Source organism: Streptomyces phaeolivaceus (assembly GCF_009184865.1).
In the GTDB taxonomy this organism is placed as follows: domain Bacteria; phylum Actinomycetota; class Actinomycetes; order Streptomycetales; family Streptomycetaceae; genus Streptomyces; species Streptomyces phaeolivaceus.
In genome coordinates this window covers 1,316,271-1,373,941 of the sequence record NZ_CP045096.1, presented here as the reverse complement: position 1 = coordinate 1,373,941, position 57,671 = coordinate 1,316,271, and the positions used below count along the sequence as shown (strand labels likewise).

The window sequence follows — 57,671 nt, the reverse complement described above, 5'->3', positions numbered from 1 at the left end:
GGAGGGCATGGACGTGGTCTGACCTGGACATGTGTGCAGCGCAACGCTCATGGGACGTTTCCCGACCGGAAAGATCCACGTTGACGCGGCCACGTCCAGCCCGACGACAACACGGGTATGCGTGTCGTCATAGTGACCGAGTCCTTTCCCCCCGATGTGAACGGCGTGGCCCACTGCGCCCTGCAGACCGCGCGCCACCTCGTCGCGCGGGGGCACGCCCCGCTCGTCGTGGCCCCGGCCACCGCCCAGGGAACCGGAGCCGGAGCCGATCTCCAGGCGCCGTGCCCCGTCGTCCGCGTCCCCTCCCTTCCGCTCCCGGGCTATCCCCAGGTCCGGGTCGCCCTGCCCAGCCGCCGGGTCGCCGCGGCGATCGTCGAGCACCGCGCCGACATCGTCCACCTGGCCAGCCCCTTCGTCCTCGGGGTGCGCGGCATGGCCGCCGCCGCCCGCCTCGGTGTCCCCGCCGTCGCCATCTACCAGACCGACCTCGCCGGATACGCCCGCACCTACGTCCACGCCGGTGAGGCGGCGGCCTGGCGGCGCATCCGCTCCGTGCACGCCGCCGCCGACCGCACCCTCGCCCCGTCCAGCGCGGCCCTGCGCGACCTGGAGGCGCACGGCGTGCCCCGGGTCAGCCTGTGGCCGCGCGGCGTCGACACCGTCCGGTTCCGCCCCGAACTGCGCGACGAGGCACTGCGCCGCGCACTGGCGCCGAACGCCGAGGTGATCGTCGGCTACGTCGGCCGCCTCGCCCCCGAGAAACAGATCGAACTGCTGGCCGGCGCGTGCGGCCTGGACGGCGTACGGGTCGTCGTCGTGGGCGACGGGCCCAGCGAGCCCGGTCTGCGCGAGGCCCTGCCCGGGGCCGTCTTCCTCGGCCGCCGCACCGGCGACGAACTCGCCCGGATCTTCGCCTCCTTCGACGTCTTCGCCCACACCGGCCCCTTCGAGACCTTCTGCCAGACCGTGCAGGAGGCCATGGCCAGCGGGGTTCCCGTCGTGGCGCCCGCCGCCGGAGGCCCGCTGGACCTCGTCGCCCACGGGCGCACGGGGCTCCTGGTCCCGCCGCGCGACGCGGACGCCGTACGCGACGCCGTACGGTCCCTGGCCGCCGATCCGGCGCGCCGGGCCGTGTACGGGGCCACCGGACGGGACATGGTCGAGGGGCGCACCTGGGCGGCCGTCGGCGATCAGCTCATCGGGCACTACGCCGATGTGCTGACGGCGCGGACGGTGGTGGCCGCATGAGCGGGGCCGCTTCCCCGAAGCTGCGGATCGTCCGGCTCGCCAACTTCGTGGCCCCGTCCTCGGGCGGGCTGCGGACCGCGCTGCGGGAGCTGGGCAAGGGGTTCGAGGCGGCCGGGCACGAGGCCGTGCTCGTCGTGCCCGGCGAGCGGTACACCGACAGCGCGACCGAGCAGGGGCGGGTCATCACCCTGCCCGGACCGCTGCTGCCGGGGACCGGTGGCTACCGCGTCCTGGTGGACAAGCGGCGGGCCGCCGCCCTGCTGGAGTCGCTGGGGCCCGACCGGCTGGAGGTCTCCGACCGGACCACGCTGCGCTGGACCGGGGCGTGGGCCCGGCGGGCCAGGGTGCGCGCGGTGATGGTCTCGCACGAGACCGCCGACGGTGTGCTGCGGACCTGGGGCCTCTCCGAGTCGATGGCCCGGCGGGCCTCCGACGCCCTCAACGTCCGTACGGCCCACACCTACTCGAAGGTGGTCTGCACGACCGAGTTCGCCGAACGGGAGTTCGTACGGATCGGCGCCAGGAACGTCGTCCGGGCACCGCTCGGCGTCGACCTCGTGGGACGGCACCCCGCGCTGCGCGACAAGGCGCTGCGTGAGCGGTACGCGCGCGAGGACGAAGTCCTGCTGGTGATGTGCTCCCGGCTGTCGGTGGAGAAGCGGCCCGGGACGGCCGTCGACGCCCTGGAGGCACTGGTGCGGCGCGGGCGGCGGGCCGTCCTGGTCGTCGCCGGCGACGGACCGCTGCGCGGCAGGCTCGAACAGCGTGCCAAGGGACTGCCGGTCACCTTCCTCGGCCATGTCGGCGACCGAGACATGCTGGGCGCCCTCCAGGCCTCCGCCGATGTGGCGCTGGCCCCCGGGCCCGCCGAAACGTTCGGCCTCGCCGCCCTGGAGGCCATGGCCTGCGGCACGCCCGTGGTCGCCAGCTCCTCGTCCGCGCTTCCGGAGGTCATCGGGTCGGCCGGGGCCACGGCCGCGGACAACGGGGCGGCGTTCGCGGGCGCCGTCGAACTGCTGCTGGACCGGCCCGGGGACGACCGCCGGGAGGCGGCACGCGCGCGTGCCGAGTGCTTCGGCTGGCAGACGGCGGTGGACGCGTTCCTCGCCGCGCACGACGCGACCGTCGGGCGCCCGGTGCGGGAGGGCGTCGGATGAGAGCCCTGCGGTTCGTGGCCCTCGGCGACTCCCTCACCGAGGGCGTGGGCGACCCCGTCGACGGCGGCCGGCGGGGCTGGGCCGCGCTGCTCGCCGACGGGCTCGGACCGGACGTCGAGTTCACCAACCTGGCCGTCAGCGGCGCGCAGACGCGTGACGTGCTCGACCGGCAGCTGTCCGCCGCGCTCGCGCTCCGCCCGGACATCGCCTCCGTCGTCATCGGTGTCAACGACACCCTGCGCTGCACCTTCGACATCCACGCCGTCGCCGCCCGCCTCGACACGATCTACGGGGCCTTCCGGGAGCGCGGTGTGGTCCTGCTCACCGCGTGCCTGCCCGACCCCGGGGCGATGCTCGGCCTGCCCGGTGCGCTCGCCCGGCCCCTCGCCCGCCGGCAGCGGGCCGTCAACACCGTCGTGCACGCCCTGTCCGAGCGCCACGGGGCGGTCCATCTGCACGCCTCGGAGGGCGCCTGGCTGACGGACCGCGCCATGTGGAGCGCGGACCGGCTGCACCCCGGCGAACGGGGGCACCGGCAACTCGCCGTCCGCTTCCACGCCCTGCTCACCGAGGCGGGTATCGCCCATGGCCGCGCGCCGTCCGCCGAGCCCGAGTTCGCGGCGCCCACCCGCCGCGCCAGCGTCTGGTGGCTGGCCACCGCCGGGACCGGCTGGGTCGCCCGGCGCTGCACCGACCTGCTGCCGCAGCTCCTCACCCTCGCCGCCGCCGAGGTGCGCCACAAGGCCCGCGGCACCAGCGCCCGGCTCGACCTGTCCGCCTCCCACGCGGTGGCGGCGGCCCTGGCGGCACTGTCCGTCCCCGAGCAGCGGCCGGAGGTGGCGTGAGGCGGCGGCGGGTCGACGGCGCCGGTCAGCGGCGGTGCCGTACGGCGACGAACCGCAGCGGTGTGCCCGGCGCGGCCTGGGCGGCGCCGGGCAGATCCGCCGGGTGGACCACCGCGATCACCGGATAGCCGCCGGTGGTGGGATGGTCGGCGAGGAAGACGACCGGGCGGCCGTCCGGCGGCACCTGGACGGCGCCCAGCACCATGCCCTCGCTGGGGAGTTCGCCCGCCCGGGAGCGCTCCAGGGCGGGCCCCTCCGTACGCAGCCCGATGCGGTTGCTCGCCGAGGAGACGGCGTAGGGGTACCGGGTGAGGGTGCGCAGCGCCGCGTCCGTGAACCAGTCGTCGCGCGGGCCCAGAGTGACCCGCAGCACCAGCTCCGAGGGCGGCGCCGGGTGCGGGACGACGTCCACGCGCGCGGGGGGCCCCGCCGGGCGGCCGAGCGGGAGCACCGTGCCGTTGGCCAGCGGCGGCGGGCCGAGGCCGGACAGCAGATCGGTGGAGCGGCTGCCGAGCACCGGTTCCACGGTCACCCCGCCGGAGAAGGCCACATAGCCGCGTACGCCGGAGCGGGCCGCGCCGATGTCGAGGAGCGCCCCGCCGGGCACCCGTACCGGTGCTCCCCAGGCGGCCGGGCGGCCGTCCACGGTGACCGGGCAGGGGGCGCCCGCGACCGCCACGGTGACCGTCGAGCGGGGCCGGACGGAGCAGCCGCTGAGGGTGGTCTCCAGGACGGCGGCCTCCGGCGGATTGCCCACCAAACGATTGGTCAAATCCGCCGCCCGCGCGTCCAGCGCCCCCGAGCGCGGTACGCCCAGGTGGGCGTGGCCGGGGCGGCCCCGGTCCTGGACGGTGGTCAGGGCTCCGGCGCGCACCACCACGAGGGCACGGTCGGTCACGGGGTCTCCAGGGGCTTGAAGCGGACCCGGGTGCCCGGCGCCAGCAGAGCGGCCGGCACGCGCGCGTGGTCCCACAGCACCGCGTCCGTCGTACCGATCAGCTGCCAGCCGCCCGGGGAGGAGCGCGGATACACACCCGTGTACGGACCGGCCAGGGCGACCGAACCCGCCGGGACGGCCGTGCGCGGGGTCGCCCGGCGCGGGACCTCGCGGGGCAGCCCGGTGAGATAGCCGAACCCGGGGGCGAATCCGCAGAAGGCCACGCGGTACTCGGCCGCCGCGTGGATCCGGGCCACCTCGGCCTCGTCGACACCCCAGTGGGCGGCGACGTCCGGCAGATCGGGGCCGTCGTACCGTACGGCGATCTCGACGACGTCCTCCGCGCGCGGGGGGACGGGCGGGATGTCCCAGTGGGCGAGGCGCTCGGCGAGGCGGGACGGGGCGTCCAGGCCGTCCAGCAGGACCGTACGGGCGGCGGGGACGATCTCGGCCGCCGTGAGCTCGCCCGTGGCGCGGCGGCGCAGCAGTTCGGCGTGCAGGGCCTCGGCCTCCTCGCCCGTGCCCACCTCGATCAGCAGGGCGCGGTCGCCGACCGGCAGCGCCCTCATGAGAACGCCTCCACGCGCGTGCCCGCCGCCGTCAGCTCCGCCCGCACCCGCCGGGCCAGTTCCACCGCGCCCGGGGTGTCGCCGTGCAGACACAGGGAGCGGGCCCGGACGGGGATGCGGGTGCCGGAGTGGGACGTGACCGTGCCTTCGGCGGCGAGGCTCACCGACCGTGCCACCACCGCGTCGGCGTCCGTGATCACGGCGCCCTCCCGGCCGCGCGGCACCAGGGTGCCCTCGTCCGTGTACGCGCGGTCCGCGAACGCCTCGGTGACGGCGGGCAGCCCGGCCGCCTGCGCCACCTCCAGGAAACGCGAACCGGGCAGACCGAGGACGGGCAGCGTGGCGTCGGCGAGGAGCACCCCGTCGACCACCGCCGCCGCCTGCTCCCCGTCGTGCACGACCCGGTTGTAGAGCGCGCCGTGCGGCTTCACGTACGACACGCGCGTGCCCGCCGCGCGCGCGAAGACCTCCAGGGCGCCGATCTGGTAGGCCACCTCGGCCGCCAGTTCGGCGGGCGGCACGTCCATCGCGCGCCGCCCGAAGCCCGCCAGATCGCGGTACGAGACCTGGGCCCCGATCCGTACACCGCGCTCGGCCGCCAGCTCGCAGACGCGCCGCATCGTGACCGGGTCCCCGGCGTGGAAGCCGCAGGCCACATTGGCGCTGGTGACGACCGACAGCAGCCGCTCGTCGTCGGTCAGCGTCCAGCGGCCGAAGCCCTCGCCGAGGTCGGCGTTCAGATCGATGGAGCCGTGGAGGGAGCTCATGAATCCCATTCTCCTGCTTGTCCGTCCGGTCCCGCGGTCCGTCCGGTCCCGCGGTCCGTCCGGTCCCGCGGGACCGCCTGTCAGAGCACGCGGTACTGCTCGTCGCGGGCGTCGGTCAGGAACATCTGTCCCGGTGCGTGGGTGATCGCGAACGGCGGGCGCGAGGCCATCACCGCGGCCTGGGGTGTCACCCCGCAGGCCCAGAACACCGGGATGTCGTCCGGCTCGGCGTCCACCGGGTCGCCGAAGTCCGGGCGGGACAGGTCCGCGATGCCGAGGCCCGCCGCCTCACCGCAGTGCACCGGGCCGCCGTGCACGGCCGGGAGCAGGCTGCTCTCCCGGATCGCGGCGGCCAGATGCTCGGGCGGCACCGGACGCATCGACACCACCATCGGGCCGCGCACCCGCCCGGCGGGCCGGCACGCGCGCGCGGTGACGTACATGGAGACGTTGCGGCCCTGCTCGATGTGGCGCATCGGGACGCCCGCCCCGGTCAGCGCCGACTCGAAGGTGAAGCTGCACCCGATCAGGAACGACACCAGGTCCTCCCGCCAGACGTCCGTCACGTCCGTCGGCTCTGCCGTCAACTCGCCGTCCTCCCACACCCGGTAGCGCGGGAGGTCGGTGCGCAGGTCCGCGCCCTCCGCGAGCGGGGTCGTCCACGCGCCCGCGTCCGTGACGTCGAGCACGGGACACGGCTTGGGGTTGCGCTGGCAGAACAGCAGCATGTCGTAGGCCCAGTCGGCGGGCACCGAGATCAGGTTCGCCTGGGTGTGCCCGGCGGCGACCCCGGCGGTGGGTCCCGCGACGCCCGAACGGAACCGGGCGCGGGCCTGGGCGGGGGTCCACGCGTGCGCGTGCGGGTCGACGAGGGTCACGGGGCGGTCCGACGGGTGGCCCTGCGGGGCAGGGGCCGAGGGACGGTCCGGGGCGGTCACGTGGTTCACACGAGTTCCTTTCCGCGTGTCTCCGGGAGGCCGAGCAGGGCCACCGCCGCCAGGCCGTAGCCGAGCGCGCCGAAGACCAGCGCGCCGCCCACACCCCAGCTGTCGGCCAGGAAGCCCACCGTGGTGGGGAAGATCGCGCCCACCGCGCGCCCGGTGTTGTACGTGAAGCCCTGCCCGGTGCCCCGGACGGCCGACGGGTACAGCTCGCTCAGGAACGAGCCGAAGCCGCTGAAGATCGCCGACATGCAGAACCCGAGCGGGAAGCCGAGGACGAGGAGCAGGGTGCCGGCGCCGCTCGGGATGTTCGCGTACGCCAGGACGCACAGCGCCGAGAGCACCGCGAAGAGCCAGATGTTCCGCCTGCGGCCCAGCCGGTCGGTGAGACAGCCGCCGGTGAGATAGCCGGCGAAGGCGCCGGAGATCAGGAACGTGAGGTAGCCGCCGGTGCCGACGACCGACAGACCGCGTTCCGTCTTCAGATAGGTGGGCACCCAGGTCGCCAGCGTGTAGTAGCCGCCCTGGACACCGGTGGAGAGCAGCACCGCGAAGACCGTGGTGCGCAGCAGACCGGGCGTGGTGGCCGTGCCCCGCCGGAAGATCGCGGCGAACGAGCCCTTGTCGGCGCTCCTCTCGCGCGCGGCGGCGGCCTGCGGGGCGTCCTCGACCGAGCGGCGCACCCAGATCACCAGCAGGGCGGGCAGCGCGCCGGTCCAGAACATCACGCGCCAGGCGAGGTCGTCGTCGAGGAAGGAGAAGACCACCGTGTAGACGATCACGGCCAGTCCCCAGCCCACCGCCCAGGAGCTCTGGATCGCGCCGAGCGTACGCCCCCGGTGCTTGGCGCTCGCGTACTCGGCGACCAGGATCGCGCCGACCGCCCACTCACCGCCGAAGCCCAGCCCCTGGAGGGCGCGGAAGACCAGCAGGGTCTCGTAGTTGGGCGCGAAGCCGCAGGCCACGGTGAACACCGCGTAGGTGATCACGGTGATCATCAGCGCCTTCACCCGGCCTATCCGGTCCGCGAGCACGCCCGCGGCGGCGCCGCCGATCGCCGAGACGACCAGGGTGACCGTGGTGAACAGCCCGGTCTGGCCGTTGTCCAGGCCGAAGTAGGCCGTGAGCGCGACCATGCTCAGCGGCAGCGTGAAGTAGTCGTACGAGTCGAGGGCGTAGCCGCCGAACGCGCCGCCGAAGGCGCGCCGGCCACGCGGGCCGAGGGCGCGCAGCCAGCCGAACGGGCCGTCGTCGGGGGAGGGTTCGTCCGGGCCGGGCTTCGTGAGGGAGGCCAGGGCCTGGGAGGGAGGGTTCGTGCTCATGGGCACCTCGCGGTGAGGGGGAGGGTGCGTGAGGACCGAGCCGTGCCGTGGCGCCGGGATGCCGTGGGGAGGGCGCCTGTCCAGCAAGGTAGAGGATCGTTGAACGATCCTTCAATACCCATGTTGTTTCGTTCTTGTGTCTGCGATTGAATTCCGGGCATGGCCGCCGAACTGACCGGACTTGCCGACGACCGCGCGCTCCTCGGGCGCACCAGCACCGCCGAACGGGTTTCGGACATCCTCCGCGGCCGGATCGCCGAGGGCTTCTTCCCGCCCGGGACACGACTGTCCGAGGACAGCATCGGCGGCGCCCTGAGCATCTCCCGCAACACCCTCCGCGAGGCGTTCCGCCTGCTCACCCATGAACGGCTCCTCGTCCACGAACTCAATCGCGGTGTCTTCGTACGGGTGCTGACCGTCGAGGACGTCGAGGACATCTATCGCACCCGCCGCCTCGTCGAATGCGCCGTCGTCCGCGGGCTCGGGGCCCCGCCGTACGGTCTCGACGGGCTCGCCGGAGCCGTCGCGGAAGGGCAGCGGGAGGCCGGCGAGGGCGACTGGAAAGGCGTCTCCACCGCCAACATCCACTTCCACCGCGAACTGGTCGCCCTCGCCGGCAGCGCCCGCACCGACGAGCTGATGCGCAGCGTCTTCGCCGAACTCCGGCTCGCCTTCCACGTAGTGGACAATCCACGCAAGTTGTACGAGCCGTATCTGGCGCGAAACCACCTCATCCTGGAGACCCTGCGACGAGGGGAGCGGGACGAGGCCGAGCGCATGCTGGCGGGGTATCTGGACGACTCGCTGGAGAACCTGGTGGAGGTGTACGGGCGCCGCGTCTCCGACGTCACCTGAGGCACGGGGCCGGCGGCGTGCCGGGACCGGCCCGCCCGGCGGAACGATTTGGGTCGTTGTCAGACCCAGCACCTAGTCTGTGCACCGTGACTTCACCCGCATCGACGGACAGTGTTCCGCCCCAGTTCAGCGCGGGGCCGCGCCCCGCACAGGGCCCGGCCGCCGACGAGGGACTGGCGCGGCGGCTGCGCGCGCTCGCCTGCACCGCGCCGCTGCACGACCTGGACGCGCGCAAGGCGAACCTCGCCGGTGAGTACTCGGTGTACGGCATGGCCGAGGTCGCCCTCGCCGCCATCGACCTGGTCACCCTGAACATGGACTTCGACACGGGCGCCGACCACGACCAGATCGTCGCCCGGCTCATCCCGCGCATCGCCGCCCAGGCCCCGCGGCGGCCCGTCGAGGAGCACGAGCGGGTGGCCCGCTGGGTCCTGGAGAACCTGATCAACGTCGGCAGCGTCGACCGCGGCTTCCGGGCCGTCTACGGGACCTTCGCCCCCGACGGCACCTATGTCCGCCGCGACTACGACTTCAAGCTGATCGAGGAGGTCCCCGGCTACGGGGGCGGTGTCTACCTCCGCACGACCGACGAGGCCGTCAACGTCCTCGTGGGCGCCCTCGACACCGATGTCACCAGCGCCCAGATCGCCGCCGAGGTCAAGCTGGAGGTCCTCATCAGCCGGGGTCGGCTCGCCGACGCCCAACTCGCCGCGGAACAGGCGCGCTACCGGACCGTGCAGTACTCGGAGACGCTCAGGAAGGCCCTGGACGCGACCCGGCGCAACGTCCGCGCGGTCGACTGGCTCCAGACCGTGCCCGACATGATCGCCGAGGCACTCGACCACGTCGCCGACCGCTACCGCCACGAGAACGCGATCCTCACCAACATCCGCAAGGCGCGCGACGAGTCCGAGGAGCCCGAGCAGAAGCGGCGCGCCGCCGAGCTGGTCGACATCGTCAAGGACTGCATCCGCCGGCACACCCAGTTGCAGTCGAGACTGCTGGAGGCCGGGCCCCTGTTCCGCGCCGAACAGGACCGGCAGGCCTTCGCCACGCCGATGACGACCTCGGGGATCGACCTGTACGGGCACCTGGTCGCGCCCCTGCTGCCGCTCCCCGTGGAGCAGGCCCGGCGGGTGACCGACGCGTTCTTCGCGCGCGGGACGGGGCTGCGTACGCCCGGGTCCGTGCGAGTCGGGGACCTGGTGGAGCTGCTGTTCACACCGCCGGTGGAGCGGGAGCATCTCGGGGCCGAGATGCCGGAGCCGGATCTGATCGCCACACCGGACGACAGCCGGTTCAGCGAGGAGCAGTTGGCGGCGGCGAAGGTGCTGCTGGATCTGCCTGCGGACGCGCCTCGGCGGTTGTCGGGGTTGCTGGCGGAAGCGCGGCTTCAGGATGCGGAACTGCCTTATCTGGTGGCCCTGTTGGCTGTGCACGCGGCCAGTCCGCCGGTCGGTACGGCGTATCGGCAGGGGGAGGAGAAGCTGTTGTTCGCCGTGGACGACGGGGTGGAGCTGGACGATCCCGAGTTCGGTGGGGCCGATCTGATCGTGGGGATGGCTCTGTTGGACTCTGCGGGGATGGCTGCGGAGAGGGAGGCAGCGTGAGGGCGCCGTCGGGGTTTCGGTTGTTGCTCGGGGGCGGGTTCGCCGTGGCCGGCCGCGCCCACGCGGCGAAGCCGCACATGTCAGAGCCCCGCGCCCCGGAAGGGGCGCTGCCATGCCCCCCTGGTCATGAGATCGAGGAGTTCCTGTCGTGAGTGAGAACGTCGAGTGGAGTGAGCCGGAGACGGCCGCCGCTCCCGCTGCCGCTGTCCTCACCCCCGCCGACGCCGCCGATGCCGCGCGGCTCGTCGCCTTCGGGCTGCAGCCGAAGCTTCAGCCTGCCCGGGATCAGGAGTACGGGGAGCTGCTGCGGCGGTATCGGGAGGATTCGGCGTTCGCGAGGCTCGCCGACGCCGTGGCCGCCGGGCTCGGGCTGGTCGTGCTGGAGGTGTCGCCGCGGGCCGGGATGGCGGTGACGGCGGCCGAGGACTCGGTGTTCGCGGTGCGGATGGGGGACTACGCGCGGCGGACGGCGGCGGACTCGGTGGACCGGTTCCTGCACGGCCTGGCGCATCTCGCGGTGGCCGCGATGGCGTTCCCCCGGCCCGAGGACCTCGCGGACGACGGGTACATCGGGCGTGTGTCGGTCAACGGCGTCGACGCCTTCGTCCGGCAGGCCTGCCGACGGCTGGAGGAGCGGGCCGAGGAGCAGGGGGAGAACACCGACCCCGCGACCGACGCGCCGGGCCTGGAGTCGTCCTGGCGGACCTGGGCGAGACGCAGCTCCACCGGGGCCACCAAGGACGCGCGCCGGCTGGCCGGTTCCACCACCGGCATCATCGGCAAGGCGGTGGGCTTCCTGACCGACTCGGGATTCCTCCAGCGCACCGGGGACGACAACGGCGGTACGTATCGCACGACCGCGCGTTATCAGCTTCAGGTGCGGGACATGGCGGGCAGCGCCGCGATGGCCGAACTGCTGGAGCTGGGCATCGTGCCGGTCACCGACGGCTCGGCCTCGCTGCTGCCCGCCGAGGACACCGACGACCTGGAGCTGGTGGCCGACGCCGGGCTGCCGTTCCACTCCTGACCGCCACGACCACCCGTACGCCCCACGACCGCCACCCGAACGTCCCACGATCACGCGCAACGCCCACGCAGCCATCTGCGGATCTCCTGTAGATCCCCTGGATCTCTGTCACCGCCCCGCACGAACCACCGATACGACCGCGAAAGTCCCCCGCCATGTACGAGCTGTCCCGGGTCCGCCTCTACTCCATCGGGCCGGCCGGTGCGCGCTACGCCGACACCGTGCTGGACCTGAGGGGTGTGGGCGCGTACGTGCCCGACCCCGCGCCGCAGCAGGCGGAGTTCTTCGAGGAGGAGCCGACCGGGCCGCCGCGCCGGCCGGCCCCGGCGGGTGTGCTGTTCCTGGAGAACGGCGGCGGCAAGTCCGTGCTGCTCAAGCTGATCTTCTCGGTGATGCTGCCGGGCCACCGGAACACCCTGGGCGGCGCCAGCTCCGGTGTGCTGCGGAAGTTCCTGCTGGCCGACGACTGCGGGCATGTCGCGCTGGAGTGGCAGCACACGCTGACCGGCGAGTGCGTCGTCGTGGGCAAGGTGAGCGAGTGGCGGGGGCGCCAGGTCTCCAACGACCCGCGGAAGTTCGCCGAGGCCTGGTACTCCTTCCGGCCCGGTCCGGGGCTGAGCCTGGACAACCTGCCCGTCGCCGAGGCCACCGCCGTACGGCCGCCCGTCGAGGGCGCGTCCGGCGCACAGGGCCGGCGGCGGACCATGAAGGGCTTCCGGGACGCCCTCACCGAGGCGGGCAAGGCGTATCCGCACCTCGAAGTGCACTGGGAGGAGATCCACGACCGCTGGAACGAGCATCTGACGGACCTCGGTCTCGACCCCGAACTCTTCCGCTACCAGCGCGAGATGAACGCGGACGAGGGTGAGGCCGCCGGGCTCTTCGCGGTGAAGAAGGACTCCGACTTCACCGATCTGCTGCTGCGGGCGGTCACCGACACCCGCGACACGGACGGGCTGGCCGACCTGGTCGGCGGGTTCGGCAACAAGCTCGGGCGGCGGGCCGAGCTGATCGCCGAGCGGGACTTCACGGCCGGGTCCGTGGATCTGCTGGGCCGGATCGTCGAGGCCGCCGAGGGCAGGGCACGGGCCCGGGACATCCACGCGGGCGCCGAGCGGCGCACCCGCACCCTGGCCCGGCGGCTCACCGCGCGGGCCGCGCGGGAGCGGCTGCGGGGCACCGACCTCGCCCAGCGGGTCACCGCCGCCGCGTACGCGGTCACCCACTCCGAGGCCGCCCGCGACCGCAGCGCGCTGATCGCTGCCGAACTCGCCTACCGGCACGCCTCGCTGGCGCTGGCCGCCGCCGAGAAGTCGGCCGCCGCGCAGAAGCGGGAGCTGGCCGACGCGCGCACCCTGCACTCCGCCTGGCAGGCCGCCGAGGCGGTGCTCCGGCACCGGGCCGCCGCCGACCGGGTCGCCCGCGTCGCCGCCGCCATCCAGGAGGCCGAACGGGACGCCGCCCCCGCGCTCGCCGCCCGCGCCAAGGCCGCCGTCGACCTCGTCCGCGCGCTGGCCGCCGCCGCGGAGAGCGCCGAGGACCTGGCGAACGAGGGCGAGGAGAAGTCGGCGGCGCTGCAGGAGGTCGGCGAGGCCGCCCACCGGGACGCGACGTCCGCCGCCACCGAGGCGCAGCGCGCCCGCAGCGAGGTCGGGCATCTCAAGCAGCGGCTCGGCGAGGTCGAGCAGGAGACCGCCGAGGCGGTCCGGGCGGGCTGGCTCGACGACAGCGCGCCCGACGCCGACCCGGCCCGCGCCGCCCTCGCGGCCAGCGACGCCGAGAAGACCGCCGTCGCCGCCTGGGACACCGCACGCGACGCCTCGCGCCGGGCCTCCGAACACGCCCGGGAGGCGTCCTCCGCCGAGTCCCGCGCGGAGCTGACGGCCGCCCGCGCGGCGGACGCCGCACTCGCCGCCGAGCGCGCCCACGACGGGGAACGGCGTACGGCGGAGGGCCTCGCGGGGGAGGAGCGGCTCGCGGAGCTGCTCGGCCTGCCCGGTGCCCCCGGCAGGCCGCGGCCCGGGGTGCCGGTGCCCCGCAGCGCCGAGGGCACGGGTAGCGCGGGGGGCGGGAAGCCCGTGGGAGTCGGTGCCACGATGACCGAGGGCTCCCGTACGGCGGCCGGGCGTGCCGTCGCCGACGGCCCCCTCACCCCGGAGGAGCTGGACCGCTTCGCCGACGAGCTGCGGGAGCTGCTCGACGACAACGTGGCGTCCGCCGAGCGGCACCTCTTCGAGCTGCGGACCGCCGCGGCCGACGACTCCCGCATCCTGGGCGCCCTCGGCGACGGCGGACTGCTGCCGCCGGGCCCGGACGTCCTGGCGACCGTCGAGTTCCTCGGCGAGCACGGCATCCCGGCCCTCCCCGGCTGGCGCTATCTCGCCCAGGCCGTCGACCCCGCCGACCACGCGCGCGTGCTGGCCGCCCGCCCCGAACTGGTCGACGGGGTGATCATCACCGACCCGGCCTCGCATGCCCGTGCCCGCGAGGCGCTGAGCGAGGCGGCGCTGCTGCCGCGCTCCGCCGTGGCCGTCGGTACCGCCGCCGCCCTGCTGGCGCCGACGCCGCCCGCCGAGTCCGGTGACGGGGGAGTGTTCCTGGTGCCGCCGAACCCGGCCATGCACGACGAGCACGCCGCCGACGAGGAGCGGCAGGCGCTGCGCGCGCGGGCCACCGAACGGGACGAGGAGATCCGGGAGCTGGCGGCCCGGCTCGGCAAGGACCGCGAGCTGGCGGCCCGGCTCGCCTCATGGCGCACGGGGTGCCCGGCGGGACGACTCACCGAACTGGCGGACACCGCGCGGGAGACACGCGCGTTCGCCGAGGAGTCCGAGGCGGAGCTGGCGGAGGCACGGACCGTGCGGGCCGAGGCCGAGGAGGAGGCGGCCGAGGCGGCCCAGGTGCGGGACGAGCGGCAGGAGGCCGCGCAGAAGGCCCGCCGTGCCGCCGACGCCCTCGCCGGACTCGCCTTCCGGCTGCGGGAGCGCGCCGGCTGGCAGGTCAAGCTCCGCGAACTCGCCGACGAGGCGGCCGAGTCGGAGGCCCGCGCCCAGTCCTGCCTGGAGCGCGCCCGCGCCGCCGACGAGGATCGCCGTGCCACCCAGCGCGGCGCCGACGACGCCCGCCGCACGGCCCGTGCGCTGCGCGCCGAGCGAGCGGAGATCGCGGGCGCCCCCGACGACGTACCGGAGACGGACGCCGACGCCCCCCGGCAGCCCCTCGCGGCCCTCCGCGAGGCCTACCGCGCCGCCTCCCAGGTGTACGAGAAGGTCGGCGTCGGCGCCGATCTGCGGGCCGAGCAGGCGCGGGCCGAGAGCGACGAGAGCGCCGCGATCACCGACCTGGACCGGCTGACCAACAAGGTCCGCAACCGCGCCGAGCAGCTCCTGCAGTCGCCCGACGGCTCCGACGGGCCCTCCCGGCAGGCGGCGGCGGCCCGCGCCGAGGAACTCGTCCAGCTTCTGGAGACCCGGGTGTCCACCGCGAGCGAGCAGCTCGGGCGGCTGCGCGGCGAGGCCGAGCGGCACGCGCCCGAGGACGGTGGGACGCACACCGAGCTGCCCGAGGAACTGCTCCCGCGCGACGCCGAGCACGCCCAGGCCCTGCTGCGCACGGCCACCACCGAACTCGCCTCCCACGCCGAGGCGCTGACCCGGGCCCGCGAGGCCCACGCCGAACTGCTGGAGTCCCACCGCGCCGCCGAGGACGCCGCCGGCGGCTTCGACGAGACCTCCGCCCTGCTCCGGGACCTGCTGCGCGATCACTCCACCGACGACGAGCAGGCGGAGCCCGAGCCCTACCCCGGCGATCTCGAAGAGGCGCGCAGGGCCGCCGCCGAGGCCCGCCGCTCCCTGCGCGGCTGCGCCGCCGATCTCTCCGCCGCCGAGGCCGCGGTACGCGAGGCCAGCGACGTCCTCGTACGCCACGCCAACTCCACGCGCTACGAGCAGGTCCGCACGCCCGCCCGGCAGCAGATCCGGGAGCTGCCCGCGGCCTCGCTGCCCGAGCACGCCCAGAAGTGGGCCGACGCGTTCGCGCCCCGGCTCCGGGTCCTCACGGACGAGCTGGCGCAGCTGGAGCGCAACCGGGACTCGATCGTCGACCGGCTGCGGGGCCTCGTGGAATCCGCCCTGGCGACCCTGCGCTCCGCCCAGCGGCTCTCCCGGCTCCCGGAGGGCCTCGGGGAGTGGTCGGGCCAGGAGTTCCTGCGGATCCGCTTCGAGGAGCCCGACCAGGCCACCCTCACCGAGCGGCTCGGCGAGGTCGTGGACGAGGCGACCCGCGCGGCGGTGAGGAAGAACTCCGACATGCGCCGCGACGGTATGTCCCTGCTGCTCAGAGGCGTCGGCGCCGCGCTCCAGCCCAAGGGCGTCGCCGTGGAGATCCTCAAGCCGGACGCCGTGCTGAGGGCCGAGCGCGTCCCCGTCGGACAGATGGGCGACGTCTTCTCCGGCGGCCAGCTGCTCACCGCCGCCATCGCGCTCTACTGCACGATGGCCGCGCTCCGCAGCAACGACCGGGGAAGGGACAGGCACCGCCACGCCGGCACCCTGTTCCTCGACAACCCCATCGGCCGCGCCAACGCGACCTACCTCCTGGAACTCCAGCGTGCGGTCTCGGACGCCCTCGGCGTCCAACTCCTCTACACCACGGGCCTCTTCGACACGACCGCACTGGCGGAGTTCCCGCTCGTGATCCGTCTCCGCAACGACGCCGACCTACGGGCGGGCCTCAAATACATCAGCGTGGAGGAACACCTCCGCCCGGGACTGCCCCAGCAGCCCCAGGCGGGGGAGACGGCACACACGGAGATCACCGCGACGAGGATGTACAAGAGGCCGACCACAGCCGCCCCGTAAGGGGCGCGGGGAACTGCGCGAGAAGTCCTACCGGACCCGCAGTCGCCCCACGCCCCAAGCCACCCCACCCTCTAGGCGTCGGCTTTCAAGAGATCCGCGCACTTCTCGCCGATCATCATCGTCGTGATGCACGGATTCACCGTCACCAACTCCGGCATCACCGACCCGTCGGCCACCCGCAGCCCCTCGATCCCCTTCACCCGCAGCCGCGCGTCCAGCGGCGCCGAGGCATCGTCGTCGGCGCCCATCTTCACCGTGCAGGCCGGGTGGTAGACGGTGTTGTGGGTCTTCTGGATGTAGTCGAGCAGCTCCTCACCGGTCTGCACGTCGGGCCCGGGAGCCAGCTCGGCCCCGGCCCAGCCGCTCAGCGCCGGCTGCGCCGCGATCTGCCGGGCGAGCCGCAGGCCGTACGTCATCACACGCACATCGTGCTCGTGCGTGAAGTAGCGCGGGTCGACCTTCGGCTTGTCCCGGTAGTCGCGCGTGCGCAGCCGCACGGTGCCCCGGGACTTCGCCCGTGTCACATTGGGCGTCAGACAGAACGCGTTCTCGGAGGTGGGGTAGCCGTACCGGGCCGTGTTCATGTCGAACGGGACGGACCCGTAGTGGAACATCAGGTCCGGCCGGTCGAGGCCCGGCTCGGTGTCGTAGAAGATGCCCGCCTCCCACCACTGGTTGGACTCGGTGGGCATCGGCTGGGCGGCCTCCCACATGATCACGCCCTCGGGGTGGTCCTGGAGGTTCTCGCCGACACCGGCCGAGTCCACGACCACGTCCACGCCGACCTCGCGCAGCTGCTCGGCGGGGCCGATGCCCGAGAGCATCAGGATCTTCGGGGTGTCGATGGCGCCGCAGGAGACGACGACCTCACGCCGGGCGCGCACCGTCCGGGTGTGGATGAGGTCGGGGTCGAGATACTCGGCGCCGACACAGCGCCGCCCCTCCAGCACCAGCTTCTTGGCGCGGACCCCGGTGCGTACCTCCAGGTTGGGCCGCCGGCCCATGATCGGGTGGAGGTACGCCACCGAGGAGGACTGCCGGATGTTGTTCTCGTCGGAGTTGATCTGGAACCAGTTGGCGCCCCGGACCACCGTCGTGCCGGTGTTGAAGGGCGTCGTCGGGATGCCCGCCTGGACGCACGCCTCCAGCAGGGCGTTGCCGCACGGGTCCTCGCTCTTGATGGTGCGCAGCTTCACCGGACCGGTGCGGCCGTGGTGGTCGCCGGGCGCGTCGTTGGTCTCCAGGCGCCGGTAGAGGGGGAAGAGGTCGGCAGCGGACCAGCCCTCGCAGCCCGCCGCCGCCCAGTCGTCGAGATCCTCCGCCGGCGCCCAGAAGGCGATACAGGAGTTGTGGGACGAACAGCCGCCGAGCACCTTCGCCCGTGCGTGCCGCATGAAACTGTTGCCGCTGGCCTGCGGCTCGACCGGGTAGTCCCAGTCGTAGCCGGACTCCAGCAGCCCCATCCAGCGTTCCAGCTTCAGCACGTCGTCGTCGCCGACGTCGCTGGGGCCCGCCTCCAGGACGCACACCGTGACCGACGGGTCCTCGGAGAGTCTGGCCGCGACCACGTTTCCCGCGGTTCCGCCGCCGACCACTACATAGTCGAACTCGTCTGCCTTCATGGGGAGTTGACCTCCTGTGTGCTGTGCCGTCGAGCTATTGGGCCACTGAGCGGTTGCGCTGGTGTGCTGTGTTGACGGGGGATTCCCGCGAGCCGGCCGTCAGTCGGCCGCCGAGGTGGTGAGGGGTCCGGGCGTCGCGGGCGGTACGGTCCCGTCCTCGACGACCACGCGGTGCTCGGCGAGCACGCCCGTCTTGTGGCGCTGGATGAACCAGTAGTAGGCGAAGCCGCCGCCGGCGATGATCCCGACGAAGAGGACCGCGCCCCACTGCAGATACCAGTGGAAGGGGGCCGCCGCGTTGTAGACCGCGGCCCGGGGCCAGATCAGGTTGAGGGTCATGCCGCCGCCCCAGAGCACGGCGAGGATGTTCACGGGCAGGCCCCAGCGGCCCAGCGAGAACCGGCCGTCCCCGGCGGGCTGCCACTTGCCGCGCAGCCGCGCCACCAGCATCGGCACGGTGACGCCCAGGTACGCCAGGTAGATCATGATGATGCCGATGCTGGTCACCACGGTGAAGATCTGCGGCTGACGGATGTTGACCACGAGGATCGACAGGGCCAGGATCCCGATGATCACGGTCGGCAGCACCGGCGTCTGGAACTTCGGGTGGCACTTGGCCAGCTTCGAGGAGGCGGGAAGGTTGTTGTCGCGGGCCATCGCGAACGCCAGCCGGACCGCCGCCGTGTGCACGGCCAGGGCGCAGACGGTGACCGCGATCAGGACGCACCACAGCATCGCCTTGCCGGCCGTCGGACCGAGCACATTGAGCACGACGTACTGCAAACCGTCCGTGGACAGCTGCTCGCCCTTCAGGCTGGAGACGCTCATCAGCGCCAGCAGCAGGATCAGACCGCCGAGGACGAAGGAGGCGACGATGGCCCGGATGATCGCGCGCGGCGCGTTCCGCGTCGGATCCAGCGACTCCTCACCGAGCGAGGCGGCCGTGTCGAAGCCGTACATGACGTACGCGGACGCCAGCGAGGCCACGAGGAACGCGCCCAGGTAGCCGTTGCCGTAGGCGTCGCCGGTGCCGTTGGTGTCCATGACCACCTGCGGGCCACGGGTGATGTGGACGGCGAACAGCACGATCAGGACGACGGTGGCGATCAGCTCGATGAACACACCCGCCGTGTTGATCCGGGCCATCAGCTTGACGCCGAACGCGTTCACCACGGTGGTGAACAGGATCAGCACCGCGGCCAGGATGACCGCGTTGGTCGCCACGTCGTACTTGCCGGTGCCGTCCCCGACGATCTGGAACACGTCGGAGATCTGGGGCAGCGTCAGCTGGTACGCCAGCGCCACCGCCGCGATCGACACGATGGAGGCGATCAGCATCATCCAGCCGGCGAGCCAGCCCAGATGCGGGTTGCCTATCTTCTTCGACCAGTTGTAGACCGAGCCCGCGACCGGGTAGCGGGCCGCCAGCTCGGCGAAACAGAGCGCGACCATGAACTGGCCGACGAACACCATCGGCCATGACCACCAGTAGGCGGGGCCGCCGCTGGCGAAACCGAAGTAGAACAGCTGGAAGGTTCCGGTCAGGATCGAGATGTAGCTGATCCCGGCGGCGAAGGTGTGGAAGTTGCCCAAGGTGCGCTTGAGTTCGGGCCTGTAGCCGAACTCGGTGAGTTCGGTGTCGTCGGAGCTGTTCTTGGGTCCGGTGGGTTGCTCGATGGTCGTCATGAGCGGACTCCTGGTGGGCCTTGGGGAGGAGGGGAGCGGCTCCTGCGGGTGCCGGGAAACGGTGCGTGAGCCAGGACGGAGACAGAACTACGCCTCCTGTGTCCTGGGTCACAAGAGGGCTAGGCGAACCAACCCTGCGGCGAAGGGTCCGTGTTTCGCCAGATGTGCTTCGCCTCGCGGTACTCGGCGAGCCCCGCGGGCCCGAGTTCGCGGCCGAAGCCGGACTGCTTGACACCGCCCCACTCGGCCTGCGGCACATACGGGTGGTAGTCGTTGATCCACACCGTGCCGATCCGCAGCCGGGCCGCGACCCGCTGGGCCCTGGCCTCGTCCGTCGTCCATACGGCGCCGGCCAGACCGTAGATCGTGTCGTTGGCCAGCCGTACCGCCTCGCCTTCGGTGCTGAAGCGTTCCACCGTCAGCACCGGCCCGAAGGACTCGTCCTGGACCACGGACATCGTGCTCGCGCACTCGTCCAGGACGGTCGGCAGATAGTAGAAACCCTCGTCGTACGCGTCGCCGGTCGGCCGCTCGCCGCCGCAGCGCAGCACCGCGCCCTCGGCGAGACCCTTGGCGACGTACTCCTCGACCTTCGCGCGATGGGCGGCCGAGATCAGCGGCCCGGTCTGGGCGCGCTCGTCGAAGGGGCCGCCGAGCCGGATCTCCCGCGCCCGGCGGACGACCTCGTCGACGAACCGGTCGTGCAGGGAGTCCTCCACCAGCAGCCGGGCGCCCGCCGAGCACACCTGCCCGGAGTGCAGGAAGATCGCGGTCAACGCCATGTCGACGGCCGTGTCGAAGTCGGCGTCGGCGAAGACGATGTTCGGGTTCTTGCCGCCCAGTTCCAGGGCGACCTTCTTCACGCTCGCGGCGGCGTTGGCCATGAGCCGTCGCCCGGTCTGCAGACCACCGGTGAACGAGACCAGGTCCACGTCCGGGTGGTCGGAGAGCGGGGCGCCCGCCTCGGGGCCCGCGCCGAGGACCAGATTGGCCACACCCTCGGGCAGCCCGGCCTCCTCCAGGAGGCGCATCAGATGGATCGCGGTGTGCGGCGTCAGCTCGCTCGGCTTCAGCACGAAGGTGTTGCCGGCCGCGAGCGCCGGGGCGACCTTCCAGGCGGTCTGGAGGAGGGGATAGTTCCACGGGGTGATCAGCGCGCACACCCCGACCGGCTCGTACACGACCCGGCTGTCGACGCCCGCCTGACCGGTGTCGACGACCCGGCCCGTCTCGGCGGTGGCCGCCCGTCCGAAGTAACGGAAGCAGTTCGCGATGTCGTCGATGTCGTACTCGCTCTCCACCAGCCGCTTGCCGGTGTCGAGGGACTCGGCGCGGGCGAGCGCGTCCTTGTCGCGTACGAGCAGGTCGGCGACCCTGAGCAGCAGGTCACCGCGGTCGGCGGGCGTGGTGGCGGGCCAGGGGCCGTCGTCGAAGGCGCGGCGGGCGGCCGTGATCGCCTCCACGGTGTCCTTGCCGCCGGCCTCGTCGACGACCGCGACCAGGCTGCCGTCGGCGGGGCAGCGGATCTCACGCGTCCGGCCGTCGAGCGCGGATCGCCATGCTCCGCCGATGAAAAGTTCGGGCATGTCTTTCGTTCCTCCTGGTCAGCGCCGTACGGCAGGCGCCCTCGCCGCTGGGCGCCTAACCGGACGACCGCGTTCTATGCCCAAGAGGGAGTCAAATGTGACGGTCGACACGTCTGGTCAGAGGCCTGACATTCGAGGGAACCGCCCTCACCTGCCCCGGAGACCAGTCACGAAGGGTCCGCTGCGGTGCCCGGTGGACACCAGCACACCACCCTTCGCACACACCTGCGAGGCAACGGCAGCCCTTGCCCGGGGCCGACCGCGGGAGGATCCGGGCGGAGGGCGAGGCGATCGGAGGAAGAGGCGGCCGTGGCCGCCCCGAGGAGGCGGGCCCCCTGTCATGAGGGCCCGCCCCGGGTGTACTACGGGTGCGACAGCTGCCCGGAGCCACCGCGCCGGCGTATCCGCTCCTGTGTGCGCTGTGCCGCCCGTGCCTCCCGGCGTGCCCGGCGCCGCTCACGGCGCAGCGAGCGCGCCGTGCTGCTGGGGACCGAGATCACGCCGTTGCGCTGGTTCCACACCTGGCGGGTCACCCAGACGTCCAGCACGCCCCAGGTCGCCGCGATCGTGCTCGCCACACTGCTCAGAACCATCGGGAACGCCAGCCAGGAACCCGCCAGGGTGCACAGGAACGCCACCATCGCCTGAAGCAGTGTCACCGCGATGATGAGGACCGCGCGCACCGCCGCCGTCCGCACCGGATCGGGCAGCCGTCGCCTGCGCGCCGGCTCCTCGATCCACAACGGCCGGTAATGCACCCGTTCTTCGTCGCCTCGGGGCAAGATCCTTCGTTCTTCCACCGCGACGCTTTCCCCCGTCAGGAGGCCGCGATCCGGTGCCTGAGCACTTCGCGCCGCCCTCTCGGGCGTCGCCGCTCCGTCCCCGGGCGCTACGCGCCGCTCCACCGTGCCCATCAACTTGTCACTCCCCACCGCCGGTGGACCAACAGTCACCGGGTCCCGAGACCCGGCCCCCCACTGGTGCCCGACTTCCTCCGGTTCACGCCGCCTGGAAGCGGCTTGCGGGACCTGTGGCCGATTCCGCCCCCAATTCCCGTACAGAAAGACGATCGACGAGCGTCGAAGATTCCCGCGGAACGCAAAAATCCGGCCAACTGGTCGACTTCTCCGACGAGATGCCACGGGTTCAAGTGCCTGACAGGGCCAGGCAATCCACCCCAAAGGGCGAACAACTCCCCATGTCCGGTTCGCCTCAGGTCCGGAGTGCCCCCCTCCTCCTCTTCGAGATACGTGTGAGTCGGTAGTAGGCTCACGCCGTTTGTTGACGCACATGTGTGCCCCCGGGCCTGGCGGGGGTCAAGCTGGGGGAGGCCATGCGCTTTCGCGGGAAATCGATCCGCCGGAAGATCGTGGCACTGCTGCTCGTGCCCTTGGTGGCACTGACCGGTGTCTGGACGTTCGCCACCGTGCTGACGGGCCGTGAGGCGAGCGATCTCTTCAGGGTGGCTGACATCGTCGCGGAGGTCGGCTACCCCACCGAGGACACCATCCGCGTCCTCCAGCAGGAACGCCGCCAGACCCTCGTCTACCTCGCCGCCCCCCGGTCCGACGAGGCGCTCGCGGCACTCGACCGCAGCCGGTCCGCCACGGACGCGGCGGTCGAGGAGTTCCGCGAGCACGCCACGGACTCCGACCTGCGGGACGAGATGGGCGAGCCCACCTCGCTGCGGCTCACGGCCATCCTGGACGCCCTCGACACCCTGCCCTCCCTGCGCACGAGCGTCGAGAGCGGCACCGTCACGGTCACCCAGGCCCTCGGCCACTACAACGAACTCGTCGACCCCTGCTTCACCCTGCTCTCCAACCTCCCCGCGCTCGACAGCGTGGAGATGGACAAGCAGGGTCGTGCCCTGATCAACGTCGGCCGCGCCCACGAACTCCTCTCTCGCGAGGACGCCCTGCTCAGTTCCGTGCTCGTCGCGGACCGGATCACCCAGGACGACATCCGCGACTTCTCCGACCTCGTCGCGCAGCGCACCCTGCTGTATGAGATCAGCCTGCCGCAGCTGCCCTCCGCCGAACGGGACCGCTACCAGGAGTACTGGACGAGCGCGAGCTCCGCTCCGCTGCGCTCGGTCGAGCAGGCCGTCATCGCCTCCGACCCGGGCAAGCCCGCAGGGGTCACCGCGAAGGCGTGGGACACCTCCGTCGAGCCCGTCCTCGCCGACCTCCGCGACCTCAGCATCGAGGCGGGCGACCGCTTCCAGGACCGCGTCAGCCCACTGGCCACCAATGTCATCCTGAGGGCCGCCGTCGCCGGTGTCCTCGGCCTCTTCGCCCTGCTGGTCTCGCTCTTCATGTCCGTGCGCATCGGCCGCGCCCTCATCCGCGACCTGCGCCGGCTCCGCCAGGAGGCCCACGAGACCGCCGGGGTGCGACTGCCCAGCGTGATGCGCCGGCTCGCCGCGGGCGAACAGATCGACGTGGAGACCGAGGTGCCACGCCTGGAGTACGACAGGAACGAGATCGGCGAGGTCAGCCAGGCCCTCAACACCCTCCAGCGGGCGGCAGTCGAAGCCGCGGTCAAGCAGTCCGAACTCCGCAGCGGCATCTCCGAGGTCTTCGTCAACCTCGCCCGCCGCAGCCAGGTCCTGCTGCACAAGCAGCTCACCCTCCTCGACACCATGGAACGCCGGACCGAGGACACCGACGAACTCGCCGACCTGTTCCGCCTGGACCACCTGACGACCCGTATGCGCCGGCACGCCGAGGGCCTCGTCATCCTCTCCGGCGCCGCCCCGTCCCGCCAGTGGCGCAAGCCCATCCAGCTCATGGACGTCGTCCGCGCGGCCGTCGCCGAGGTCGAGGACTACGAGCGGATCGAGGTCCGCCGGCTGCCCCGGGTCGCCGTGACCGGCCCCGCGGTCGCCGACCTCACCCACCTCGTGGCCGAACTCCTGGAGAACGCCACGGTGTTCTCGCCGCCGCACACCGCCGTGCAGGTGCTCGGCGAGCGCGTCGCCAACGGCTTCACCCTGGAGATCCACGACCGCGGCCTCGGGATGTCCGCCGAGGCGCTCCTCGACGCCAACCTCAAGCTGGCCGAGACCCCCGACTTCGAACTCTCCGACACCGACCGGCTCGGGCTCTTCGTGGTCAGCCGCCTCGCCCAGCGGCAGAAGGTCCGCGTCTCCCTCCAGCCGTCCCCGTACGGCGGCACCACGGCCGTGCTGTTCATCCCCGACGCCCTCCTCACCGACGACGTCCCCGACACCAACGGCATCGGCTTCCGCCTCGACCGCGCCCACCCCACCCGGGAGGCCGAGCTGGAGGACGAGCGCAACGCCGCGCTCTCCGAGGTCCCGGTCAGGCTCCCGGGGCTCTCCGCCGCCATCCTGGACGGCCCCGTCGAGCTGGAGGCCCCGGTCGCGCCGGAGCCCCTGGGCGGCTTCCCCGGCGCCCTCGGCCAGGAGGACGCCGAACGGGGCGGACTGTTCGGGCCCCGCCGCTCCCTCACCGGCGTCGCCGACGAGCAGCCGACGCGCGACGGCGAAGGACACCGGACCCCCCTCACCGACCCCGACCCGACGCTCGGCCCGGTACCGCTGCCGCAGCGCCGGACCCCGCATCTCGTCAGCTCGCACGGCCGTTCGGTCACCGGGTCCAGGCCGAGGCAGCCCGAGGACGAACCCGAGCAGAGCCGTACACCGGGCCCCGAGGGGATCGCCGACACCCGCCCGCTCACCGCGCTGCGCGGCGACCGGACCGAACCGCAGAGCCGCCCCGGAACCGACCGCACCGCACCCGGGGCCCTTCCCGGCACGCACCGCGCCGGCGCCCTGCCCCCCGGCGGGTACGACGGCCCCGCCCTGCCCCAGCGCCGCCGTACGACTCCGGCGGGCGGCACGGCCCCGACGACCTCGCCGTACGGCCCCGGGGAGCCCACCCCGCGCGCGGGCACGACGACCGACCAGGCAGAATCAGCTCCGGGGCCACTGCCCCGCCGCGTCCGACAGGCCAATCTGGCACCGCAGTTGAAGGACGGCCCCGACCGGCGTGCCGAGCGCGAGCGGTCCCGCCCCGAGCGGCGTCCGGAGCCGACCGAACGGGACGCCGACGAGGTACGCAGCCGTATGGCCTCGCTCCAACGGGGTTGGCAGCGTGGCCGCGAGGAGAACGCCGAGGGCGACGACGCCCAGGACGTCTCAGCACCACGAGGAACGACTAAGGGGGACGGTCGATGACCGCACCGAAGGCCGAAGGGCACACCGCGACAGGCACGTCCGGGGAGCTGAACTGGCTCCTGGACGATCTGGTGCAGCGTGTCGCCAGCATCCGCAAGGCGCTCGTGCTCTCCAGCGACGGACTGCCCACGGGCGTCTCCGAGGACCTCACCAGAGAGGACAGCGAGCACCTGGCCGCCGTCTCCTCCGGCTTCCACAGCCTCGCCAAGGGCGTCGGCCGCCACTTCGAGGCGGGCAGCGTCCGGCAGACCGTCGTCGAACTCGACGACGCCTTCCTCTTCGTCACGGCCGCCGGTGACGGCAGCTGCCTCGCCGTCCTCGCCGACGCCGAGGCGGACATCGGCCAGGTCGCCTACGAGATGACCCTCCTGGTCAAGCGGGTCGGCGTACATCTGGGCTCCGCCCCACGCGCCGATGTCCCCCATGGCGGGTAGTGGGATGGCATGAGCCGAGACGGTCAGGGAAGAAGCCACTGGTTCGACGACGAGGCCGGACCAGTGGTGCGTCCGTACGCGATGACACGCGGCCGGACCAATCACGCGATCCAGCACCGCCTCGACCTGATCGCCGTGGTCGTCACGGAACCGCACGTCGACGACCCGGAGGAGGACCACTCCCTCTCCCCTGAGCACGTCCGTATCGTCGAACTCTGCCGTGACACCCCCCAGTCGGTGGCCGAACTGGCCGCCGACCTGGACCTGCCCGTCGGAGTCGTCCGCGTCCTCGTCGGAGACCTCGTGGACGAGGAACTCGTCCATGTGACCCGCCCCGTCCCGCCCGCCGAGCTGGTCGACGAGAGCATCCTGCGCGATGTCATCAACGGCCTCAGAGCGCTCTGACCGGCCCGGAAGCGGGGCGGATACGTGACAGACAACCATCCAGCAGGAGAAAGACCGATGATCCTCGGGCGCTCTGAGCGCGGCACACCTCCGGTCGAGCCCGTCACGCTCAAGATCCTCGTGGCCGGTGGTTTCGGTGTGGGCAAGACGACCTGCGTCGGCGCGGTCAGCGAGATCAAGCCACTGCGCACCGAGGAGGTGCTCACCGAGGCCGGCCGCCCGGTCGACGACACCAGCGGTGTGGAGAACAAGACGACCACCACCGTCGCCATGGACTTCGGGCGCATCACGCTCCGCGAGGACCTGGTCCTGTACCTGTTCGGCACCCCCGGCCAGGACCGCTTCTGGTTCCTCTGGGACGAGCTGGCCTCCGGCGCGCTCGGCGCGGTGGTGCTCGTCGACACCCGTCGGCTGGAGGACTGCTTCGCCGCCGTCGACTACTTCGAGCGGCGCTCCATACCCTTCGTGATCGGCGTCAACTGCTTCGACGACGCCGCCCGCTACCCGGCCGAGACCGTACGGCAGGCCCTCGACCTCGACCCCGAGGTGCCGATCGTGCTGTGCGACGCCCGCCGCCGGGACTCGGTCAAGGACGTCCTGGTCTCCGTCGTCCGGCACGCGATGGCCCAGGCGACCGACAACCGCCAGCCCGCCGCCACCTGAGCACGGCCCGTACCCCCGCCGACAGGGGTACGGGCCGTGGCTTCCCCGGCACACACACGCGCGCGCGTGGACCTCGGTCCGGGCGAACGCCACGCACGCGCGCGCGTGGGCCACGCCTTCTCAGCTCGCGTCGTCCTCGTGCCAGCCGAGGCTCTTCTCCACCGCCTTGCGCCAGTTGTGGTACTCGCGGTCCCGCACGGACGCCTCCATGGACGGCGTCCACGAGACGTCCTCGCGCCAGTGCGACTTCAGCTCGTCCAGGTCGTTCCACACCCCGGTGGCCAGCCCGGCCGCGTACGCGGCACCCAGACACGTCGTCTCCGAGACCCGCGGCCGGATCACCGGCACGCCCAGGACGTCCGCCTGATGCTGCATCAGCAGATTGTTCTTGGTCATGCCCCCGTCGACCTTGAGGGTCGTGATGTGCACCCCGGAGTCCTGGAACATGGCGTCCACGACCTCCCGCGTCTGCCAGCTCGTCGCCTCCAGCACCGCACGCGCGAGATGCGCCTTGGTGACGTACCTGGTCAGCCCGGTGACCACCCCGCGCGCGTCCGACCGCCAGTAGGGCGCGAACAGCCCCGAGAACGCCGGCACGATGTACGCCCCGCCGTTGTCGTCGACGCTCGCCGCCAGTGACTCGATCTCGTCGGCGGTACGGATGATGCCGAGCTGGTCGCGGAACCACTGCACCAGGGCGCCCGTGATCGCGATCGACCCCTCCAGGCAGTACACCGGCGCCTCGCCGCCGATCTTGTACCCCATGGTTGTCAGCAGCCCGCTCTTCGACGGCACGGGCCGGTTCCCGGTGTTGAGCAGCAGGAAACTGCCGGTGCCGTACGTGTTCTTCGCGGTGCCCACGTCGTAACAGGCCTGCCCGAACACCGCCGCCTGCTGATCGCCGAGCGCCGACGCGACGGGTACGCCGGCCAGGGGGCCCACGGCGGTGCCGTACACCTCGGCGGAGGACCTGATCTCCGGCAGGACGGCCTCCGGGACGTTCATCGCCGAGAGGATCGAGGTGTCCCACTGGAGGGTCTCCAGGTTCATCAGCATGGTGCGCCCGGCGTTGGTGACGTCGGTGACGTGCCGTCCGCCGTCCGTGCCGCCGGTGAGGTTCCAGATCAGCCAGGAGTCGATCGTGCCGAACGCGATCTCGCCGCGCTCGGCGCGGACCCTCAGCCCCGGCACGTTGTCGAGCAGCCAGGCGGCCTTCGGACCGGAGAAGTAGCTGGCCAGCGGCAGCCCGGTCTGCTCACGGAAGCGATCCTGCCCGTCCGTGCCGCCCAGTTCGTTGCAGAGCGCCGAGGTACGGGTGTCCTGCCAGACGATCGCGTTGTGGACGGGCTTGCCCGTGGCGCGGTCCCACAGGACCGTCGTCTCACGCTGGTTGGTGATGCCGAGCGCGCTGATCTGGTCCGCGCGCAGCCCCGCCCTGGCGATCGCCCCGGCGACCACCGCCTGCACCTTCGACCAGATCTCGGTGGCGTCGTGCTCCACCCAGCCAGGCTTGGGGAAGATCTGGCGGTGCTCACGCTGGTCCACGGCGACGATGGCTCCGCCGTGGTCGAAGATGATGCAACGGCTCGAAGTGGTGCCCTGATCGATGGCGGCGACGTACTTCTGGGCGTTGTCCGGCATGACATCCCCTCACGTCTTTACATCGGTGGCGTCAGAAGGCCGCGTGGTAGACGAGGCCCGCGAGGGCACCGCCGACCAGGGGGCCGACGACCGGGATCCAGGCGTAACCCCAGTCGGAGGTGCCCTTGTTCGGGATCGGCAGGAAGGTGTGCACGATGCGCGGGCCGAGGTCACGGGCCGGGTTGATGGCGTAGCCGGTGGGCCCGCCGAGGGAGAGCCCGATGCCGACGACCAGGAAGGACACCAGCAGCACCGAGATGCCCGAGCCGTAGATCCCGGCCTCCTCACCGGGGATCTGGCCGATGCCGATGCCCGTGTTCCGGCCGAGGGCGAGGATCGGCAGGACCAGCGCGATCGTCGCGATGATCTCCGTGATCAGGTTGGCGGCCGGGTTCCGGATCTCCGGGATGGTGGAGAAGATCCCGAGGGTCGGCGTCGGCTCGTCCGCCGTGCCCTCCCCTGTCCCCTCCTCGCGGACGTTCGCCCGGAACTGCGCGAGATAGACGAGATAGGCGAGGACCGCCCCCAGCATCGCGCCGACCAGCTGCCCGAGCAGATACACCCAGACCTTGTCCCAGGTCTCCGTGTCGACCGCGATCCCTATCGTCACCGCCGGGTTGAGATGCCCGCCCGACAGGGGAGCGGCGGTGTAGGCGCCCGCCAGCACGGCGAAGCCCCAGCCGAACGCGATGACGATCCAGCCCGACGCCCTCGCCTTCGAGAACCTGAGAGTGACCGCGGCGCACACACCGGCGCCGAAGAGAATCAGGATCGCCGTACCGATGACCTCACCGACGAATATGTCTCCGTTGCTCATGGCGGCTCCTTGGCCCGGCCCGGAGTGATCGACCCCGGCCCTTCCGTGCAGGGTGCGTTCCCCTGGCTGCTTCAGCCGAAGGCGGGGAGGGTCCCGCGCCCCGCCCGGCGTCCGTGACGAGCGTGCCGTCGCGGCCGAATCGCCCATGGGGTACGGCTTGTTGCCCAGGCCGAGTGCCCGAGCGGCGCGGTGCACAAAGACGCCCGAATCCGGCGATGCCGACCGACACCGGAAGTGTTCACCGGCACCCAGGGGGCGTCAAGGACAAGGACGGCAACGGTTGGAGGCGACTACGGGGCGCACCCACCGGCGCGGACCCCACCGGCCCCGGCGGGCGCCGAACCGACCCCGGTGCGCACCGAACCGCACGAAGGCCGGCCGCGCGCCGCCCAGTTGCTCGCGTCGTGGCCGTCGTGCCGCTGGGCTCATCCTCGGCGCCGCCCGGGACCCGTCGGTCACGAGCTGTTCACGCGGCATTCCCGGCCGCTCACGGCGCGTGCGCCCATCTCACCCGTCACCGAACGGCGACCACCGCCGACCCGTGCCCGAACAGGCCCTGGTTGGCGCTGATCCCCACCCGCGCGCCCTCGATCTGCCGATCGCCCGCCTCGCCCCGCAACTGCCACACCAACTCGCACACCTGGGCGATCGCCTGCGCCGGAACGGCCTCGCCGAACGAGGCCAGCCCTCCGCTGGCGTTCACCGGTATGCGCCCGCCGGGCGCCGTCCCACCGTCCCGCAGCAGCTTTGCCGCCCCGCCCTCGCCGCACAGCCCCAGATCCTCGTACCACTGCAACTCCAGCGCCGTGGACAGGTCGTAGACCTCGGCGAACGAGAGATCCTCGGGCCCGACACCCGCCTCCTCGTACGCCGCCCGCGCGATCGACGCCCGGAACGTCTCCTCCGGCGGTGCCACCGCGACCGCCGAGTCCGTGGCGATGTCCGGCAGATCCAGCACGGTGTTGGGATAGCGGGGCGTCACGGTGGACACCGCCCGTATCCGCACCGGCTCCGCCACCCCGTGCCGCCGCGCGAACTCCATGCTGGACAGCACCAGGGCCGCACCCCCGTCCGAGGTCGCACAGATGTCCAGCAGCCGCAGCGGATCGGCGACCACCGCGGAGGCCGCGACCTCCTCGGCGGTGACCCGCTTGCGATAGCGCGCGTACGGATTGAGCGCCCCCAGCGCGGAGTTCTTCACCTTGACCCGCGCGAAGTCCTCCGGTGTGTCCCCGTGCATCGCCATCCGCCGCCGCGCGTACAGCCCGAAGTACGTCGGATTGGTGGCCCCGAGGATCCGGAACCGCAGCCAGTCGGGGTCGTCCGCCCGATCCCCTCCGGCCGGCCGGAAGAACCCCTTCGGAGCCGAGTCCGCGCCCACGACGAGCACCACGTCCGCGAGGCCCGCGAGGATCTGGGCCCGCGCGGTGCCCACCGCCTGCGCCCCGGACGCGCAGGCCGCGTACACACTCGTGACCCGGGCCCCCTGCCAGCCCAGCGCCTTGGCGAAGGTCGCCCCCGCCACATAGCCCGGATAGCCGCCACGCACCGTGTCCGCCCCGACGACCGAGCCGACGTCCCGCCAGTCGACCCCCGCGTCGTCCAGGGCCGCACGCGCCGCCGCCGTCCCGTACTCGACGAAACTCCTTCCCCACTTGCCCCACGGGTGCATGCCCGTACCCAACACCGCCACCTCGCCCGTCATGCCCCCACCCCCGTCGGCCGCCAGTGCCAGGTCGTCCAGGTCGTCTCCGCGTCCTCGTTCAGGACACCCGGGACGACCTCCACCTCCATGCCCACCGTCAGATCGGCGACGGTCACCCCGGGAACCGCCTGTCCGAGCACCACGAGGCGTTCTTCGGCCAGTTCCACAGCGATCAACGCGTACGGCTCCCACGGAAGTTCCGGATCGGACACGTAGGGTGACGGAGGCCGGTACCGGCCATCCGTGTAGGACCACACGCGACCCCGCCGCGACAGCGGGACCTCGCGCAGATCACCGCCCGGACAGCCCGGATTGCGGCAGAGGACGTCCTCACGGGGGAAGAACACCGAGGCGCACGCCGAACAGCGCGTACCCAGCAGCCGGAAACCCTCGCCCTCCCCGGTGAACCAGCCGGTGACCACAGGTGTGCGACTTCGCGACAAAATCCCTCCCCGGCGAGCGGATCTGATGGACCGTCAGGAGTCTGGCACGGGCATCCGCAAATGGGCAGGCCCTCCGGAGAACCAACGAGCCCCGACCGGCGTCGGAGTATCGGGAGGGTCGGCCGGGGCCCACGGGGGTGGTTCCGGCCGACCTTCACCCATATCCGCGGACTCCCCGGCGTGGCGCATTGCGCCGCCCCGGTAAGACGACCAGCAGATGATCGGATACAGTCCGCCGCGTGTCCGCGAACCAACACCCACCCGCCAACTCCGCACGCGACTCGCACTGTTCGAGCTGCGGAGCGCCCTACGGAGAGGGCGTTTCCGGCTGGCCCCGCACCTGTGAGGCCTGCCGCACAGTGGCCTACCGCAATCCGCTCCCCGTCGCGGTGGCCCTCCAGCCCGTGTACGACACCAAGGGCACCGCCCTTGTCGTGATCACACGGACCATCGCCCCCGCGCGCGGGGGCACCGCCCTGCCCGGCGGCTTCATCGACCACCGGGAGGACTGGCGGCACGCCGTCGCCCGTGAACTCAAGGAGGAGACGGGTATCTGCGTGGCCGACCGCGAGGTGCGCCTCGCCGACGCCATGAGCTCACCCGACGGTCATCTGCTGCTGTTCGGGCTCCTCCCGGAGCGCCCGGCCGCCACGCTGCCGGAGCCCGTCGCCACCGACGAGACGGAGGGCTGGCATCTGCTGCGCAGACCCACCGAACTCGCCTTCCCCCTGCACACCCTGGCCGTCCAGGCCTTCTTCGACGGCCGCTACATCTGAGCCGAGAACCACCGCCGAGCCGCACCCGGCTCATTCCCGGTCGAGCCCGCGTACCCGCACGGGATACGCAGGCTCGACCGGACCCACCTCCCCGTCCCGCTCCACGACCACCCGCGGCCCCTCCCGGCGCGCCGTGTACCGCTCGACCTCCGGCTCGTCCCAGCCGTCGCCCGCGTCCGGCACCACGAGCCCGCCCCCCGTCCGTCCGGGCGCGGGTGCCCACACCTCCAGCTCCAGGCCGCCGTCAGCGCCCCGGACCGGCAGCACGGCACCCGCGCGCGCGAGCACCGGGATCCGCGACAGCGGCGCGTCCAGCACCTGCCCCGGCCCCTCGTACGCCTGTCCGGTCACCGTGTCGTACCAGCGCCCGCGCGGCAGCTGCACCGCACGCCGGTCCGCCCCGGGATCCAGCACCGGCGCCACCAGCAGACAGTCACCCAGCAGGAACGCGTCCTCGCAGTCGCGCAGCGTCCGGTCCTCGGGCGCGCCCCACCACAACGGGCGCACATAAGGCGCCCCCGTACGGCGCGCCAGATGAGCCAGTGTCACGAAGTACGGCAGCAGCCGCCGCCGCTCGACGAGCGCCACGCGCGCGTGCCCGACGGTCTCCTCCCCGAACTCCCACGGCTCCCGGCGCCCCGCCCGCAGACTCGCGTGCGTACGGAACAGCGGCAGATACGCGCCGAGCTGGAACCACCGCAGATACAGCTCGGGCGAAGGACTCCCGTCGAACCCGCCCACGTCCGGACCCGAGTACGGCACCCCGCACAGCCCCAGCCCCAGCACCAGCGAGAGCGACGCCCGCAGCCCCGGCCAGCCCGTCGCCACGTCCCCGGACCACGTGCCCCCGTAGCGCTGCATGCCGGCCCACCCGGAGCGGGAGAAGACGAACGGCCGCTCCTGGGGCACCAGCTCGCGCAGCCCCTCGTACCCCGCGCGGGCCATGCACAGCGCGTACACGTTGTGCGCCTCGCGATGGTCACCGCCCCGGCCCTCCAGATCGTGCCGTACCGACCGGGGCAGGGTGTTCTCGCCGAACGCCGTGAACGACGTCGGCTCGTTCATGTCGTGCCAGAACCCGGAGAAGCCCTGCGCCAGCCGCTCCTCGTAGAGACCGCCCCACCACGCACGCGTACGCGCACGCGTGAAGTCCGGGAAGACCGACTCCCCGGGCCACACGAGGCCCTGCGCGACCTGCCCGGCGGCGTCCCGCACGAACGCGTCCTCGGCCGTCCCGCCGTCGTACACCGCGTCGCCCGGCTCCGCCTTGACCGCCGCGTCCACGATCGACACCAGCCGGATGCCGTCCCGCCGCAACTCGTCGGCGAGATCCGGCAGCTTCGGGAAGTTCTCCGTGTCCACCGTGAACACCCGATGGGCGTCGTAGTGGTCGATGTCCAGGTGCACCGCGTCGAGCGGCAGACCGTGCTCCCGATAGCCCGCGACGATCCGCCGCACCTCCCGCTCGCTCCCGAAGCCCCAGCGCGCGTGATGGTGCCCCAACGCCCACGCGGGCGGCAGCGCCGGAGCCCCCGTCAGAGCGGCCCAGGCGTGCAGCACGCGCGCGGGGGTGCCCACGATCACCCAGCAGCGCAGCGGCCCGCCGTCCATCCGCACCTCGGACGTCCCCGCCCGGTCGTGCCCCGACCCGGCCCCCTCCTCGCCCTCCCGCAACGTCACCGTGCCGTCCCACGTGGTGTCGTGGAACACCAGATGCGTGGCCGCGTCGGCCACCACCATCTGCACCGGCATCGTGATGTACAGCGGATCGTCACCGGGCGCGAACGTGTGACCGGGGTCCGTGTTCCACAGCCGATACGTTCCGCCACGCAGCCGGGGCCCCGCCGCCCGGCCACCCAGACCGAAGAACCGCGCGTCGGCCGCCACCTCGGAACGCTGCACCCACCGCGCCTCGCCCCCGCCCACCGGCTCCCACCACCGGGGCGGCAGATCACGCCGCAGCGTCACCCCACCGGGCGTACGCACCTCCACGGCCCCGTGCCGCGACACCACGACCGTCACCCGCTCGGACACGACCCGCCAGCCGCCGTCCTTGTCCGGCTCCAGAACGGCCCGCGGATCCGGCTCCGGACACCGGCCCGCGAGCGCGTACGACGGCTCCGGCCCCGCCCCGTCCCAGCCCCAGAACACCGCCCCGTTCACATCGACGGTGATCCGCAGCGCCGACCGCCCGAACCGCACGATCCCCCCGCCGGGCCCCGACTGCACATCCACCACCGGCCCCGGCACCCGGGCCCGCTCGGCGCCCCGCGCCGGCAACCCGACGGCGTCGGCACGCCTCCTGCGCCATGCGGCCCGTACGGTGCGCAGCCCCTGAGCCGCCCCCGCGGAACCGAACATTTTCACCGAACGCACCAGGTCACGACCGTCCATGCCGCTCACCCTGCCACCGACCCGGCCAATCGTGTGAGCCGTTCAACTTCCGTTCACCCGTGGTGATGGCACATCTTCATCCGCCCGTCCATCTGCGGCTCACCCTGGTGCGGAAGTCGATCACATGGCATCGTCCGTGGCAGCCGCACGCGCACACCCCTGCCCGTGCGCGCCCGACGCTCACCACGCGCACAGTCCCGGGAGCCGCCCCATGACCCCAGCGAACCCCTCGCCGCTCTGGCAGCCCGACGCGGAACGCGTCGCACGGGCCCGGATCACCGCGTTCCAGTCCTGGGCGGCCGAACACCACGGAGCCCCCGCCGACGGCGGATACCCGGCCCTGCACCGCTGGTCCGTCGACGAACTCGAGACGTTCTGGAAAGCCGTCACCGAGTGGTTCGACGTACGGTTCTCCACCCCCTACGCGCGCGTGCTCGGCGACCGCGCCATGCCCGGCGCCGAGTGGTTCCCCGGCGCCACCCTCAACTACGCCGAACACGCCCTGCGTGCCGCCGACGCCCGCGCCGACGAACCCGCCCTGCTGCACGTCGACGAGACCCACGAACCCCGCCCCGTGACCTGGTCCGAGCTGCGCCGGCAGGTCGGCTCCCTCGCCGCCGAACTGCGCGCCCTCGGCGTACGCCCCGGAGACCGCGTCAGCGGCTATCTGCCCAACATCCCCGAGGCCGTCGCCGCCCTCCTCGCCACGGCCGCCGTCGGCGGCGTCTGGACCTCCTGTGCCCCGGACTTCGGCGCCCGCAGCGTCCTCGACCGCTTCCAACAGGTCGAACCCGTCGTCCTGTTCACCGTCGACGGCTACCGCTACGGCGGCAAGGAACACGACCGCCGCGACATCGTCGCCGAACTCCGCCGCGAACTGCCCACCCTGCGCGCCGTCGTCCACATCCCCGTCCTCGGCACCGAGGCCCCCGAGGGCGCCCTGGAATGGTCGGCCCTGACCTCCGCGGACATCACCCCGACCTTCGAACAGGTCCCCTTCGCCCACCCGCTGTGGGTGCTCTACTCCTCCGGCACCACCGGCCTCCCCAAGGCCATCGTCCAGTCCCAGGGCGGCATCCTGGTCGAACACCTCAAACAGCTCGGCCTGCACTGCGACCTCGGCCCCGAGGACCGTTTCTTCTGGTACACCTCCACCGGCTGGATGATGTGGAACTTCCTCGTCTCCGGCCTCCTCACCGGCACCACCGTCGTCCTGTACGACGGCAGCCCCGGGTATCCCGACACCGGCGCCCAGTGGAGCGTCGCCGAACGTACCGGCGCCACCCTCTTCGGCACCTCCGCCGCCTACGTCATGGCCTGCCGCAAGGCCGACATCCACCCGGGCCGCGACTACGACCTCTCCCGCGTCCAGTGCGTCGGCACCACCGGCTCACCGCTCCCGCCCGACGGCTTCCGCTGGCTCCACGACGAGGTCCGCGAGGACCTGTGGATCGCCTCCGTCAGCGGCGGCACCGACGTCTGCTCCTGCTTCGCCGGAGCCGTCCCCACCCTCCCCGTCCACATCGGCGAACTCCAGGCACCCGGCCTCGGCACCGACCTCCAGTCCTGGGACCCCAGCGGCAAACCCCTCACCGACGAGGTCGGCGAACTCGTCGTCACCAACCCCATGCCGTCCATGCCGATCCGCTTCTGGAACGACCCCGACGGCACCCGCTACCACGACAGCTACTTCGACACCTACCCCGGCGTCTGGCGCCACGGCGACTGGATCACCCTCACCTCCCACGGCTCCGTCGTGATCCACGGCCGCTCCGACTCCACGCTCAACCGCCAGGGCGTCCGCATGGGCTCGGCCGACATCTACGAAGCCGTCGAACGCCTCCCCGAGATCAAGGAGTCCCTCGTCATCGGCATCGAACAGCCCGACGGCGGCTACTGGATGCCCCTCTTCGTCCAACTCGCCCCGGGCGCCACCCTCGACGAAGCCCTCCACGACCGCATCAAGCGCACCATCCGCGAACACCTCTCCCCGCGCCACGTCCCCGACGAGGTCATCGAGGTCCCCGGCGTCCCCCACACCCTCACCGGCAAACGCATCGAGGTCCCCGTCAAACGACTCCTCCAGGGCACCCCCCTGGAAAAGGCGGTCAACCCCGGCTCCATCGACAACCTCGACCTCCTGCGTTTCTACGAGGCCCTGGCCCGCGAGCGCGCCTGATCACCCTCGGCCGAGGGGCGACAGGAGGCGGTCGAGGAGCGTTGTCAGTGGCCACGATTACTGTGAGTGAGCATTGATCGACCGCTCGCACACAGGGGGAAGCCATGACACACACCAGCCACCAGAGCATGCGACGCGTCCTGCGCCGCGAGATCGCCGGCACCATCGGCCTGCTCGCCGACGCACACGACTTCACCGCGATGCGGCGCTACCGCAGCTTCACCTTCGACGACCACACGACCTATCTCCACCAGATGGAAGCCCTGCTCAGGACACTCGCCGCGCAGGGCAACCACACCACGGTCGCCCTCTTCGACCCCGAGGAGTACGCCGAGTTCTGCGCCGACACCGGCCTCGAACCCGACACACCGACCAGCCGCACCCGCTTCACCGCCGAACTGGCCGCGACAGGCGCCGCCGTCCCCTACGAGGGCCAGCCCCTCGCCGAGCTCGTCCCCGACCTGATCGACGAAGCCGTCCGCCTCGCCACCTGGGAGTACGCCACCACCCTCCTCGCCCGGATCGGCGAGTGCGCCTCCTGCGGCGAGGACATCGGACGCGCCGCGTTCTCCCGCGCCATGCACCTCCTCAAGCGCGTCCTCGACACCGCCGGCCCCGGCGAACGCCACCTCGTCTGCAGCGTCTCGGCCCAACCCCAGGCACTGGCCGCCGCCCTCCGCGCCGACGAGGACGACGAAGGAGCCACCCGACTCGACGAGTCCGAAGCCCTGGAATTCGCCACGGTCCTGGCCGTCGGCCTCGCCACCCGCTGCCCCGGCGGACTCGTCATGCGCACCACCGCCCCGGACACGACCGACCGCGTCTACGGCTGGCGTCTGCGCGGCGACGGCCTCGAACCCCTCACCGCGGGCGAGGTCTTCGACGCCTACTGCACCGACATGGAATCCGGCGACCTCGTCTCCCCCGAGTCCGGCGTCGACTACAGCACCCCACCCGACCTCGGGGACGACCACGGCGGAGGAGGCCCCGCCACGGACGGACACACCCACTGAACGGGCGAGGGGCGCCCCACCCACAGGTGGAGCGCCCCTCGACACCGACCGGTCGGCAGACCGACCGTCCTCCGTGACTACTCGCCCGACAGCACAGCCTGAGCGGCGGCGCGCGCCTCCTCGGCCGTGTCCGCCGCACGCGCCGCCGCCGCGGCACGCTCGCACTGCGCCAGCGTGTACTTCGCCAACGTCCCCCGCACATACGGAATCGACGCCGCACCCATGGACAAGGAGGTGACACCCAGACCGGTCAGCACACACGCGAGCAGCGGGTCCGACGCGGCCTCACCGCAGACCCCACAGCTCTTGCCCTCGGCCTTCGCCGCCTCCGCGGACAGCGCGACCAGGTCGAGCAGCGCGGGCTGCCACGGGTCCTGCAGCCGAGACACCGCACCCACCTGTCGGTCGGCCGCGAAGGTGTACTGCGCGAGGTCGTTGGTCCCCAGCGACAGGAACTCGACCTCCTGCAGAATCGACCGCGCGCGCAGCGCCGCCGACGGAATCTCCACCATGGCACCGAACTTGGCCCGCAGCCCCGCTTCACGACACGCGTCGGCGAACGCCTTGGCGTCCGTGCGGTCCGCGACCATCGGCGCCATGACCTCGAGGTAGACCGGCAGCCCCTCGGCGGCCTTGGCGAGCGCGGTCAGCTGCGTCCGCAGCACGTCGGGGTGGTCGAGCAGCGTTCGCAGCCCGCGCACACCGAGCGCCGGGTTCGGCTCGTCGGCCGGGGTCAGGAACTCCAGAGGCTTGTCGGCGCCCGCGTCGAGCACCCGCACGACCACACGCCCCTCGGGGAAGGCCTCCAGCACCTGCCGGTACGCCTCGATCTGCTTCTCCTCGGACGGCGCCGTCTTGCTGTCGTCCAGGAAGAGGAACTCGGTACGGAACAGCCCGACACCCTCGGCCCCGGCCTCCACCGCCGCCGGCACATCGGCGGGACCGCCCACATTGGCCAGCAGCGGAACCTTGTGCCCGTCGGACGTCGCCCCCGGCCCGCTCGACGCGGCCAGCGCGGCCTTCCGCGCCGCCGCCGCGGCCTCCAGCTCGGCCTTCTTCTCCGTGCTCGGGTTCACGAAGATCTCACCGGTGCTGCCGTCCACGGCGATCACCGTGCCCTCGGCCAGCTCCCCGGCCCCGGGCAGCGCGACCACGGCCGGCACCCCGAGCGCCCGCGCCAGAATCGCGCTGTGACTGGTCGGCCCGCCCTCCTCGGTGACGAAACCGAGCACGAGCGTCGGATCGAGCAGCGCGGTGTCCGCGGGCGCCAGGTCACGCGCGATGAGCACGTACGGCTCGTCGCTGTCCGGCACCCCCGGCATCGGAACCCCGAGCAGCCGGGCGACGATACGATTCCGCACATCGTCGAGGTCGGCCACGCGACCCGCGAGATACTCGCCGGCTCCGGCCAGCAGCGCGCGGTAGGCGGCGAAGGCGTCGTAGACGGCACGTTCCGCCGTACTCCCCACGGCGATACGGCGCTCCACATCCGCCATCAGCTCGGGGTCCTGGGCCATCAGGGCCTGGGCCTCCAGCACCGCCTGGGCCTCGCCCCCGGCCAGGTTGCCGCGCGCGATCAGATCGGCGGCCACCGCGTCCACCGCCTTACGTGCGCGTCCCTGCTCGCGCTCCGCGTCCTCCGCCGGGATCTGCTTGGCAGGCGGCTCCAGCACCGCCGTTCCCATATGCCGAACCTCGCCGACCGCCACACCGTGGCTCACACCGACGCCTCGCAGCGTTGTCTCCATCTCACCTGTCTCCGATAGTGCGGCGGGTCCCGCCGCCGCGGTGGTTGCGGAAGATTGGGGGCCGGCACGGCCCCGACGTCACTGCCAGCCGAAGAGCGTCTCGCCGGCCTTCACTTCGCCGTCCTCGCGAAGTGCGGAGAGGGCATCGGCCGTGGCCTCCAGTGCCACGACGGGGCAGACCGGGGACTTGCCCGAGGCCTCGACGGCGGCGGGGTCCCAGCGAACCACGGCCTGCCCCCGCTGCACGGTGTCTCCCTTGTTGACGAGCAGTTCGAAGCCCTCACCGTTCAGTTGCACGGTGTCGATACCGAGGTGAGTCAGCACCCCGTGTCCCTCGGAGTCGACCACGACGAACGCGTGCGGGTGCAGGGAGATGATGACTCCGTCGATGGGGGCCACAGCCTCGCCCGCCTCACGTACGGGGTCGATCGCGGTGCCGGGGCCGACCATCGCTCCCGAGAAGACGGGGTCCGGTACGGCGGCCAGTCCGATGGCACGTCCGGCAAGCGGGGACGTCACGGTGGTCATGGGAAGCCTCCCAGGTGGAGATCTACAGGGACACCGTCAGTGCTCGTCCCGGACGGCGCGCTGATCAGCAGGGTAGGTCGGTTGAAGTACCCGTTCCGCACGATAGCTCCGCATTAGAGGTCTAGACCACCCCGCTAAGTAATTTGCACGCGCTCCGCGGCCCCATGTAGAGTCGTACTCCTGCCTGGGGGTGACCGACACTCTGTGTCTGCGCCCGGCAGCACCAATCTCGCTCAGATCCTATCTCGGGGTCACCTTCTGCATGTCTGCAGGGTGGTGGTCAGGGGGCCGGAAAAACACTGATAGAGTTTGGAACACCGAAGGGAAGCGCCCGGAGGAAAGCCCAAGAAGATTCTCGGGTGAGTACGAAGGAAGCGTCCGTTCCTTGAGAACTCAACAGCGTGCCAAAAATCAACGCCAGATATGTTGATACCCCGTCTCCAGCTTCTGCTGGGACGAGGTTCCTTTGAAGAAAACACAGCGAGGACGCTGTGAACCATCGGATCATTCCTCCGGTGGTTCCGCTCTCGTGATGTGTGCACCCGATTACGGGTAAACATTCACGGAGAGTTTGATCCTGGCTCAGGACGAACGCTGGCGGCGTGCTTAACACATGCAAGTCGAACGATGAACCACTTCGGTGGGGATTAGTGGCGAACGGGTGAGTAACACGTGGGCAATCTGCCCTTCACTCTGGGACAAGCCCTGGAAACGGGGTCTAATACCGGATAATACTTTCTGCCTCCTGGCAGGGAGTTGAAAGCTCCGGCGGTGAAGGATGAGCCCGCGGCCTATCAGCTTGTTGGTGAGGTAACGGCTCACCAAGGCGACGACGGGTAGCCGGCCTGAGAGGGCGACCGGCCACACTGGGACTGAGACACGGCCCAGACTCCTACGGGAGGCAGCAGTGGGGAATATTGCACAATGGGCGAAAGCCTGATGCAGCGACGCCGCGTGAGGGATGACGGCCTTCGGGTTGTAAACCTCTTTCAGCAGGGAAGAAGCGAAAGTGACGGTACCTGCAGAAGAAGCGCCGGCTAACTACGTGCCAGCAGCCGCGGTAATACGTAGGGCGCGAGCGTTGTCCGGAATTATTGGGCGTAAAGAGCTCGTAGGCGGTCTGTCGCGTCGGATGTGAAAGCCCGGGGCTTAACCCCGGGTCTGCATTCGATACGGGCAGACTAGAGTGTGGTAGGGGAGATCGGAATTCCTGGTGTAGCGGTGAAATGCGCAGATATCAGGAGGAACACCGGTGGCGAAGGCGGATCTCTGGGCCATTACTGACGCTGAGGAGCGAAAGCGTGGGGAGCGAACAGGATTAGATACCCTGGTAGTCCACGCCGTAAACGGTGGGAACTAGGTGTTGGCGACATTCCACGTCGTCGGTGCCGCAGCTAACGCATTAAGTTCCCCGCCTGGGGAGTACGGCCGCAAGGCTAAAACTCAAAGGAATTGACGGGGGCCCGCACAAGCAGCGGAGCATGTGGCTTAATTCGACGCAACGCGAAGAACCTTACCAAGGCTTGACATACACCGGAAACGGCCAGAGATGGTCGCCCCCTTGTGGTCGGTGTACAGGTGGTGCATGGCTGTCGTCAGCTCGTGTCGTGAGATGTTGGGTTAAGTCCCGCAACGAGCGCAACCCTTGTTCTGTGTTGCCAGCATGCCCTTCGGGGTGATGGGGACTCACAGGAGACTGCCGGGGTCAACTCGGAGGAAGGTGGGGACGACGTCAAGTCATCATGCCCCTTATGTCTTGGGCTGCACACGTGCTACAATGGCAGGTACAATGAGCTGCGAAGCCGTGAGGCGGAGCGAATCTCAAAAAGCCTGTCTCAGTTCGGATTGGGGTCTGCAACTCGACCCCATGAAGTCGGAGTTGCTAGTAATCGCAGATCAGCATTGCTGCGGTGAATACGTTCCCGGGCCTTGTACACACCGCCCGTCACGTCACGAAAGTCGGTAACACCCGAAGCCGGTGGCCCAACCCCTTGTGGGAGGGAGCTGTCGAAGGTGGGACTGGCGATTGGGACGAAGTCGTAACAAGGTAGCCGTACCGGAAGGTGCGGCTGGATCACCTCCTTTCTAAGGAGCACTTCTCACCGATCCCTCCGGGGTGAGGTCAGAGGCCAGTTCATCAGCGAACGTCTGATGCTGGTTGCTCATGGGTGGAACGTTGATTATTCGGCATCGTCAGTCATCTCAGGCTGTGAGTACTGTCCTTCGGGGCGTGGAAAGCTGACCGGAGTGGCGAAGATGCCGGGCACGCTGTTGGGTGTCTGAGGGAATGAATCCCCTCGACGCCGACCCCAGTGAACTCGTCTGTGAAGGCGGGGTGGTGGGTGGTTGGTCGTTGTTTGAGAACTGCACAGTGGACGCGAGCATCTGTGGCCAAGTTTTTAAGGGCGCACGGTGGATGCCTTGGCACCAGGAACCGATGAAGGACGTGGGAGGCCACGATAGGCCCCGGGGAGTCGTCAACCAGGCTTTGATCCGGGGGTGTCCGAATGGGGAAACCCGGCAGTCGTCATGGGCTGTCACCCTTGCCTGAACACATAGGGCAAGTGGAGGGAACGCGGGGAAGTGAAACATCTCAGTACCCGCAGGAAGAGAAAACAACCGTGATTCCGGGAGTAGTGGCGAGCGAAACCGGATGAGGCCAAACCGTATGCGTGTGAGACCCGGCAGGGGTTGCGTATACGGGGTTGTGGGATCTCTCTTTCACAGTCTGCCGGCTGTGAGGCGAGTCAGAAACCGTTGATGTAGGCGAAGGACATGCGAAAGGTCCGGCGTAGAGGGTAAGACCCCCGTAGCTGAAACATCAGCGGCTCGTTTGAGAGACACCCAAGTAGCACGGGGCCCGAGAAATCCCGTGTGAATCTGGCGGGACCACCCGCTAAGCCTAAATATTCCCTGGTGACCGATAGCGGATAGTACCGTGAGGGAATGGTGAAAAGTACCGCGGGAGCGGAGTGAAATAGTACCTGAAACCGTGTGCCTACAAGCCGTGGGAGCGTCGCACAAGGACTTGTCCTTGTGTCGTGACTGCGTGCCTTTTGAAGAATGAGCCTGCGAGTTTGCGGTGTGTTGCGAGGTTAACCCGGGTGGGGTAGCCGTAGCGAAAGCGAGTCCTAACAGGGCGTTTGAGTAGCACGCTCAAGACCCGAAGCGGAGTGATCTAGCCATGGGCAGGTTGAAGCGGAGGTAAGACTTCGTGGAGGACCGAACCCACCAGGGTTGAAAACCTGGGGGATGACCTGTGGTTAGGGGTGAAAGGCCAATCAAACTCCGTGATAGCTGGTTCTCCCCGAAATGCATTTAGGTGCAGCGTCGTGTGTTTCTTGCCGGAGGTAGAGCACTGGATAGGCGATGGGCCCTACCGGGTTACTGACCTTAGCCAAACTCCGAATGCCGGTAAGTGAGAGCGCGGCAGTGAGACTGTGGGGGATAAGCTCCATGGTCGAGAGGGAAACAGCCCAGAGCATCGACTAAGGCCCCTAAGCGTACGCTAAGTGGGAAAGGATGTGGAGTCGCAGAGACAACCAGGAGGTTGGCTTAGAAGCAGCCACCCTTGAAAGAGTGCGTAATAGCTCACTGGTCTAGTGATTCCGCGCCGACAATGTAGCGGGGCTCAAGCGTACCGCCGAAGTCGTGTCATTCCAGCAGATACCCCCAACGGGGGCTGGGATGGGTAGGGGAGCGTCGTGTGCCGGGTGAAGCAGCCGCGGAAGCGAGTTGTGGACGGTTCACGAGTGAGAATGCAGGCATGAGTAGCGATACAAACGTGAGAAACGTTTGCGCCGATTGACCAAGGGTTCCTGGGTCAAGCTGATCTGCCCAGGGTAAGTCGGGACCTAAGGCGAGGCCGACAGGCGTAGTCGATGGATAACCGGTTGATATTCCGGTACCCGCTGTGAAGCGTCAAACACTGAACCAGGCGATGCTAAGTCCGTGAAGCCGCCCCGGAGCCTTCGGGCAAAGGGGAGTGGTGGAGCCGACGGACCAGACTTGCAGTAGGTGAGTGATGGGGTGACGCAGGAAGGTAGTCCATCCCGGGCGGTGGTTGTCCCGGGGTAAGGGTGTAGGCCGTGCGACAGGTAAATCCGTCGTACATGGAGGCTGAGACCTGATGCCGAGCCGATTGTGGTGAAGTGGATGATCCTATGCTGTCGAGAAAAGCCTCTAGCGAGTTTTATGGCGGCCCGTACCCTAAACCGACTCAGGTGGTCTGGTAGAGAATACCGAGGCGTTCGGGTGAACTATGGTTAAGGAACTCGGCAAAATGCCCCCGTAACTTCGGGAGAAGGGGGGCCATCACCGGTGATAGCACTTGCTGCTTGAGCTGGGGGTGGCCGCAGAGACCAGCGAGAAGCGACTGTTTACTAAAAACACAGGTCCGTGCGAAGCCGTAAGGCGATGTATACGGACTGACGCCTGCCCGGTGCTGGAACGTTAAGGGGACCGGTTAGTCAGGATTCGTCTTGGCGAAGCTGAGAACTTAAGCGCCAGTAAACGGCGGTGGTAACTATAACCATCCTAAGGTAGCGAAATTCCTTGTCGGGTAAGTTCCGACCTGCACGAATGGCGTAACGACTTCTCGACTGTCTCAACCATAGGCCCGGTGAAATTGCACTACGAGTAAAGATGCTCGTTTCGCGCAGCAGGACGGAAAGACCCCGGGACCTTTACTACAGTTTGATATTGGTGTTCGGTTCGGCTTGTGTAGGATAGCTGGGAGACTGTGAAGCTCGGACGCCAGTTCGGGTGGAGTCGTCGTTGAAATACCAGTCTGGTCGTGCTGGATGTCTAACCCGGGTCCGTGATCCGGATCGGGGACAGTGTCTGATGGGTAGTTTAACTGGGGCGGTTGCCTCCCAAAGGGTAACGGAGGCGCCCAAAGGTTCCCTCAGCCTGGTTGGCAATCAGGTGGTGAGTGTAAGTGCACAAGGGAGCTTGACTGTGAGACCGACGGGTCGAGCAGGGACGAAAGTCGGGACTAGTGATCCGGCGGTGGCTTGTGGAAGCGCCGTCGCTCAACGGATAAAAGGTACCCCGGGGATAACAGGCTGATCTTCCCCAAGAGTCCATATCGACGGGATGGTTTGGCACCTCGATGTCGGCTCGTCGCATCCTGGGGCTGGAGTCGGTCCCAAGGGTTGGGCTGTTCGCCCATTAAAGCGGTACGCGAGCTGGGTTTAGAACGTCGTGAGACAGTTCGGTCCCTATCCGCTGCGCGCGCAGGAATATTGAGAAGGGCTGTCCCTAGTACGAGAGGACCGGGACGGACGAACCTCTGGTGTGCCAGTTGTTCTGCCAAGGGCATGGCTGGTTGGCTACGTTCGGGAGGGATAACCGCTGAAAGCATCTAAGCGGGAAGCCTGCTTCGAGATGAGTATTCCCACCCACTTGATGGGGTAAGGCTCCCAGTAGACGACTGGGTTGATAGGCCAGATATGGAAGCCTGGTAACGGGTGGAGTTGACTGGTACTAATAGGCCGAGGGCTTGTCCTCAGTTGCTCGCGTCCACTGTGTTGGTTCTGAAACCACGAACAACCCCGCCCAGGGCCACTGGGTGGTGCGGTTGAGTGTTTCATAGTGTTTCGGTGGTCATAGCGTGAGGGAAACGCCCGGTTACATTCCGAACCCGGAAGCTAAGCCTTACAGCGCCGATGGTACTGCAGGGGGGACCCTGTGGGAGAGTAGGACGCCGCCGAACTCCCTTTATAGCTCCGGCTCTTGGGCAAACCGCCCAGGAGCCGGAGCTTTTTTGCGTTGAGGTAGGGTCAGGGTGCATCGTTGGCTCATTTCCCACAGGAGGCCCCCGGGTGGAGGTACAGGAGACCCGGGTCCAGACGGACCGGGTCCTCACCATCCCGAACATTCTCAGCATGGCGCGGCTCGTTGGCGTGCCCGTCTTCCTGTGGTTGGTTCTCTGGCCCGAGTTCGGCGGCCCCAAGGTCGACGGCTGGGCGTTCCTGGTGATCGCTCTCAGCGGCGTCAGTGACTATCTGGACGGCATGCTGGCCCGGCGCTGGAACCAGATCAGCAGTCTTGGCCGGCTCCTCGATCCCGCGGCTGACAGGTTGTACATTCTGTCGACTCTCGTGGGACTCACCTGGCGCGAGATCCTGCCATTGTGGTTGACCGCTGTACTGCTCTTGCGGGAGCTGGTTCTGCTGGTGATGGTGGGCATCCTCAGGCGGCACGGCTATCCGCCGCCGCAGGTGAACTTCCTGGGGAAGGCGGCTACCTTCAACTTGATGTACGCTTTCCCGTTGCTGCTGCTCAGTGACGGAAGTGGATGGATCTCGTCACTCGCTGCTATTTTCGGATGGGCGTTCGCCGGATGGGGTACAACGCTGTACTGGTGGGCAGGAATCCTCTACGTGGTGCAGGTCCGCCGACTCGTCAGTGCGGACGCCATGGCCGATTGAGCCCGCCCGATAGGGCGGCTGTAGTGGCTCGATGGCCCGCTTCGGAAATGTGCGGGACAATCTGGACGGGTGAAGTCGGCTAGACCGTCGTCTCTTCAAGGAGGACGCTTCCGACATGAAGGCCGTCGTGATGGCCGGAGGTGAAGGCACACGCCTTCGCCCCATGACCTCGAGCATGCCCAAGCCGCTCCTGCCCGTGGCGAACCGCCCGATCATGGAGCACGTGCTGAGGCTGCTCAAAAGGCATGGGCTCAACGAGACCGTCGTTACTGTCCAGTTCCTGGCGTCACTCGTCAAGAACTACTTCGGTGATGGCGAGGAGCTCGGTATGGAGCTCACTTATGCCAATGAGGAGAAGCCACTCGGTACCGCCGGGAGCGTCAAGAACGCCGAAGAGGCGCTGAAGGACGATGCGTTCCTTGTCATCTCCGGCGATGCCCTCACGGACTTCGACCTCACCGAACTCATCAGTTTCCACAAGGAAAAGGGTGCACTGGTCACCGTCTGTCTGACACGGGTACCGAATCCTCTGGAATTCGGTATCACGATCGTGGACGAGGAAGGCAAGGTCGAGCGGTTCCTGGAGAAGCCGACCTGGGGTCAGGTCTTCTCGGACACCGTGAACACGGGCATCTATGTGATGGAGCCCGAAGTCTTCGACTACGTCGAGGCCGATGTCCCCGTCGACTGGTCCGGAGATGTCTTCCCGCAGCTGATGAAGGAGGGCAAGCCGGTCTACGGCTATATCGCCGAGGGCTACTGGGAGGACGTCGGCACACACGAGAGCTATGTGAAGGCTCAGGCCGACGTGCTGGAGGGCAAGGTCGACGTCGAACTCGACGGATTCGAGCTCTCGCCCGGCGTGTGGATCGCGGAAGGCGCCGAGGTGCACCCCGACGCCGTACTGCGCGGGCCGCTGTACATCGGGGACTACGCCAAGGTCGAGGCCGGCGTGGAAATCCGTGAGCACACCGTCGTGGGTTCGAACGTCGTCGTGAAGAGCGGGGCCTTCCTGCACAAGGCCGTCGTTCACGACAACGTCTACATCGGGCAGCACAGCAATCTGCGCGGATGCGTGGTCGGAAAGAACACCGACATCATGCGAGCCGCACGGATCGAGGACGGCGCGGTCATCGGTGACGAGTGCCTCGTCGGCGAAGAATCGATCATCCAGGGAAACGTACGCGTCTATCCCTTCAAGACGATCGAGGCCGGTGCCTTCGTCAACACCTCGGTGATCTGGGAATCCCGGGGGCAGGCGCATCTCTTCGGTGCCCGCGGAGTCTCCGGCATCCTGAATGTGGAGATCACCCCCGAGCTGGCCGTGAGACTCGCGGGCGCGTACGCGACGACCCTCAAGAAGGGCTCCACGGTCACCACCGCCCGCGACCACTCCCGAGGCGCCCGTGCGCTGAAGCGGGCGGTCATCTCGGCGCTGCAGGCCAGCGCCATCGACGTACGGGACCTGGAGAACGTACCGCTGCCGGTGGCGCGGCAGCAGACCGCGCGGGGCAGTGCCGGCGGGATCATGATCCGGACGACGCCGGGGGTTCCGGACTCGGTCGACATCATGTTCTTCGACGGACAGGGGTCCGACCTCTCGCAGGCCAGCCAGCGGAAGCTGGACCGGGTGTTCGCACGGCAGGAGTACCGGCGCGCGTTCCCCGGTGAGATCGGGGACCTGCACTTCCCTGCCAGTGTGTTCGACTCGTACACCGGGTCGTTGCTGCGGAACGTCGACACGACGGGGATCGCCGAGTCGGGGCTCAAGGTCGTCGTGGACGCGTCCAACGGCAGTGCCGGGCTCGTGCTGCCGAGCCTGCTCGGGAAGCTGGGCGTCGACTCGTTGACGATCAACCCCGGACTCGACGAGTCCCGGCCGACGGAGACCGGCGACATGCGGCGGTCGGGGCTGGTGCGGCTGGGCGAGATCGTGGCGTCCTCGCGGGCCGCGTTCGGCGTGCGGTTCGATCCGGTCGGCGAACGGCTGTCCCTCGTCGACGAGAAGGGACGGATCGTCGAGGACGACCGGGCCCTGCTGGTCATGCTCGACCTGGTGGCCGCCGAGCGGCGGAGTGGGCGGGTGGCGCTCCCTGTGACGACGACCAGGATCGGTGAGCAGGTCGCGGCCTACCACGGCACCCAGGTCGAGTGGACGACCACCTCGCCGGACGACCTCACACGGGTCGGCGGGGACGAGACGACGATCTTCGGCGGTGACGGGCGCGGTGGGTTCATCGTGCCCGAGTTCAGCAGTGTCTTCGACGGGGCGGCGGCCTTCGTACGCCTCATCGGACTGGTGGCGAGGACGCAGCTCACGCTCAGCCAGATCGACGCGCGGATTCCGCGGGCGCACGTCCTCAAGCGCGACCTCGCCACCCCGTGGGCCGTCAAGGGCCTGGTCATGCGCCGGGTCGTGGAGGAGGCCGGGAACCGGTTCGTGGACACGACCGACGGGGTGCGGGTCGTGGAGACCGACGGCCGGTGGGTGATGGTGCTGCCCGACCCGGCCGAGGCGGTCACACATCTGTGGGCCGAAGGACCCGACGACGCCTCCGCGCAGGCCCTGCTCGACGAGTGGTCGGCGGTCGTGGACAGCGCCGGCCGCTGAACCGTCTCGCACGCGCGCGTGCCGGACAAGTGCCCCCAACGGGGCCTGTCCGGCACGCGGGTGGGGCCATTCGGAGGTAGGGGCCGCGACGTGCGACGATGTGAGGCATGCCGCAGCAGCCCCCCGTTCGGAGCACACCCGCGCGCCCGTCGCGTCCGGACGCCTCCATGTCGCTGCTCACCAACGTCATGGATCACAGCCTCGACGACGGATACGCCGAGGCCGCCGCCCGCCGGAAGGCCGCGGGCACCGAGGGCCTGCCGAAGACGGTACGGGCCAAGCTGGGGCTCGCGGTCGGTCTGGTGCTCGCCGCCCTGGTGGTGACCGTGGGTGCGGCGCAGGCGCGGATAAGCGCTCCGGTGGTGGCCAAGGAGCGCGAGGAGCTCATCGACCGCATCCAGCAGGAGACCGCCGCCGCGGACAAGCTGGAGGACTCCGTGGACGGACTCCGCGACGATGTGAGCGCACGCCAGCGCAGGGCGCTCAAGGAGGACGGCGGCAGCGACGGGAACGACCTGGTGGGCATCTTGTCGGGCGCCGTCGAAGTGCACGGCCCCGGGGTCCGGCTCGTCGTCAACGACTCCAAGAGCGCCGCGCAGGGCGGTGACGGCGACCCCCGGGAGACGTCCGGGTTCTCGGACACCGGTCGGGTGCGCGACCGGGACATGCAGCGGGTCGTCAACGGACTGTGGGCGTCGGGCGCCGAGGCCATCTCGATCAACGGGCAGCGGCTCACCGCGCTGTCGGCGATCCGGGCCGCCGGCGACGCGATACTGGTCGACAACAAGCCACTGGCACCGCCCTACACGATCCTCGCCGTGGGGGACGGGCAACGACTGAGCACCAGGTTCCAGAACAGCCCCGACGGGCTGTATCTGCACGCCCTCCAGGAGAACTTCGGCATCCGGACGAGCATCTCCGCCGAGGACGACATCAAGGTGCCGGCGGCGCCGAGCGTGATCGTACGAACAGCAGAACCCAGCACAGAGAAGGGCACATCGTGATCGCCGTACTGGGCCTCGTCCTCGGAGTCGTGGCCGGACTGTTGGTCCGGCCCGAGGTACCGGCGGTGGTCGAGCCGTATCTCCCCATCGCCGTGGTCGCGGCGCTCGACGCCGTCTTCGGCGGTCTGCGCGCGATGCTGGACGGCATCTTCGACGACAAGGTCTTCGTGGTGTCCTTCCTGTCGAACGTGGTCGTGGCCGCCCTGATCGTCTTCCTCGGCGACAAGTTGGGCGTCGGCGCCCAGCTGTCCACGGGCGTCGTGGTCGTCCTCGGTATCCGTATCTTCTCCAACGCCGCGGCGATCCGCCGGCACGTGTTCCGGGCGTGAGGCCGATGAACGAACGGGACGAGACACCGAGGCCGAAGCCGACTCAGGGTGGGGGAGAGGACGACTCCCCGACGACCCGGCTGCGCCGGGAACTGCCCCAGGAGGTGCCTTCCACGGCCGCCGAGGAGCCCGGTGAGGCCCCTCGGGACGAGCAGGACAAGGTGACCGGGCGGCAGCGGCTGGCTCAGGGACTGTGGCCACCGCGCTTCACCCGCGCCCAACTCATCGTCGCCCTCCTGCTGTTCGGCCTCGGATTCGGACTGGCCATCCAGGTGGCCTCCACCAACGACGACAGCGCGCTGCGCGGAGCCCGTCAGGAGGACCTCGTACGCATCCTCGATGAACTGGATGACCGTACACAGCGTCTGGAGGAGGAGAAGCAAGGTCTCGAGGATCAGCGCACCGAGTTGGAGAACAGCTCGGACCAGGCCGAGGAGGCACGCAAGCAGACGGTCGAGAAGGAGCGGCAACTCGGCATTCTGGCGGGCACGGTGGCGGCGCAGGGACCCGGCATCACACTGACGATCGACGACACGAAGGGGACGGTCGAGGCGGACATGCTGCTCGACGCGATCCAGGAGCTGCGCGCGGCCGGCGCGGAGGCGATCCAGGTGAACGGTGTACGGGTCGTGGCCAGTACCTATCTGACCGATTCCGGTGAGGGAATCAGTGTCGACGGGAACAAGATCACCCAGCCGTTTCGTTTCAAGGTCATCGGCAACCCGCAGGACCTCGAACCCGCACTGAACATCCCCGGAGGCGTGGTGCAGACACTGGAGAAGGAGCAGGCCACCGTGACCGTGCAGCGGGCGGACAAGATCGTCGTGGACGCTTTGCGAGCGGCGAAGCAGCCTGACTACGCTCGGTCGTCCTCCCAGTGAACCGCAGGTGCATAGGGCCCGTCCGGCGAGGGCATGAGGTTGCGGGGGGTCGGCGCACCGAATGGGTGGTGCGTGGTGGAAACTGTCTGGTGGATACGGACGTTGTGAGGTTGTCCGGCTCGGCCGGTGTGTTCAGTCAGGGTTCGTCCTGCCCCACGGGCGGGTCTGTTTCGGTCAAGGGGAATCGCCCGTGAAGTTGTTTGCGAAGTTGTTCGGCAAGAGCGCGCGAGAGGGCAGCGGCAACGCGACCTCCCGCCATCGCGCGCAGCCTTCGGAAGCGGAGGGCCAGGGCGGTGAGCGCCCCATGTTCCGGGACCAGGTCGCTGGTCCGGGAGGTGACATTTCCGGAGGTCAGGGCGCGCCGTCTGTTGACCCTGCCCAGTCGGGCCGCATAGGTTTCGGGGAACCGTCAGCCTCAGGTACGGGTGGAGGGTTTACTTCAGACCCGTATGCGTCCCATGCCCCGGCGGGGCAGCCGCGGCAGGAGGATCCGTCGATGTCGGCCCTGGTGTGTACGAGGTGCGGTAACCGCAACGCGGAGAACAGCCGCTTCTGCTCGAACTGCGGTGCTCCGCTGCGGGCCGGGGCCACCGCCGAGCGTCCCTCCGAGACGACCTCGACGATCTCCATCTCCGGCCTCGAGGCCTATGACTCCGAGGTCACCGGACAGACCCAGCTGCCGGCGCTCTCCCCGGAGGCCCAGGCCGCCGTCGACGCGCTGCCGCTCGGCTCGGCGCTGCTGGTCGTGCGCCGCGGTCCGAACGCGGGCAGCCGTTTCCTGCTGGACAGTGATCTGACCACGGCGGGCCGTCACCCGCAGAGCGACATCTTCCTGGACGACGTGACGGTGTCGCGTCGCCATGTGGAGTTCCGCCGGGGCCAGGACGGCTCGTTCACGGTCGCCGACGTCGGCAGCCTGAACGGCACGTACGTCAACCGTGAGCGGATCGACCAGGTCGCCCTGCACAACGGCGACGAGGTGCAGATCGGCAAGTACCGGCTGGTCTTCTACGCGAGCCAGCGGGGCTACTGACCCTCCCCCGGACCATGTCCGGGGGGACCCCAGGGAAGGTCCATGCTTCGAACAACGAGCGGTGGTGCCGACCACGGCACCACCGCCGCGGACAGTGGCCTGATGAGCATCGGCACGGTGCTGAACGCACTGCGTGAGGAGTTCCCCGAGGTAACGATCTCCAAGATCCGTTTTCTGGAGTCGGAAGGGCTCATCGAGCCGCAGCGGACCCCCTCGGGGTATCGCAAGTTCAGCGCCGGGGACGTCGAGCGGCTCGGACACGTCCTCAGGATGCAGCGGGACCACTATCTGCCGCTGAAGGTCATCCGCGAGTATCTGGAGGCCCTGGAGCGCGGTGAGGACGTACGGTTGCCGTCCGTGGGGCGTCAGCGGGACGCCGGTGACGGGGAGAGTCTGAGCGAGCTGTTCGGCTTCGGGGAGCCCGAGGAGGCGACGGCCGCCCGGATCGGGCGCGGTGAGCTGGTCGCCGGTGCCGGGATCGACGAGGAGCAGCTGGCCGAGTGGGAGTCGTACGGGCTGGTGGCCCCGCTGCCGGACGGGTCGTTCGACGCCGAGTCCCTCACTGTCGCCACGCTTGTGGTGGAACTGGGGCGGTTCGGTATCGAGCCCCGGCATCTGCGGGTGATGCGGGCCGCCGCGGACCGTGAGGCGGGGCTCGTCGACCAGGTCGTGGCGCCTCTGCGGCTGCACCGGAATCCGCAGACCAGGGCGCATGCGGAGGACAGGACGAGGGAACTGGCGGGGCTCACGGTGAAGCTGCACGCCGCGCTCGTGCAGAGCGCGCTGGGTGTACGGCTCCGCTGAGGTGCGGTGTTCGCCCGTGGCGGATCGGTGGGCCGATCCGAGCCCGACTACCCAAACATCCCGAGCACGGCCTAGGGTTGCTGTGTGAACGAGCTCGATGTCGTAGGTGTCCGGGTCGAAATGCCCTCCAACCAACCGATCGTGCTCCTGCGCGAAGTGGGAGGCGACCGTTACCTCCCCATCTGGATCGGGCCGGGGGAGGCGACGGCGATCGCTTTCGCCCAGCAGGGCATGGCCCCCGCGCGACCGCTGACCCACGACCTGTTCAAGGACGTGCTGGAGGCCGTCGGCCAGGAGCTCACGGAAGTGCGCATCACCGACCTGCGTGAGGGCGTCTTCTACGCGGAGCTGGTGTTCGCCAGTGGGGTTGAGGTGAGTGCCCGGCCCTCCGACGCCATAGCGCTGGCGCTGCGCACCGGGACGCCGATCTTCGGCAGTGACGGGGTGCTCGACGACGCGGGCATCGCAATCCCGGACGAGCAGGAGGACGAGGTGGAGAAGTTCCGCGAGTTCCTCGACCAGATCTCGCCCGAGGACTTCGGAACGAACAGTCAGTGAGGCCGGGCGGGCGGTCGTACGGGGCCGAGGGCCCTTGACACCGTCCGACGGCGGCCGTGACAGGTGGGTGGGCTGCTCGGTTCGGTCGGGATGCCCGTCCGGGGCCCGGCACATGCCGCGCGCCAGTGCGCTGTCAGGCAGTTGCGCTGCAGCGCATTCGGCTAGCCTTTCCCCACGGGAGGGCACGGGAAACCACTCTCAGGGTGATTATCACTCGGCGTGGCGAGTGCGGTGGTCGTTGACGCACCCCTGGTGGCTGCCTACCGTCGATGAGGCAGGTCAAGGACGGAGGTCGGCGTGAGAAGCAGCGGCGACGGTACGGCTGGGGGTGCCCCCGGACGCAGGCTGGGGGACGGCGGCCCGTACCCGCTTCACAGCAGCGCGGCCGGTCACGTCCCGCAGCGGCCCACGGCCGTGCAGGACAGCGCGGAAGCGGCGCCCGAGCCGCACGAGAACGTCGGCTACCGCGGCCCCACCGCGTGCGCGGCCGCCGGCATCACCTATCGGCAGCTCGACTACTGGGCCCGGACCGGCCTGGTGGAGCCGAGTGTGCGGTCCGCCCAGGGCTCGGGGACGCAGCGGCTCTACAGCTTCCGGGACGTCGTCGTCCTGAAGATCGTGAAACGGTTCCTCGACACGGGAGTGTCGCTGCAGAACATCCGCACCGCCGTCCAGCACCTGCGCGAGCGGGGCTTCAGCGATCTGGAGCGGATGACGCTGATGAGCGACGGGGCGACGGTCTACGAGTGCACCTCGCCCGACGAGGTCCACGCCCTGCTCCAGGGCGGCCAGGGGGTCTTCGGGATCGCCGTAGGGGTGGTCTGGCGTGATGTGGAAAGCGCTCTCTCCCAGCTGCACGGGGAGCGGGTCGACACGGGGGAGACGCTCGTGGGTCACAACCCGTCGGACGAGCTGGCGCGGCGGCGGAACCGGGCGGTCTGAGGGGCGTCCCCGCCCCCCGGCCGAGCGGTACGGGACTCCGGCGGTACGGGGCATTGTCAGTGGCGTAGGGCAGCATCGGAGATGTGAGAACCGCGCCCACGATCCTGCATCTCGACATGGATGCCTTCTACGCCTCGGCGGAGCAGGCGTCCAAGCCGAGTCTGCGGGGGAAAGCCGTTGTCGTGGGCGGGCTCGGGCCGCGTGGGGTGGTTGCGACCGCCTCGTACGAGGCGCGGGCCTTCGGGGTGCACTCGGCGATGCCGATGGCCCAGGCGCGTCGGCTCGCGCCGAACGCCGCGTATCTCACGCCGCGCTTCACGTTCTACCGGGCGATCAGCGATCAGGTCATGGGGCTGTTGCGTGATCTGTCGCCGCTGGTGGAGCCGCTGAGCCTGGACGAGGCGTTCGTGGACCTGGAGGCCGGGGACGCGGCCTGGGACGAGGCGTCGGCGCGGCTGGTGGGGGTGCGGTTGCGGGCGGACATCCGGGCGGTGACCGCGCTGACCGGATCCGTGGGGCTGGCCGCCTCCAAGATGCTCGCGAAGATCGCCTCCGAGCAGGCCAAGCCGGACGGGCTGGCGCTGATCGATCCGGGCACCGAGCGGGAGCTGCTGGGGCCGATGTCCGTACGGATCCTGCCGGGGGTGGGGCCGGCGACCGGGGACCATCTGCGGCGGGCCGGGATCACCACGGTCGAGGAGATCGTGGAGGCGGGCGAGGACGAGGTCGTACGGCTGCTCGGGAAGGCCCATGGGCACGGGCTGTACGCGATGGCGCTGGCGCGGGACGACCGGGCGGTGGTGGCCGAGCGGGACACGAAGTCGGTGTCGGTGGAGGACACCTACGACGTGGACATCCATGACCGGGTGCGGGTGCGGATGGAGGTGCGGCGGCTCGCGGACCGGTGTGTGCGGAGGTTGCGGGGGGCCGGGCTGTCCGGGCGGACGATCGTGTTGAAGGTGCGGCGGTACGACTTCTCCACGCTGACCCGGTCCGAGACGTTGCGGGGGCCGACGGACGACCCGGCGGTGGTGCGGGAGGCCGCGGGGCGGCTGCTGGAGGCCGTGGACACGACGGGTGGGGTGCGGCTGCTCGGGGTCGGGGTCAGCGGGCTCGCCGACTACACGCAGGAGGATCTGTTCGCGCAGGCGGCCGGGGAGCCGGAGCTTGTGGAGGAGGAGACGGTGGACGCCGAGGTGCCCGTGGTGGAGGCGGGCGCGGGTGCGGTCGCCGAGCGGCAGTGGAGGGCCGGGCACGACGTGCGGCATGCCGAGTACGGGCACGGGTGGGTGCAGGGTAGCGGGCTGGGGAGGGTGACCGTGCGGTTCGAGAGACCGGACGATGTGGGGCCTGGGCGGGTGCGGACCTTCAGGACCGATGATCCGGGGCTGGAGCCGGCGGAGCCGTTGCCGTTGGTGTCGGGTGCGGTGAGGGGCTGAGGTCGCACGGCACCGCCGGGGAACGACGCTGTGGCTCGGCGCCGTCGCGGCGGGATGAAGAGGGGCATGGCTTGAGGAGGGCGGGGGGCAAGAGGATGAGGTGGGGCGGGAGCAGGACGGGGGTGGCCGGTGGGGAGGCGGGGGCCGGGTTCAGGGGTCGTCCTGGCCTGTCACGTTGCCGAAGTTGTGGTCCGCGGGTGGCGGTGGGGCTATGTCCAGGCCGTAGTGGTGGTAGAGCTGGAGTTCCTGTTCGGGGGAGAGATGGCGGCCCACGCCGAAGTCGGGGGCGTCCTTGATGAGGGCGCGGTCGAAGGGGACGTGGAGGGTGCCTTCGGCGAGGTGGCTGGGCTCCAGGGGGACGAAGGCGTCCCGGCCGAAGAAGCCCATGCGTATCGCGGCCCACTCGGGGACACCGGTCGCGTCGTCGAGATAGACCTCGTCGACGGTGCCGATCTTGCTGCCCTTGCGGTCGAACGCCTTGCGGCCGATCAGATTGCGCGGATCGATGTCGGTCTGCACGGGCCCTCCAGGTGGTCGCAAAGGGGTGGCGCGTCGTCTCTCACCACTACGAAAAGCCACATCGGGGGCGGCGGCCACTCGAAGACCCGTGCGTTGACCGCGCTGATACGCTGGCAGCGGCTGTCGACCCCGTGCGGGAGAGTCCTCCGGACACCATCCGGAGGCGCCGAAGGAGCAACTCCTCCCCGGAATCTCTCAGGCTCACGTACCGCACGGACGAGGTCACTCTGGAAAGCAGAGCGGGTGTCATGGCATCCGCTCTCACCGACGGTGAAAGCCGGTTCGTACCTGGACCGGTGAAGCTCTCAGGTTGAGATGACAGAGGGGGAGGCCGTCGGGGCACCCGTGCCGTGGTGCCCCTCGAAGGTCGTGTCAGACCAGGAGGCCTCCGTAATGACCGCCCATCGCATTCCGCTCTCCGAACTCGAACAGGGAATCCCCTTCGAGCGGCGCCACATCGGCCCGGACGTCGAGGCACGGGCCAAGATGCTCGCGCACGTCGGATACGGCTCGCTCGACGAGCTGACGGCCGCCGCGGTCCCGGATGTGATCAAGAACGCCGAGGCGCTGGATCTGCCGGGCGCGCGCACCGAGGCCGAGGTGCTCGCCGAGCTGCGGTCGCTGGCGGACCGCAACCAGGTGCTCGGCTCGATGATCGGGCTCGGCTACTACGGGACCTTCACACCGCCGGTCATTCTGCGGAACGTCATGGAGAACCCGGCCTGGTACACCGCCTACACGCCGTATCAGCCCGAGATCTCCCAGGGGCGGCTGGAGGCGCTGCTCAACTTCCAGACCGTCGTCGCCGAACTGACCGGGCTGCCCACCTCCGGGGCCTCCCTGCTCGACGAGGGGACCGCCGCCGCCGAGGCCATGGCGTTGTCCCGGCGGATGGGGAAGAACAAGAAGGGGCTCTTCCTCGTCGACGCGGACGCGCTGCCGCAGACGATCGCCGTGATCGAGACCCGGGCCGAGCCGACCGGGGTCGAGGTCGTCGTGGCCGACCTCAGCCAGGGGATTCCGGCCGAGATCGCCTCTCGCGACATCAACGGGGTGCTGCTGCAGTACCCGGGCGCCTCCGGTGTCGTACGTGATCTGAAGCCGGTGATCGAGCAGGCGCACGCGCTCGGCGCGCT

Annotated in this window: 42 protein-coding genes, 3 rRNA genes and 1 riboswitch (1 of these 46 only partly in view); of the genes, 28 read left to right on the top strand and 17 right to left on the bottom strand. The window is 70.2% G+C overall.

All coding sequences use genetic code 11. The features are described from left to right. Positions 1–117 precede the first annotated feature (117 nt). Genes F9278_RS06540 through F9278_RS06530 form a run of 3 tightly spaced genes read left to right on the top strand, consistent with a single transcriptional unit; the run spans position 118 to position 3,250 of the window. Complete coding sequence (locus F9278_RS06540; protein ID WP_152167420.1) at positions 118–1,248, top strand: glycosyltransferase family 4 protein; 1,131 nt, start codon at positions 118–120, stop codon at positions 1,246–1,248. Beyond that, complete coding sequence (locus F9278_RS06535) at positions 1,245–2,405, top strand: glycosyltransferase (protein ID WP_152167419.1); 1,161 nt, start codon at positions 1,245–1,247, stop codon at positions 2,403–2,405. Before F9278_RS06540 ends, F9278_RS06535 begins: the two co-directional genes overlap by 4 nt. Then, positions 2,402–3,250, top strand: a complete 849-nt coding sequence (locus F9278_RS06530) for an SGNH/GDSL hydrolase family protein (protein WP_152167418.1) — start codon at positions 2,402–2,404, stop codon at positions 3,248–3,250. Before F9278_RS06535 ends, F9278_RS06530 begins: the two co-directional genes overlap by 4 nt. Before the next feature lie 25 nt (positions 3,251–3,275). Here the strand turns inward: F9278_RS06530 and F9278_RS06525 are convergent, their stop codons facing one another. The 5 genes from F9278_RS06525 to F9278_RS06505 form a co-directional block, all read right to left on the bottom strand. Continuing rightward, positions 3,276–4,148 carry a 5-oxoprolinase subunit C family protein gene (locus F9278_RS06525; protein ID WP_152167417.1) on the bottom strand — a complete coding sequence of 291 codons (873 nt, stop codon included), beginning with the start codon at positions 4,146–4,148 and terminating at the stop codon, positions 3,276–3,278. Further along, positions 4,145–4,756: a 5-oxoprolinase subunit B family protein gene (locus tag F9278_RS06520; protein WP_152167416.1), complete on the bottom strand. Its 612-nt coding sequence runs from the start codon at positions 4,754–4,756 to the stop codon at positions 4,145–4,147. The genes F9278_RS06525 and F9278_RS06520 overlap by 4 nt, the downstream gene beginning before the upstream one ends. After that, positions 4,753–5,532, bottom strand: a complete 780-nt coding sequence (locus tag F9278_RS06515; RefSeq protein WP_404818862.1) for a LamB/YcsF family protein — start codon at positions 5,530–5,532, stop codon at positions 4,753–4,755. Before F9278_RS06515 ends, F9278_RS06520 begins: the two co-directional genes overlap by 4 nt. Positions 5,533–5,603: 71 nt before the next feature. Beyond that, positions 5,604–6,470 (bottom strand): putative hydro-lyase, encoded by an 867-nt coding sequence (locus F9278_RS06510; RefSeq protein ID WP_152167414.1) that lies wholly within the window; start codon positions 6,468–6,470, stop codon positions 5,604–5,606. Then, positions 6,467–7,786 (bottom strand): MFS transporter, encoded by a 1,320-nt coding sequence (locus F9278_RS06505; RefSeq protein ID WP_152167413.1) that lies wholly within the window; start codon positions 7,784–7,786, stop codon positions 6,467–6,469. Before F9278_RS06505 ends, F9278_RS06510 begins: the two co-directional genes overlap by 4 nt. A 159-nt stretch (positions 7,787–7,945) precedes the next feature. Here F9278_RS06505 and F9278_RS06500 point away from each other — a divergent pair, with 159 nt between their 5' ends. The 4 genes from F9278_RS06500 (at position 7,946) to F9278_RS06485 (ending at position 16,137) form a co-directional block, all read left to right on the top strand. Then, positions 7,946–8,641, top strand: coding sequence for a GntR family transcriptional regulator (locus F9278_RS06500; RefSeq protein ID WP_152167412.1), 696 nt, complete (start codon positions 7,946–7,948; stop codon positions 8,639–8,641). A gap of 86 nt (positions 8,642–8,727) precedes the next feature. Then, positions 8,728–10,251, top strand: a complete 1,524-nt coding sequence (locus tag F9278_RS06495) for a hypothetical protein (protein WP_152167411.1) — start codon at positions 8,728–8,730, stop codon at positions 10,249–10,251. 148 nt (positions 10,252–10,399) lie between these two features. Next, complete coding sequence (locus tag F9278_RS06490) at positions 10,400–11,278, top strand: hypothetical protein (RefSeq protein WP_152167410.1); 879 nt, start codon at positions 10,400–10,402, stop codon at positions 11,276–11,278. A gap of 155 nt (positions 11,279–11,433) precedes the next feature. After that, positions 11,434–16,137, top strand: coding sequence for a hypothetical protein (locus F9278_RS06485; RefSeq protein WP_152167409.1), 4,704 nt, complete (start codon positions 11,434–11,436; stop codon positions 16,135–16,137). 71 nt (positions 16,138–16,208) lie between these two features. Here the strand turns inward: F9278_RS06485 and F9278_RS06480 are convergent, their stop codons facing one another. The 4 genes from F9278_RS06480 to F9278_RS06465 form a co-directional block, all read right to left on the bottom strand. Beyond that, positions 16,209–17,759, bottom strand: coding sequence for a GMC family oxidoreductase (locus tag F9278_RS06480; protein ID WP_152167408.1), 1,551 nt, complete (start codon positions 17,757–17,759; stop codon positions 16,209–16,211). 99 nt (positions 17,760–17,858) lie between these two features. After that, a complete protein-coding gene (locus F9278_RS06475) occupies positions 17,859–19,445 on the bottom strand; it encodes an APC family permease (RefSeq protein WP_152167407.1) in 1,587 nt (528 codons plus the stop codon). A 119-nt stretch (positions 19,446–19,564) separates the two neighbouring features. Beyond that, positions 19,565–21,031, bottom strand: a complete 1,467-nt coding sequence (locus F9278_RS06470) for an aldehyde dehydrogenase family protein (RefSeq protein ID WP_152167406.1) — start codon at positions 21,029–21,031, stop codon at positions 19,565–19,567. Between the two features lie 362 nt (positions 21,032–21,393). Beyond that, positions 21,394–21,945, bottom strand: coding sequence for a hypothetical protein (locus F9278_RS06465; protein ID WP_152167405.1), 552 nt, complete (start codon positions 21,943–21,945; stop codon positions 21,394–21,396). A 419-nt stretch (positions 21,946–22,364) separates the two neighbouring features. Between F9278_RS06465 and F9278_RS06460 the strand changes: the two genes are divergently transcribed. The 4 genes from F9278_RS06460 to F9278_RS06445 are packed head-to-tail and all read left to right on the top strand — an operon-like array spanning position 22,365 to position 26,737. Continuing rightward, positions 22,365–25,235 (top strand): sensor histidine kinase, encoded by a 2,871-nt coding sequence (locus tag F9278_RS06460; protein WP_152167404.1) that lies wholly within the window; start codon positions 22,365–22,367, stop codon positions 25,233–25,235. Continuing rightward, positions 25,232–25,669: a roadblock/LC7 domain-containing protein gene (locus F9278_RS06455; RefSeq protein ID WP_152167403.1), complete on the top strand. Its 438-nt coding sequence runs from the start codon at positions 25,232–25,234 to the stop codon at positions 25,667–25,669. Before F9278_RS06460 ends, F9278_RS06455 begins: the two co-directional genes overlap by 4 nt. 9 nt (positions 25,670–25,678) lie before the next feature. Beyond that, positions 25,679–26,074, top strand: a complete 396-nt coding sequence (locus tag F9278_RS06450; RefSeq protein ID WP_005485618.1) for a DUF742 domain-containing protein — start codon at positions 25,679–25,681, stop codon at positions 26,072–26,074. Positions 26,075–26,131: 57 nt separating this feature from the next. Next, positions 26,132–26,737 (top strand): GTP-binding protein, encoded by a 606-nt coding sequence (locus F9278_RS06445; RefSeq protein WP_152167402.1) that lies wholly within the window; start codon positions 26,132–26,134, stop codon positions 26,735–26,737. A 120-nt stretch (positions 26,738–26,857) separates the two neighbouring features. Here the strand turns inward: F9278_RS06445 and glpK are convergent, their stop codons facing one another. The 4 genes from glpK to F9278_RS06425 all read right to left on the bottom strand — a co-directional run bounded on the left by glpK (position 26,858) and on the right by F9278_RS06425 (position 31,322). After that, positions 26,858–28,378 (bottom strand): glycerol kinase GlpK, encoded by a 1,521-nt coding sequence (glpK, locus tag F9278_RS06440; RefSeq protein ID WP_152167401.1) that lies wholly within the window; start codon positions 28,376–28,378, stop codon positions 26,858–26,860. Between the two features lie 31 nt (positions 28,379–28,409). Continuing rightward, positions 28,410–29,195 carry an MIP/aquaporin family protein gene (locus F9278_RS06435; protein WP_152167400.1) on the bottom strand — a complete coding sequence of 262 codons (786 nt, stop codon included), beginning with the start codon at positions 29,193–29,195 and terminating at the stop codon, positions 28,410–28,412. Between the two features lie 514 nt (positions 29,196–29,709). Further along, complete coding sequence (locus tag F9278_RS06430; protein WP_152167399.1) at positions 29,710–30,900, bottom strand: lipid-transfer protein; 1,191 nt, start codon at positions 30,898–30,900, stop codon at positions 29,710–29,712. Then, a complete protein-coding gene (locus tag F9278_RS06425) occupies positions 30,897–31,322 on the bottom strand; it encodes a Zn-ribbon domain-containing OB-fold protein (protein WP_152173727.1) in 426 nt (141 codons plus the stop codon). Before F9278_RS06425 ends, F9278_RS06430 begins: the two co-directional genes overlap by 4 nt. Positions 31,323–31,582: 260 nt before the next feature. On the opposite strand from F9278_RS06425, the gene F9278_RS06420 reads away from it, so the two are divergent. Beyond that, the gene (locus F9278_RS06420) at positions 31,583–32,119 is read left to right on the top strand and encodes an NUDIX domain-containing protein (RefSeq protein ID WP_152167398.1); all 537 of its coding nucleotides are present in this window, start codon (positions 31,583–31,585) and stop codon (positions 32,117–32,119) included. A 30-nt stretch (positions 32,120–32,149) separates the two neighbouring features. On the opposite strand, the gene F9278_RS06415 is transcribed toward F9278_RS06420, so the two are convergent. Beyond that, positions 32,150–34,513: a glycoside hydrolase family 31 protein gene (locus F9278_RS06415; RefSeq protein WP_152167397.1), complete on the bottom strand. Its 2,364-nt coding sequence runs from the start codon at positions 34,511–34,513 to the stop codon at positions 32,150–32,152. Positions 34,514–34,724: 211 nt separating this feature from the next. Between F9278_RS06415 and F9278_RS06410 the strand changes: the two genes are divergently transcribed. Both F9278_RS06410 and F9278_RS06405 read left to right on the top strand, forming a co-directional pair. Next, positions 34,725–36,692, top strand: coding sequence for an acetoacetate--CoA ligase (locus tag F9278_RS06410; RefSeq protein WP_152167396.1), 1,968 nt, complete (start codon positions 34,725–34,727; stop codon positions 36,690–36,692). 104 nt (positions 36,693–36,796) lie between these two features. Next, the gene (locus tag F9278_RS06405) at positions 36,797–37,705 is read left to right on the top strand and encodes a hypothetical protein (RefSeq protein ID WP_152167395.1); all 909 of its coding nucleotides are present in this window, start codon (positions 36,797–36,799) and stop codon (positions 37,703–37,705) included. A 77-nt stretch (positions 37,706–37,782) separates the two neighbouring features. Here F9278_RS06405 and ptsP read toward each other — a convergent pair whose 3' ends face one another. Both ptsP and F9278_RS06395 read right to left on the bottom strand, forming a co-directional pair. Then, entirely contained in the window at positions 37,783–39,453 is a 1,671-nt protein-coding gene (ptsP, locus tag F9278_RS06400) for a phosphoenolpyruvate--protein phosphotransferase (RefSeq protein ID WP_152167394.1), read from the bottom strand. 78 nt (positions 39,454–39,531) lie between these two features. Next, entirely contained in the window at positions 39,532–39,981 is a 450-nt protein-coding gene (locus tag F9278_RS06395) for a PTS sugar transporter subunit IIA (protein ID WP_152167393.1), read from the bottom strand. Positions 39,982–40,540: 559 nt separating this feature from the next. Here F9278_RS06395 and F9278_RS06385 point away from each other — a divergent pair. From F9278_RS06385 to F9278_RS06325, 13 genes are all read left to right on the top strand, one after another. After that, positions 40,541–42,066: ribosomal RNA gene (locus tag F9278_RS06385) — 16S ribosomal RNA — on the top strand. 304 nt (positions 42,067–42,370) lie between these two features. Beyond that, positions 42,371–45,492, top strand: a 23S ribosomal RNA gene (locus tag F9278_RS06380). A gap of 88 nt (positions 45,493–45,580) precedes the next feature. Next, a 5S ribosomal RNA gene (gene rrf / locus F9278_RS06375) occupies positions 45,581–45,697 on the top strand. The 16S, 23S and 5S rRNA genes sit together here, the layout of an rRNA operon. Before the next feature lie 109 nt (positions 45,698–45,806). After that, positions 45,807–46,415 carry a CDP-alcohol phosphatidyltransferase family protein gene (locus F9278_RS06370; RefSeq protein ID WP_033528917.1) on the top strand — a complete coding sequence of 203 codons (609 nt, stop codon included), beginning with the start codon at positions 45,807–45,809 and terminating at the stop codon, positions 46,413–46,415. Between the two features lie 115 nt (positions 46,416–46,530). Next, positions 46,531–49,026, top strand: a complete 2,496-nt coding sequence (locus F9278_RS06365) for a mannose-1-phosphate guanyltransferase (protein WP_152167392.1) — start codon at positions 46,531–46,533, stop codon at positions 49,024–49,026. Positions 49,027–49,133: 107 nt separating this feature from the next. Further along, positions 49,134–50,030 carry a DUF881 domain-containing protein gene (locus tag F9278_RS06360; RefSeq protein WP_152167391.1) on the top strand — a complete coding sequence of 299 codons (897 nt, stop codon included), beginning with the start codon at positions 49,134–49,136 and terminating at the stop codon, positions 50,028–50,030. Further along, on the top strand, positions 50,027–50,359 hold the full coding sequence (locus F9278_RS06355) for a small basic family protein (protein ID WP_009343209.1): 333 nt from the start codon (positions 50,027–50,029) through the stop codon (positions 50,357–50,359). The genes F9278_RS06360 and F9278_RS06355 overlap by 4 nt, the downstream gene beginning before the upstream one ends. Before the next feature lie 5 nt (positions 50,360–50,364). Then, positions 50,365–51,240, top strand: a complete 876-nt coding sequence (locus F9278_RS06350) for a DUF881 domain-containing protein (RefSeq protein WP_152167390.1) — start codon at positions 50,365–50,367, stop codon at positions 51,238–51,240. A gap of 61 nt (positions 51,241–51,301) precedes the next feature. After that, positions 51,302–52,273: an FHA domain-containing protein gene (locus tag F9278_RS06345; protein WP_152167389.1), complete on the top strand. Its 972-nt coding sequence runs from the start codon at positions 51,302–51,304 to the stop codon at positions 52,271–52,273. A 42-nt stretch (positions 52,274–52,315) separates the two neighbouring features. Further along, positions 52,316–53,077, top strand: a complete 762-nt coding sequence (gene ftsR, locus F9278_RS06340) for a transcriptional regulator FtsR (RefSeq protein ID WP_152167388.1) — start codon at positions 52,316–52,318, stop codon at positions 53,075–53,077. Positions 53,078–53,161: 84 nt separating this feature from the next. Then, positions 53,162–53,635: a bifunctional nuclease family protein gene (locus F9278_RS06335; protein ID WP_005475662.1), complete on the top strand. Its 474-nt coding sequence runs from the start codon at positions 53,162–53,164 to the stop codon at positions 53,633–53,635. Positions 53,636–54,049: 414 nt separating this feature from the next. Next, the gene (locus F9278_RS06330) at positions 54,050–54,577 is read left to right on the top strand and encodes a MerR family transcriptional regulator (protein WP_152173726.1); all 528 of its coding nucleotides are present in this window, start codon (positions 54,050–54,052) and stop codon (positions 54,575–54,577) included. 83 nt (positions 54,578–54,660) lie between these two features. Next, complete coding sequence (locus tag F9278_RS06325; protein ID WP_152167387.1) at positions 54,661–56,016, top strand: DNA polymerase IV; 1,356 nt, start codon at positions 54,661–54,663, stop codon at positions 56,014–56,016. A gap of 150 nt (positions 56,017–56,166) precedes the next feature. Here the strand turns inward: F9278_RS06325 and F9278_RS06320 are convergent, their stop codons facing one another. Then, entirely contained in the window at positions 56,167–56,535 is a 369-nt protein-coding gene (locus F9278_RS06320; RefSeq protein WP_152167386.1) for a PRC-barrel domain-containing protein, read from the bottom strand. A 124-nt stretch (positions 56,536–56,659) separates the two neighbouring features. Beyond that, positions 56,660–56,756: riboswitch (glycine riboswitch) on the top strand. 172 nt (positions 56,757–56,928) lie between these two features. On the opposite strand from F9278_RS06320, the gene gcvP reads away from it, so the two are divergent. After that, on the top strand, positions 56,929–57,671 hold the 5' portion of the coding sequence (gcvP, locus tag F9278_RS06315) for an aminomethyl-transferring glycine dehydrogenase (RefSeq protein WP_152167385.1). 2,143 nt of this gene lie beyond the right edge of the window; only the first 743 of its 2,886 coding nucleotides appear in the window; the start codon lies at positions 56,929–56,931; the stop codon falls past the right edge of the window.

Excerpts from the sequence above, each read along its gene's own strand:
- F9278_RS06540 (WP_152167420.1), top strand. The coding sequence starts at position 118 with ATGCGTGTCGTCATAGTGACCGAGTCCTTTCCCCCCGATGTGAACGGC.
- F9278_RS06535 (WP_152167419.1), top strand. The coding sequence starts at position 1,245 with ATGAGCGGGGCCGCTTCCCCGAAGCTGCGGATCGTCCGGCTCGCCAAC.
- F9278_RS06530 (WP_152167418.1), top strand. The coding sequence starts at position 2,402 with ATGAGAGCCCTGCGGTTCGTGGCCCTCGGCGACTCCCTCACCGAGGGC.
- F9278_RS06520 (WP_152167416.1), bottom strand. The coding sequence starts at position 4,756 with ATGAGGGCGCTGCCGGTCGGCGACCGCGCCCTGCTGATCGAGGTGGGC.
- F9278_RS06515 (WP_404818862.1), bottom strand. The coding sequence starts at position 5,532 with ATGGGATTCATGAGCTCCCTCCACGGCTCCATCGATCTGAACGCCGAC.
- F9278_RS06505 (WP_152167413.1), bottom strand. The coding sequence starts at position 7,786 with ATGAGCACGAACCCTCCCTCCCAGGCCCTGGCCTCCCTCACGAAGCCC.
- F9278_RS06500 (WP_152167412.1), top strand. The coding sequence starts at position 7,946 with ATGGCCGCCGAACTGACCGGACTTGCCGACGACCGCGCGCTCCTCGGG.
- F9278_RS06485 (WP_152167409.1), top strand. The coding sequence starts at position 11,434 with ATGTACGAGCTGTCCCGGGTCCGCCTCTACTCCATCGGGCCGGCCGGT.
- F9278_RS06480 (WP_152167408.1), bottom strand. The coding sequence starts at position 17,759 with ATGAAGGCAGACGAGTTCGACTATGTAGTGGTCGGCGGCGGAACCGCG.
- F9278_RS06475 (WP_152167407.1), bottom strand. The coding sequence starts at position 19,445 with ATGACGACCATCGAGCAACCCACCGGACCCAAGAACAGCTCCGACGAC.
- F9278_RS06470 (WP_152167406.1), bottom strand. The coding sequence starts at position 21,031 with ATGCCCGAACTTTTCATCGGCGGAGCATGGCGATCCGCGCTCGACGGC.
- F9278_RS06465 (WP_152167405.1), bottom strand. The coding sequence starts at position 21,945 with ATGGGCACGGTGGAGCGGCGCGTAGCGCCCGGGGACGGAGCGGCGACG.
- F9278_RS06460 (WP_152167404.1), top strand. The coding sequence starts at position 22,365 with ATGCGCTTTCGCGGGAAATCGATCCGCCGGAAGATCGTGGCACTGCTG.
- F9278_RS06455 (WP_152167403.1), top strand. The coding sequence starts at position 25,232 with ATGACCGCACCGAAGGCCGAAGGGCACACCGCGACAGGCACGTCCGGG.
- F9278_RS06450 (WP_005485618.1), top strand. The coding sequence starts at position 25,679 with ATGAGCCGAGACGGTCAGGGAAGAAGCCACTGGTTCGACGACGAGGCC.
- F9278_RS06445 (WP_152167402.1), top strand. The coding sequence starts at position 26,132 with ATGATCCTCGGGCGCTCTGAGCGCGGCACACCTCCGGTCGAGCCCGTC.
- glpK (WP_152167401.1), bottom strand. The coding sequence starts at position 28,378 with ATGCCGGACAACGCCCAGAAGTACGTCGCCGCCATCGATCAGGGCACC.
- F9278_RS06435 (WP_152167400.1), bottom strand. The coding sequence starts at position 29,195 with ATGAGCAACGGAGACATATTCGTCGGTGAGGTCATCGGTACGGCGATC.
- F9278_RS06430 (WP_152167399.1), bottom strand. The coding sequence starts at position 30,900 with ATGACGGGCGAGGTGGCGGTGTTGGGTACGGGCATGCACCCGTGGGGC.
- F9278_RS06415 (WP_152167397.1), bottom strand. The coding sequence starts at position 34,513 with ATGGACGGTCGTGACCTGGTGCGTTCGGTGAAAATGTTCGGTTCCGCG.
- F9278_RS06410 (WP_152167396.1), top strand. The coding sequence starts at position 34,725 with ATGACCCCAGCGAACCCCTCGCCGCTCTGGCAGCCCGACGCGGAACGC.
- F9278_RS06405 (WP_152167395.1), top strand. The coding sequence starts at position 36,797 with ATGACACACACCAGCCACCAGAGCATGCGACGCGTCCTGCGCCGCGAG.
- ptsP (WP_152167394.1), bottom strand. The coding sequence starts at position 39,453 with ATGGAGACAACGCTGCGAGGCGTCGGTGTGAGCCACGGTGTGGCGGTC.
- F9278_RS06395 (WP_152167393.1), bottom strand. The coding sequence starts at position 39,981 with ATGACCACCGTGACGTCCCCGCTTGCCGGACGTGCCATCGGACTGGCC.
- F9278_RS06365 (WP_152167392.1), top strand. The coding sequence starts at position 46,531 with ATGAAGGCCGTCGTGATGGCCGGAGGTGAAGGCACACGCCTTCGCCCC.
- F9278_RS06360 (WP_152167391.1), top strand. The coding sequence starts at position 49,134 with ATGCCGCAGCAGCCCCCCGTTCGGAGCACACCCGCGCGCCCGTCGCGT.
- F9278_RS06350 (WP_152167390.1), top strand. The coding sequence starts at position 50,365 with ATGAACGAACGGGACGAGACACCGAGGCCGAAGCCGACTCAGGGTGGG.
- F9278_RS06345 (WP_152167389.1), top strand. The coding sequence starts at position 51,302 with ATGGGTGGTGCGTGGTGGAAACTGTCTGGTGGATACGGACGTTGTGAG.
- ftsR (WP_152167388.1), top strand. The coding sequence starts at position 52,316 with ATGCTTCGAACAACGAGCGGTGGTGCCGACCACGGCACCACCGCCGCG.